Source organism: Idiomarina sp. H2 (assembly GCF_004364275.1).
Lineage (GTDB): Bacteria > Pseudomonadota > Gammaproteobacteria > Enterobacterales > Alteromonadaceae > Idiomarina > Idiomarina loihiensis.
On sequence record NZ_SNZY01000003.1, the window covers coordinates 230687 to 286830 of the forward strand.

The 56144-nt window shown below is 46.5% G+C and carries 61 protein-coding genes and 1 riboswitch (1 of these 62 cut by a window edge); of the genes, 24 read left to right on the forward strand and 37 right to left on the reverse strand.

Features of this window, described 5'->3' with window-relative positions; translation table 11 throughout:
• From DET62_RS05155 to DET62_RS05165, 3 genes are all read left to right on the forward strand, one after another.
• On the forward strand, positions 1-323 hold the end of the coding sequence (locus tag DET62_RS05155) for a TerC family protein (RefSeq protein WP_110013227.1). 445 nt of this gene lie to the left of the window's left edge; 323 of the gene's 768 nt are visible here — the last part of the coding sequence; its start codon lies off the left edge, out of view; it ends in the stop codon at positions 321-323.
• Positions 324-441: 118 nt separating this feature from the next.
• Positions 442-1995 (forward strand): peptide MFS transporter, encoded by a 1554-nt coding sequence (locus DET62_RS05160; RefSeq protein ID WP_110013228.1) that lies wholly within the window; start codon positions 442-444, stop codon positions 1993-1995.
• A gap of 67 nt (positions 1996-2062) precedes the next feature.
• Entirely contained in the window at positions 2063-3379 is a 1317-nt protein-coding gene (locus DET62_RS05165; protein WP_110013229.1) for a M24 family metallopeptidase, read from the forward strand.
• Here the strand turns inward: DET62_RS05165 and DET62_RS05170 are convergent.
• The 9 genes from DET62_RS05170 to DET62_RS05210 form a co-directional block, all read right to left on the reverse strand.
• A complete protein-coding gene (locus tag DET62_RS05170; RefSeq protein WP_110013230.1) occupies positions 3369-3839 on the reverse strand; it encodes a hotdog fold domain-containing protein in 471 nt (156 codons plus the stop codon). The two genes, DET62_RS05165 and DET62_RS05170, sit on opposite strands and share 11 nt — an antisense overlap.
• 134 nt (positions 3840-3973) lie before the next feature.
• Positions 3974-6199, reverse strand: coding sequence for an NADP-dependent isocitrate dehydrogenase (locus DET62_RS05175; RefSeq protein ID WP_110013231.1), 2226 nt, complete (start codon positions 6197-6199; stop codon positions 3974-3976).
• 89 nt (positions 6200-6288) lie between these two features.
• Positions 6289-6729 (reverse strand): VOC family protein, encoded by a 441-nt coding sequence (locus DET62_RS05180; protein WP_110013232.1) that lies wholly within the window; start codon positions 6727-6729, stop codon positions 6289-6291.
• 110 nt (positions 6730-6839) lie between these two features.
• Entirely contained in the window at positions 6840-7556 is a 717-nt protein-coding gene (locus tag DET62_RS05185; RefSeq protein ID WP_110013233.1) for a SprT family zinc-dependent metalloprotease, read from the reverse strand.
• Positions 7540-8367, reverse strand: coding sequence for an ion transporter (locus tag DET62_RS05190; protein ID WP_110013234.1), 828 nt, complete (start codon positions 8365-8367; stop codon positions 7540-7542). Before DET62_RS05190 ends, DET62_RS05185 begins: the two co-directional genes overlap by 17 nt.
• A gap of 11 nt (positions 8368-8378) precedes the next feature.
• A complete protein-coding gene (locus DET62_RS05195) occupies positions 8379-9176 on the reverse strand; it encodes an undecaprenyl-diphosphate phosphatase (RefSeq protein ID WP_110013235.1) in 798 nt (265 codons plus the stop codon).
• 85 nt (positions 9177-9261) lie between these two features.
• Positions 9262-9606 (reverse strand): hypothetical protein, encoded by a 345-nt coding sequence (locus tag DET62_RS05200; RefSeq protein WP_110013236.1) that lies wholly within the window; start codon positions 9604-9606, stop codon positions 9262-9264.
• Positions 9607-9687: 81 nt separating this feature from the next.
• Positions 9688-11028: a lysine-sensitive aspartokinase 3 gene (gene lysC, locus DET62_RS05205; protein ID WP_110013237.1), complete on the reverse strand. Its 1341-nt coding sequence runs from the start codon at positions 11026-11028 to the stop codon at positions 9688-9690.
• A gap of 97 nt (positions 11029-11125) precedes the next feature.
• Positions 11126-11303: riboswitch (Lysine riboswitch) on the reverse strand.
• 44 nt (positions 11304-11347) lie between these two features.
• Positions 11348-12397, reverse strand: a complete 1050-nt coding sequence (locus tag DET62_RS05210) for an NAD(P)-dependent alcohol dehydrogenase (protein ID WP_011234686.1) — start codon at positions 12395-12397, stop codon at positions 11348-11350.
• 136 nt (positions 12398-12533) lie between these two features.
• On the opposite strand from DET62_RS05210, the gene DET62_RS05215 reads away from it, so the two are divergent.
• Together DET62_RS05215 and DET62_RS05220 are read left to right on the forward strand one after the other, a co-directional pair.
• Positions 12534-15446 carry a ligand-binding sensor domain-containing diguanylate cyclase gene (locus tag DET62_RS05215; protein WP_110013238.1) on the forward strand — a complete coding sequence of 971 codons (2913 nt, stop codon included), beginning with the start codon at positions 12534-12536 and terminating at the stop codon, positions 15444-15446.
• Positions 15443-16321 carry an MBL fold metallo-hydrolase gene (locus DET62_RS05220; RefSeq protein ID WP_110013239.1) on the forward strand — a complete coding sequence of 293 codons (879 nt, stop codon included), beginning with the start codon at positions 15443-15445 and terminating at the stop codon, positions 16319-16321. Before DET62_RS05215 ends, DET62_RS05220 begins: the two co-directional genes overlap by 4 nt.
• 12 nt (positions 16322-16333) lie before the next feature.
• Here the strand turns inward: DET62_RS05220 and DET62_RS05225 are convergent, their stop codons facing one another.
• From DET62_RS05225 to DET62_RS05240, 4 genes are all read right to left on the reverse strand, one after another.
• Positions 16334-17728 carry a phospholipase D family protein gene (locus DET62_RS05225; protein WP_110013240.1) on the reverse strand — a complete coding sequence of 465 codons (1395 nt, stop codon included), beginning with the start codon at positions 17726-17728 and terminating at the stop codon, positions 16334-16336.
• Entirely contained in the window at positions 17725-18894 is a 1170-nt protein-coding gene (locus DET62_RS05230) for a VWA domain-containing protein (protein WP_110013241.1), read from the reverse strand. The genes DET62_RS05225 and DET62_RS05230 overlap by 4 nt, the downstream gene beginning before the upstream one ends.
• 10 nt (positions 18895-18904) lie before the next feature.
• The gene (locus DET62_RS05235; protein WP_110013242.1) at positions 18905-19741 is read right to left on the reverse strand and encodes a MoxR family ATPase; all 837 of its coding nucleotides are present in this window, start codon (positions 19739-19741) and stop codon (positions 18905-18907) included.
• A 61-nt stretch (positions 19742-19802) separates the two neighbouring features.
• Positions 19803-21737, reverse strand: a complete 1935-nt coding sequence (locus tag DET62_RS05240) for a PAS domain-containing protein (RefSeq protein ID WP_011234693.1) — start codon at positions 21735-21737, stop codon at positions 19803-19805.
• Positions 21738-21838: 101 nt separating this feature from the next.
• Between DET62_RS05240 and DET62_RS05245 the strand changes: the two genes are divergently transcribed.
• Positions 21839-22309 carry a hypothetical protein gene (locus tag DET62_RS05245; RefSeq protein WP_011234694.1) on the forward strand — a complete coding sequence of 157 codons (471 nt, stop codon included), beginning with the start codon at positions 21839-21841 and terminating at the stop codon, positions 22307-22309.
• A gap of 1 nt (position 22310) precedes the next feature.
• Here DET62_RS05245 and DET62_RS05250 read toward each other — a convergent pair whose 3' ends face one another.
• Together DET62_RS05250 and DET62_RS05255 are read right to left on the reverse strand one after the other, a co-directional pair.
• Positions 22311-23378: an alpha/beta hydrolase gene (locus DET62_RS05250; RefSeq protein ID WP_110013243.1), complete on the reverse strand. Its 1068-nt coding sequence runs from the start codon at positions 23376-23378 to the stop codon at positions 22311-22313.
• 14 nt (positions 23379-23392) lie between these two features.
• Positions 23393-23716: a DUF3392 domain-containing protein gene (locus DET62_RS05255; RefSeq protein ID WP_011234696.1), complete on the reverse strand. Its 324-nt coding sequence runs from the start codon at positions 23714-23716 to the stop codon at positions 23393-23395.
• A gap of 121 nt (positions 23717-23837) precedes the next feature.
• Between DET62_RS05255 and xthA the strand changes: the two genes are divergently transcribed.
• Positions 23838-24647, forward strand: a complete 810-nt coding sequence (xthA, locus tag DET62_RS05260) for an exodeoxyribonuclease III (RefSeq protein ID WP_011234697.1) — start codon at positions 23838-23840, stop codon at positions 24645-24647.
• Between the two features lie 24 nt (positions 24648-24671).
• Here xthA and yfbV read toward each other — a convergent pair whose 3' ends face one another.
• Positions 24672-25106, reverse strand: coding sequence for a terminus macrodomain insulation protein YfbV (gene yfbV, locus DET62_RS05265; protein ID WP_110013244.1), 435 nt, complete (start codon positions 25104-25106; stop codon positions 24672-24674).
• Positions 25107-25245: 139 nt separating this feature from the next.
• Here yfbV and DET62_RS05270 point away from each other — a divergent pair, with 139 nt between their 5' ends.
• Genes DET62_RS05270 through DET62_RS14615 form a run of 5 tightly spaced genes read left to right on the forward strand, consistent with a single transcriptional unit; the run spans position 25246 to position 28118 of the window.
• The gene (locus DET62_RS05270) at positions 25246-25794 is read left to right on the forward strand and encodes a PTS glucose transporter subunit IIA (RefSeq protein ID WP_243734851.1); all 549 of its coding nucleotides are present in this window, start codon (positions 25246-25248) and stop codon (positions 25792-25794) included.
• 20 nt (positions 25795-25814) lie between these two features.
• Complete coding sequence (locus tag DET62_RS05275; RefSeq protein WP_011234700.1) at positions 25815-26159, forward strand: arsenate reductase; 345 nt, start codon at positions 25815-25817, stop codon at positions 26157-26159.
• Positions 26156-27286 carry a succinyl-diaminopimelate desuccinylase gene (gene dapE / locus DET62_RS05280; RefSeq protein ID WP_110013245.1) on the forward strand — a complete coding sequence of 377 codons (1131 nt, stop codon included), beginning with the start codon at positions 26156-26158 and terminating at the stop codon, positions 27284-27286. The genes DET62_RS05275 and dapE overlap by 4 nt, the downstream gene beginning before the upstream one ends.
• Positions 27280-27984, forward strand: coding sequence for a M15 family metallopeptidase (locus DET62_RS05285; protein ID WP_110013246.1), 705 nt, complete (start codon positions 27280-27282; stop codon positions 27982-27984). The genes dapE and DET62_RS05285 overlap by 7 nt, the downstream gene beginning before the upstream one ends.
• Positions 27985-28022: 38 nt before the next feature.
• Positions 28023-28118, forward strand: a complete 96-nt coding sequence (locus DET62_RS14615) for a hypothetical protein (protein ID WP_309109148.1) — start codon at positions 28023-28025, stop codon at positions 28116-28118.
• Here DET62_RS14615 and purC read toward each other — a convergent pair.
• From purC to dapA, 3 genes are read right to left on the reverse strand one after another with little or no spacing between them, the layout of a single operon-like run.
• Positions 28115-28828, reverse strand: coding sequence for a phosphoribosylaminoimidazolesuccinocarboxamide synthase (gene purC / locus DET62_RS05295; protein WP_034821216.1), 714 nt, complete (start codon positions 28826-28828; stop codon positions 28115-28117). The genes DET62_RS14615 and purC overlap by 4 nt on opposite strands.
• 23 nt (positions 28829-28851) lie before the next feature.
• Positions 28852-29940, reverse strand: coding sequence for an outer membrane protein assembly factor BamC (gene bamC / locus DET62_RS05300; RefSeq protein WP_110013248.1), 1089 nt, complete (start codon positions 29938-29940; stop codon positions 28852-28854).
• Entirely contained in the window at positions 29940-30830 is an 891-nt protein-coding gene (gene dapA, locus DET62_RS05305; RefSeq protein ID WP_011234706.1) for a 4-hydroxy-tetrahydrodipicolinate synthase, read from the reverse strand. Before dapA ends, bamC begins: the two co-directional genes overlap by 1 nt.
• A 177-nt stretch (positions 30831-31007) precedes the next feature.
• Between dapA and bcp the strand changes: the two genes are divergently transcribed.
• Positions 31008-31478 carry a thioredoxin-dependent thiol peroxidase gene (gene bcp / locus DET62_RS05310; protein ID WP_011234707.1) on the forward strand — a complete coding sequence of 157 codons (471 nt, stop codon included), beginning with the start codon at positions 31008-31010 and terminating at the stop codon, positions 31476-31478.
• 22 nt (positions 31479-31500) lie between these two features.
• On the opposite strand, the gene DET62_RS05315 is transcribed toward bcp, so the two are convergent.
• Positions 31501-32580 (reverse strand): AI-2E family transporter, encoded by a 1080-nt coding sequence (locus DET62_RS05315; protein ID WP_011234708.1) that lies wholly within the window; start codon positions 32578-32580, stop codon positions 31501-31503.
• 145 nt (positions 32581-32725) lie between these two features.
• Between DET62_RS05315 and DET62_RS05320 the strand changes: the two genes are divergently transcribed.
• Positions 32726-34177 (forward strand): M48 family metalloprotease, encoded by a 1452-nt coding sequence (locus DET62_RS05320; protein WP_243734850.1) that lies wholly within the window; start codon positions 32726-32728, stop codon positions 34175-34177.
• On the opposite strand, the gene DET62_RS05325 is transcribed toward DET62_RS05320, so the two are convergent.
• Positions 34169-34618: a TlpA disulfide reductase family protein gene (locus DET62_RS05325; RefSeq protein ID WP_011234710.1), complete on the reverse strand. Its 450-nt coding sequence runs from the start codon at positions 34616-34618 to the stop codon at positions 34169-34171. The genes DET62_RS05320 and DET62_RS05325 overlap by 9 nt on opposite strands.
• 70 nt (positions 34619-34688) lie before the next feature.
• Between DET62_RS05325 and arsC the strand changes: the two genes are divergently transcribed.
• The 3 genes from arsC to DET62_RS05340 are packed head-to-tail and all read left to right on the forward strand — an operon-like array spanning position 34689 to position 35992.
• On the forward strand, positions 34689-35036 hold the full coding sequence (gene arsC, locus DET62_RS05330) for an arsenate reductase (glutaredoxin) (protein ID WP_110013249.1): 348 nt from the start codon (positions 34689-34691) through the stop codon (positions 35034-35036).
• Positions 35036-35593 (forward strand): NAD(P)H:quinone oxidoreductase, encoded by a 558-nt coding sequence (gene wrbA, locus DET62_RS05335; RefSeq protein WP_011234712.1) that lies wholly within the window; start codon positions 35036-35038, stop codon positions 35591-35593. Before arsC ends, wrbA begins: the two co-directional genes overlap by 1 nt.
• 9 nt (positions 35594-35602) lie before the next feature.
• Positions 35603-35992, forward strand: a complete 390-nt coding sequence (locus DET62_RS05340; protein WP_011234713.1) for a DUF2069 domain-containing protein — start codon at positions 35603-35605, stop codon at positions 35990-35992.
• On the opposite strand, the gene hda is transcribed toward DET62_RS05340, so the two are convergent.
• Positions 35989-36702, reverse strand: a complete 714-nt coding sequence (gene hda / locus DET62_RS05345; protein ID WP_011234714.1) for a DnaA regulatory inactivator Hda — start codon at positions 36700-36702, stop codon at positions 35989-35991. The genes DET62_RS05340 and hda overlap by 4 nt on opposite strands.
• On the reverse strand, positions 36702-37787 hold the full coding sequence (locus DET62_RS05350; RefSeq protein WP_243734849.1) for a DUF2066 domain-containing protein: 1086 nt from the start codon (positions 37785-37787) through the stop codon (positions 36702-36704). Before DET62_RS05350 ends, hda begins: the two co-directional genes overlap by 1 nt.
• A 152-nt stretch (positions 37788-37939) precedes the next feature.
• On the opposite strand from DET62_RS05350, the gene DET62_RS05355 reads away from it, so the two are divergent.
• The gene (locus tag DET62_RS05355; RefSeq protein WP_110013250.1) at positions 37940-39226 is read left to right on the forward strand and encodes an MFS transporter; all 1287 of its coding nucleotides are present in this window, start codon (positions 37940-37942) and stop codon (positions 39224-39226) included.
• Between the two features lie 4 nt (positions 39227-39230).
• On the opposite strand, the gene pgm is transcribed toward DET62_RS05355, so the two are convergent.
• The gene (gene pgm / locus DET62_RS05360) at positions 39231-40868 is read right to left on the reverse strand and encodes a phosphoglucomutase (alpha-D-glucose-1,6-bisphosphate-dependent) (RefSeq protein WP_110013251.1); all 1638 of its coding nucleotides are present in this window, start codon (positions 40866-40868) and stop codon (positions 39231-39233) included.
• Positions 40868-41350, reverse strand: a complete 483-nt coding sequence (locus tag DET62_RS05365) for a replication initiation negative regulator SeqA (protein ID WP_110013252.1) — start codon at positions 41348-41350, stop codon at positions 40868-40870. The genes pgm and DET62_RS05365 overlap by 1 nt, the downstream gene beginning before the upstream one ends.
• Positions 41351-41456: 106 nt before the next feature.
• Here DET62_RS05365 and DET62_RS05370 point away from each other — a divergent pair, with 106 nt between their 5' ends.
• The 5 genes from DET62_RS05370 (at position 41457) to DET62_RS05390 (ending at position 44694) form a co-directional block, all read left to right on the forward strand.
• Positions 41457-42233, forward strand: coding sequence for an alpha/beta fold hydrolase (locus tag DET62_RS05370; RefSeq protein ID WP_110013253.1), 777 nt, complete (start codon positions 41457-41459; stop codon positions 42231-42233).
• A 100-nt stretch (positions 42234-42333) separates the two neighbouring features.
• Entirely contained in the window at positions 42334-42549 is a 216-nt protein-coding gene (locus DET62_RS05375; RefSeq protein ID WP_011234720.1) for a DUF2788 domain-containing protein, read from the forward strand.
• Between the two features lie 77 nt (positions 42550-42626).
• On the forward strand, positions 42627-43160 hold the full coding sequence (gene fldA / locus DET62_RS05380; protein ID WP_011234721.1) for a flavodoxin FldA: 534 nt from the start codon (positions 42627-42629) through the stop codon (positions 43158-43160).
• A 45-nt stretch (positions 43161-43205) separates the two neighbouring features.
• Positions 43206-43652: a ferric iron uptake transcriptional regulator gene (gene fur / locus DET62_RS05385; protein ID WP_011234722.1), complete on the forward strand. Its 447-nt coding sequence runs from the start codon at positions 43206-43208 to the stop codon at positions 43650-43652.
• Between the two features lie 4 nt (positions 43653-43656).
• Positions 43657-44694, forward strand: a complete 1038-nt coding sequence (locus tag DET62_RS05390; RefSeq protein WP_110013254.1) for a saccharopine dehydrogenase NADP-binding domain-containing protein — start codon at positions 43657-43659, stop codon at positions 44692-44694.
• Here the strand turns inward: DET62_RS05390 and glnS are convergent.
• Genes glnS through DET62_RS05420 form a run of 6 tightly spaced genes read right to left on the reverse strand, consistent with a single transcriptional unit; the run spans position 44681 to position 49565 of the window.
• Positions 44681-46366, reverse strand: a complete 1686-nt coding sequence (glnS, locus tag DET62_RS05395) for a glutamine--tRNA ligase (protein WP_110013255.1) — start codon at positions 46364-46366, stop codon at positions 44681-44683. The genes DET62_RS05390 and glnS overlap by 14 nt on opposite strands.
• Before the next feature lie 48 nt (positions 46367-46414).
• Positions 46415-47368: a biotin-dependent carboxyltransferase family protein gene (locus tag DET62_RS05400; RefSeq protein ID WP_110013256.1), complete on the reverse strand. Its 954-nt coding sequence runs from the start codon at positions 47366-47368 to the stop codon at positions 46415-46417.
• On the reverse strand, positions 47365-48078 hold the full coding sequence (gene pxpB / locus DET62_RS05405; protein ID WP_110013257.1) for a 5-oxoprolinase subunit PxpB: 714 nt from the start codon (positions 48076-48078) through the stop codon (positions 47365-47367). The genes DET62_RS05400 and pxpB overlap by 4 nt, the downstream gene beginning before the upstream one ends.
• 25 nt (positions 48079-48103) lie before the next feature.
• On the reverse strand, positions 48104-48892 hold the full coding sequence (locus tag DET62_RS05410; RefSeq protein ID WP_110013258.1) for a 5-oxoprolinase subunit PxpA: 789 nt from the start codon (positions 48890-48892) through the stop codon (positions 48104-48106).
• Positions 48889-49293 (reverse strand): hypothetical protein, encoded by a 405-nt coding sequence (locus DET62_RS05415; RefSeq protein ID WP_110013259.1) that lies wholly within the window; start codon positions 49291-49293, stop codon positions 48889-48891. Before DET62_RS05415 ends, DET62_RS05410 begins: the two co-directional genes overlap by 4 nt.
• Before the next feature lie 11 nt (positions 49294-49304).
• Positions 49305-49565, reverse strand: coding sequence for a hypothetical protein (locus DET62_RS05420; protein ID WP_110013260.1), 261 nt, complete (start codon positions 49563-49565; stop codon positions 49305-49307).
• A gap of 76 nt (positions 49566-49641) precedes the next feature.
• On the opposite strand from DET62_RS05420, the gene DET62_RS05425 reads away from it, so the two are divergent.
• A complete protein-coding gene (locus DET62_RS05425) occupies positions 49642-50100 on the forward strand; it encodes a hypothetical protein (protein WP_110013261.1) in 459 nt (152 codons plus the stop codon).
• A gap of 6 nt (positions 50101-50106) precedes the next feature.
• Here the strand turns inward: DET62_RS05425 and DET62_RS05430 are convergent, their stop codons facing one another.
• From DET62_RS05430 to DET62_RS05455, 6 genes are all read right to left on the reverse strand, one after another.
• Entirely contained in the window at positions 50107-50877 is a 771-nt protein-coding gene (locus tag DET62_RS05430; protein ID WP_110013262.1) for an SDR family oxidoreductase, read from the reverse strand.
• A gap of 43 nt (positions 50878-50920) precedes the next feature.
• A complete protein-coding gene (locus tag DET62_RS05435) occupies positions 50921-52006 on the reverse strand; it encodes a phosphotransferase family protein (RefSeq protein ID WP_110013263.1) in 1086 nt (361 codons plus the stop codon).
• Complete coding sequence (locus DET62_RS05440; protein WP_110013264.1) at positions 51999-53246, reverse strand: acyl-CoA dehydrogenase family protein; 1248 nt, start codon at positions 53244-53246, stop codon at positions 51999-52001. The genes DET62_RS05435 and DET62_RS05440 overlap by 8 nt, the downstream gene beginning before the upstream one ends.
• Before the next feature lie 81 nt (positions 53247-53327).
• Entirely contained in the window at positions 53328-53771 is a 444-nt protein-coding gene (locus DET62_RS05445; RefSeq protein WP_110013265.1) for a CopD family protein, read from the reverse strand.
• A 138-nt stretch (positions 53772-53909) separates the two neighbouring features.
• The gene (locus DET62_RS05450) at positions 53910-54422 is read right to left on the reverse strand and encodes a hypothetical protein (RefSeq protein ID WP_110013266.1); all 513 of its coding nucleotides are present in this window, start codon (positions 54420-54422) and stop codon (positions 53910-53912) included.
• An 83-nt stretch (positions 54423-54505) separates the two neighbouring features.
• Positions 54506-56104: a DUF4435 domain-containing protein gene (locus DET62_RS05455; RefSeq protein WP_110013267.1), complete on the reverse strand. Its 1599-nt coding sequence runs from the start codon at positions 56102-56104 to the stop codon at positions 54506-54508.
• Positions 56105-56144 lie beyond the last annotated feature (40 nt).

A 56144-nucleotide genomic window follows, 5' to 3' on the forward strand; every position in this document is an offset into this window, starting at 1 on the left:
GCCTGGCTGAACAGTTAAGTGTTATGGTCATTGCCGTAATTATTTCGGTAGGTGTCATGTTGGTGGCAGCAAAATCGGTCAGCGATTTTGTCGACAAACACCCGACCATTAAAATGTTGGCTCTTAGCTTTTTAATTTTAATAGGCATGACCTTAGTTGGCGAAGGATTCGGATTTCACGTACCTAAAGGCTATGTCTATTTCGCTATGGCGTTCTCTCTTGCAGTTGAAATGCTCAATCTTAAAATACGATCTAACCGCAAAAAGCCGGAACCAGTGGAGTTGCGCAAGGGTATACCCGGAGATAAACATCCTAAAAATTGAGTATTTCATCGTTTTCGGTTTTATTTCACGGCGGTCGCTAGTAAAGTAACGCCACTTTTTTTGACTTATACCAAAGTCGAACAGGACCAAAGTTTCAATAACTAAACGGATAATAACAATGGATCCAACAAAAATAGTCGACAAAGACGCAAGTTTTTTCGGACAACCAGGGGGCTTACAAACCCTGTTTTTTACCGAAATGTGGGAGCGCATGAGTTACTACGGTATGCGCGCATTGCTGGTTCTTTTTATGACCGCAAGCTTACAAGAAGGCGGTATAGCATTCACCGTCGCCTCTGCAACAGCCATCTACGGTTTGTACACCGGTGCCGTATACTTTATGGGTCTACCTGGCGGTTGGATAGCTGACCGATTATTAGGCGGACAGCGCGCCACCTGGTACGGCGGCATCATTATTATGCTTGGCCACATAGTCTTAGCCATACCAAGTAAAGCTGGTTTCTTCATTGGTATGATTTTGGTGGTACTTGGCACAGGTTTATTAAAGCCAAACATCACCGCCATGGTTGGCCAGTTATATAGCTCCGACGATGACCGTCGCGACGGTGGTTATACCCTTTATTATATGGGTATTAACATCGGTTCGATCATCGGTTACATCGTTACTGGTTATCTTATGGAAAATGCTGGTTACCACTGGGGCTTCGGCGCAGCGGCTGTTGGTATGGCATTTGGTCTTATTCAGTACAGACTAACTCTACCTAAACTGAAGGGCGTTGGTGAAAAACCACCGAAGCCTTTAGGCCCGAAAGCGGCAAAGCGCAGTTGGGGAATCATCTGGCTTTTACTGGCAAGTTTGGCTGTTTACACTTTTCTGGCGCTAAATGGCGATGTCAGTATTAATCCGGTCGCTGCTGCTGAAAGCGTTTCCATTATCTTCACCGTCATCTTTTTCCTATTTTACCTATCGGTTTTCCTTTTCGGTAAGTTAACCCGGGATGAAATGAAACGGCTGGGCGCCTTATTCTTAGTCTGTATTGCCTCAACCATGTTCTGGGCAGGCTTCGAACAAGCAGGTTCTTCATTCAACTTGTTTGCGCGAGACCTAACTGACCGTATGGTTGGCGACTTTCAAATTCCAACTACCTGGTTTCAGTCACTAAACTCTTTCTTTTTGGTTGCCTTGTCACCCTTCTTCGCAGCACTTTGGATTAATCTTAGCAAGCGCATGATTAATCCATCCTATGGCTTCAAAAGTGCGATTGGTCTTATCATTATGGCAACAGGTTTTATTGTCATGTTCTTTGCGTCGCAAGCAGCGGCAAGTGGCATGAAAGTAGCTCCATACTGGTTAGTTGCGGTTTACTTTATCCATACTGTAGGTGAGCTTTGCTTAAGCCCGGTCGCACTAAGTGCGGTCAGTAAATTGTCGCCAAAACGTATGGCAGGCCAAATGATGGGTATCTTCGTATTGACCTACTCAATCGGTAACGTTGTTGCAGGCCGAATCGCGGGTGGTCTTAACCCAGACGACCCACAGGCCATGCCTGAGCTTTACTGGACCATTTTCTTATTTGGTATCAGCGTTGGTGCGGTTGTGTTCGTGCTGGCTCTGTTTACTCGTAAATGGGAGAAACTGGCTCCGGACGATGGTGAAGACGAGCACCCGGGTGCCGTAATCGACGCTAACGAGCCTGTCGGAAAACCATAATTCACTTCTTTGTGAAAAACTGCTAGAAAGGGACCTTCGGGTCCCTTTTTTAATATCGGTAGCACTTATGCTAAAACAAATCATCCTCCTGACCAGCCTAACTTGCAGCACTATCTTTTCCGCTAACGTGCTTGCAAAAAATATAAGCCCCCTACCTCTTAAACAACGTGCAGCAGTTGTTGATGACCTTCTTCAGCAACGTGTGCAGCAACTGCTTCCGGATCTGATGCGACAAGCTGACATTGATATGTGGGTATTAATAAGTCGCGAGTACAACGAAGATCCAATTCTTAAAACCTTTCTGCCCAGCGACTGGTTATCTGCAAGACGAAGAACCATCTTAGTTATCCATAACCCGGGCAATGGTGAGAATCTGGAAACCTTAGCAATAGCTCGTTATAACGTTGGTGAGGTGTTTAAAAGCGCCTGGAACCCAGAGCAACAACCTAATCAATGGCAACGCCTGACGGAAGTCATTACCGAGCGTAACCCCGGTTCTATTGCAATTAGTCAATCGAAAGACTTCGCTCAGGCCGACGGGATTACAGCAACGGATAAAGAGCTTTTCATGGCCGCTTTACCCGACAATTTAAAAAATAAAATTGTCAGTGCTGAACCGCTCGCCGTCTCCTGGCTTGAAAAACGGATAGAAGCAGAACTGCCCTATTATCGTAATGCCGTTAAGCTTGCGCACCAGATTATCGCCGAGGGGTTTTCAAACAAAGTAATCTCGGTTGGTGAGACCACCACAGAAGACCTTCAATGGTGGTTCCGTGAGCGTGCTGCACAAGAGAACCTGCCCGTTTGGTTCCATCCTTCCGTGAGTGTGCAGCGTATCGATGACCCTCAACCCGGGCATCCGCGTTCAACCGGAATCGTCATACAACCGGGCGACTTATTGCACGTGGACTTTGGCATTACCTACCTGCGCTTAAATACCGATACTCAGCAACATGCCTATGTTTTAAAAGAAGGTGAGTCAGACGCTCCTGAAGCCCTAAAACAAGCACTAATCAATGCTAATCAGCTACAGGATATTTTGACCAAACAGTTTGAAGAGACACGTTCAGGCAATGACATTTTGCTCGCCGCATTAGAAGAAGCGAGAAGCGAAGGTCTGGAGCCCATGATTTATACTCACCCTATTGGTTATTACGGCCATGGATCAGGGCCAACCATTGGTATGTGGGACAAACAGCACGCAATACCAGGTGGAGGAGAATACCCGTTATTTTCTAATACGGCTTATTCTATAGAACTAAATAACAAAACCACATTCAAGGATAAAGCCGTCACCATCATGCTGGAAGAGGATGCATTTTTTGATGGTGACGGAGTTAGCTACTTAAACGGCAGACAACAGTCCTTTCATCTTATCGATTAGGCTTTTCTGAAACATAAATAGTAATGTGCCCGGCGGCTACAACCGTGCCGTCGCTACGCTTGGCTTCTACGGATATAGGCTGATCGCCCGGTTGCCAGGTTGACTCTGAGCTGACTGCTTCTATGGTCACATCGCTGTCAGTTTTCGCCAGATACTGCACATTCATGCCTTTCGGTAACCAACGCAGATGTTTAGGAATCGACGCCTCGGCTAATGCCCCCATCGCCATTTCCATGCCGTTGCACACAGCAATAGCGTGCACAGTGCCAATGTGGTTCTGTACAGCCTTTCGCTTCTTAAACGTCAGCTGGCAGAAGTTCGGTTTTAATTCGGTAATAAGCGGCTTAATTGTTTTAAAGTAAGGAGCTTTTCGGGCAAACATTGCAGAGAAAATCTTACGCCCAAAAGGCAGTTTTAAGCAGCGTTCGTATAAATTAATTAGGTAGTTGCCAGTTGCCAAAATCGTTACTCCAGACCTTTGTTAATAAAAACCTTGTTTCAGAATGTACTAATGTACAGACAAAAAATACAGATATAAAAAAAGCAGGCCGCAGCCTGCTTCTTATAGTTAGAGCTTAGCTTACACTATGTAAATTATAAGCTGCTAAGTGTTTCATTTAGTACTGAACATGGACGCATTGCTGCAGATACTTTATCTGTGTTTGGCTGATAGTAACCACCAATGTCCACTTTAACGCCCTGAATTTCGTTCAGCTCATTGATAATCGCCTGCTCGTTACCAGACAGTTTTTCAAACAACTTACTGAAACGTTCTTTCAGCTCGGCATCTTCGTTCTGGTTAGCCAGTGCTTCTGCCCAGTACATAGCCAGGTAGAAGTGTGAACCACGGTTATCAATTTCGCCAACTTTACGCGATGGCGATTTGTTTTCTTCCAGGAACTTAGCTGTTGCCAGATCTAAGCTGTCGGCCAACACTAAAGCACGTTTGTTATCAAAAGTACGGCTTAAGTGCTCGAGAGAAGCCGCTAACGCCAAAAATTCACCTAAAGAGTCCCAGCGTAAGTGGTTCTCTTCAACAAACTGCTGTACGTGTTTAGGCGCTGAACCGCCGGCACCGGTTTCAAACAAACCACCGCCGTTCATTAACGGAACAATTGACAGCATTTTCGCTGAGGTGCCCAGTTCCAGAATTGGGAACAAGTCAGTCAGGTAGTCACGCAATACGTTACCGGTAACAGAAATGGTGTCTTTGCCTTCTTTCACACGCTGTAACGTGTGGCGAGTCGCTTCAACCGGTGCCATAATCTGAATGTCCAGACCGTCAGTGTCGTGCTCTTTTAAGTACTCTTCCACTTTCTTAATCAATTGAGCATCGTGAGCACGGTTGCTGTCTAACCAGAATACCGCCGGCATACCGCTTAAGCGTGAACGGTTAACCGCCAGCTTAACCCAGTCGCGGATAGGTGCGTCTTTCACCTGACACATGCGCCAGATATCACCTTCTTCTACTTTGTGTTCGAAAACGACATCACCGGCTTTATTGAAAACTTTCACGACTCCGTCGGCTGGAATTTCAAAGGTCTTATCGTGCGAACCATACTCTTCTGCTTTTTGCGCCATTAAGCCAACGTTAGGCACTGTGCCCATAGTTGCCGGATCAAAGGCACCGTTTTCACGACAGAAGTCGATGGTTTCCTGATAAACGCCAGCGTAGCTACGATCCGGGATCATTGCTTTTGCGTCTTGCTGGCTATCGTTGGTATCCCACATTTTACCAGAGTCACGGATCATCGCCGGCATAGATGCGTCGATAATAATGTCGCTTGGAACGTGCAGGTTAGTGATGCCTTTATGCGAGTTGACCATAGCCAGTTCAGGCTGCTTAGCGTAAACCGCGTTCATGTCTGCTTCAATAGCATCGCGCTGCTCTGCTGTCAGTTTGTCCAGCTTGCCATAAAGGTCACCAATACCGTTGCTTGGGTCAAACTCAATCTCTTTCATTAAATCGGCGTGTTTTTCTAAAACATCTTTATAAAAAACACGTACCGCATGACCAAACATGATTGGATCAGAAACTTTCATCATGGTGGCTTTCAAATGCAATGACAGCAATACGCCCTGCTCTTTTGCCGCTACCGTTTCTTTTTCAAAGAAGGCCTGTAGTTGCTTTTTGCTCATAGTCGCCGCGTCAACTACTTCACCAGCCAATACTGGTACAGATTCTTTCAGTACTTTTTGCTCACCATTACTTTCAAAAACAATCTTGAAGGTATCTTCGCTGGCAGACGTCACAGACTTTTCGCTACCGTAAAAATCACCTTCATTCATGTGAGCAACGTGTGATTTGGAGTCCTTAGACCACTCACCCATACGGTGCGGGTGCTTCTTCGCGTAATTTTTTACAGCGCTTGGTGCGCGACGATCAGAGTTACCTTCACGTAATACCGGGTTAACCGCACTGCCTTTCACTTTGTCGTAACGTGAACGAACGTCTTTCTCTTCGTCGGTTTGCGGGTCAAACGGGTAATCCGGCAGTTTATAGCCCTGTTTTTGCAGTTCTTTAATACAGGCTGTCATTTGCGGAATAGACGCGCTGATGTTTGGCAGCTTAATAATATTGGCTTCTGCGGTTTTCGCCATTTCGCCCAGTTCAGCTAAAGCATCTGACTGACGTTGTTCTTCGGTCAGGTACTCTGGAAACTGCGAAATAATACGACCAGCCAAAGAAATATCACGAGTCTCAACTGAAACACCTGCAGCTTTAGTAAATGCTTCAATAAAAGGCAGAAACGAATAGGTAGCAAGGCGCGGGGCCTCGTCCGTTTCAGTATAAATAATCTTTGCTTTATCAGTCGACATAGTCATTCCTATTTATTGGACCAAAGTAAAAATTGCTTCATTTACTTACATAGTTTTGTGGCGCAGATTATAGAGGATCTGCCCTTTAATTACCATTCGCCAATGTTTTCCATGGATGTCCACGGCTCTTCCGGCGGCAAGCTATCACCCTTCTGTAATAGCTCAATGGAGATATTGTCCGGTGAACGTACAAACGCCATATGACCGTCTCGCGGTGGCCGGTTGATAATGACACCGTTATCCATCAGCTTTTGGCAAAGCTCGTAAATATTCTCAACCCGAAAGGCTAAATGGCCAAAGTTACGACCACCGCGGTAAGTTTGCGGATCCCAGTTATAGGTAAGTTCCAGCATGGGAGCCTGATCTTTCTTCGCTCTTTCAATATCGTCTGGTGCTGCTAAAAAAACCAGGGTGAAACGCCCTTTTTCCACGTCCTTGCGGCTGACTTCCTGCAAGCCGAGTAAATCACAATAGAAATTTAAAGATTGTTCCAAATCATGTACACGTACCATCGTATGTAAATATTGCACCGCTAATCTCCTATTTTTTCAATTAGAGCTTTTGCACCACGCTCATCTATCCCTTCACAGTACGGCTAAGACACCTGCAATGGTTCATAACTATCAAATAGGTGAAGAGCTTAGATAAACTGGTTGGTCAGCTTCTTTCGGTCACGCCAGTCCGGGAGAAATTCATCCATCAAGGCGTAGAAGCGCGCGTTGTGATAACGCTCAAACAGGTGTGTAAGTTCGTGAACTAGCACGTATTCCAGGCATTCGACCGGTTTTTTAACCAGTTCTAAATTTAGCCATATTTTTTTGCTGCGTATGTTGCAGCTACCCCAACGGGTTTTCATTGCCCTGATGCCAAAGCTATTACTATATGCTCCCATTCGCGGTTGCCAGATATCCAGTAAAGCTTCAACTTCCCGGGTAATTTGCTCACGATACCAGCGATCCATAATCTTTTTACGTTTATCAGCATTGTAATGTGGCAGAGAAACCAGTTGTAACTGCTCACCCTCACATTTCACTGAGGCTCCGCGCTTTTTAACTGCAACATCCAGTGTGTGACTTTTACCCCAAAGCTTGTGTTCCTCTCCTGATACAAACTGAAGTTCTGGCCGGCTTGGTTGTTTAGCAATTCGTTGGCGTTGCTTTATCAGCCAGTCATGGCGTTCAAACAGCCAGCGTTCAATTTCATTTAGCGAGCACTGCTTAGGAGCTGAGACTTCAACATCGCCTGAAGGCGCACGCACCCTTAAATACATATTTTTTATGCGCTTACTTTTAACCGTAACAGGAATATCGTTAATAAGAAGTTTTGCGCTGTATAAGCTTTTACTTTCTTTCGACATCTTGCTGAGCCACGATCAGTTGTTTCAATTCGCGAATTTCCTGTTGCAGATCGCTTATAGTAGGTTCTTTGTCCACGAAGCCCTCACCCAAGCCGTCCTCAGTAAGTTCAATTTTCCGGCTCTCTTTATCCATGACGTTAATCACAATACCAATAACCATATTCAAGAACGCAAAAGCGGTCAGGAAAATAAAGGTCATATAGTAAATCCAGCTCCAGCCGTACACTTCCATGGTTTCGTACTGAATGTCTGTCCAGTCCTCAAAAGTCATCACCCTGAACAGCGTGAGCATTGAAGTGGCGATGTTGTCCCATAAGAACGGATTGATATCGGCGAATAAGTAACTGCCAACAGCCGCATAGATATAAAAGATAATAAACATCAGCAGGACGACATATCCCATCTGCGGAAGCGCTTTGAGCAAGGAGTTTATTAAGGTTCGCAGCTCCGGAATAATTGATATCATCCTCAGTACCCGGAATATCCGAACCAATCGCGCCAGCAGAGCCAGTTCAGAATCATTTATAGGTATGAGACTCATGATTACAACCAGAGTATCAAACACATTCCAACCGTCTTTGAAAAACGCTTTCTTATTGTCTTCAGCGATGAAGCGAATGCTAATCTCAATTAAGAAGAACAGCGTGATAAAGAGATCTAAACCGTACGTCAGGCTATTAGCAAAAGCCGGTAATTCGTAGGTTTTTGCTCCAATTTCCAACGCCGATATAATGATTACGGCGACCACTAACGCTTCAAATGTTTTGTTGCTTTTAAGCCGAAATAACTGCTTTTTGAGGTTTTCGTACATAAATTATCGACTCAGAAAAATAGAAAATACAACACAACCGCCAGCACCAGCCGGTAGATAACATAAGGCCACATACCAAACGCATTAAGCCACTTAAGGAAAAAGTGAATAGCCGTAATCGCGGTTAAAAAAGACACAATACCGCCAACTAAAAAACCTAACCAATCTACGGCTATAGACTCTGAAGCTATGGTTAATAACTTTACCAAAGCCGCCGCCGCCGTAATTGGAATGGCCATAAAAAATGAAAACTTTGAAGCTGATTCCCGATTTAGACCTAAAAACAACCCTGCGGTTATGGTTGCTCCAGAGCGAGAGGTTCCCGGAATAAGCGCTACAGCCTGAGCAAGACCAACAATAATAGCGTCTTTGAAACCAATATCCTGCAAAGTTCTGCTGCCCCGGGCGAATCTATCTGCAACGGCCAAAAGTAGAGCAAACACAACCGTAGTGGTTATGATAACTCCTACAGCCCTTAGCGCAGTATCTATGTAATCCAGCAACAGTATTCCGGCAATGCAGGCAGGTATAGTTCCGACAACAACGGCCCAGCCCAATCGGCTTTGTCCAACATGCTGGCGTGCAACAATCGAACGAAGCCCGTCGACAAAGAGTTCACTGACATCTTTGCGAAAATACAGAATTACGGCGAGTAAAGTACCGACGTGAACCGCAAGATCAAAGCCGACACCCTGATCGTCCCAGCCGGTAAGTATAGGCATTAAAATTAAGTGAGCAGAGCTGGATATTGGAAGAAATTCGGTTATTCCCTGGATAATACCCAGGATGATCGATTGTAAGAAATCCATTAAAAAAGCTCGCCTTCATTCTGCTCAAATAGAAAGCGAGCATTATAGTCAGTTTCGTCCTTAGAACGAAAGTAACATTAAGCGATTAGGCGCCACATTTACCTTCTTCTGACTTTTCACCTTTTTTCTCAGACTTTTCATGTTTCATTTCGTCACCACGCTTTCCTTCGCCGCATTTGCCTTCTCCACACTTGCCTTCCTTAGCTTTGTCTTTCATATCTCTTTTATCTTTCATCTCTTCAGATTTTTCTTTCTTCTCCTCGCCACATTTGCCTTCGCCGCACTTCATTTCCTGTGGTTGAGACATTTCGTAGCCAGACGACAGTTCGGTGGCTTCAAAGGGATTTGCCTGAGCAGCCCCTATACTCATTGCTGAAGCGACGGAAAGAGCCGATGTAATTGCCAGAGTTTTCGATGTCAGTTGTTTCATAATAGTCACCTGAATTTGGTTGCCAGAATCTCTTTAACTGTAGTTTATATTTACAATAAATAGACAATTATTTACACATTATTAACGCAATATTCTGTCGTGCAAAGTGCGAATCACATTCTCGCCTTCATTGTCTGCGACAAGAAAGCATAAGTTATGTTCGCTGGCTCCCTGACATATTAGCCTCACCGCATAATCATTAACGGTGTTAAAAGTCAGCTGACTAATGTGTGCATCTCGCCCAATACCGTTACCAATAATAGCAACAAGAGATAGACCTGTTTCCACTTCAACCCGACAAAATTGCTCCAGTTCTTCCAGGGCTGCTGCCGGTAATAAAGCCTGCCCATTCGCTGCACTGCCGCCTTCATCCAGAGTTAACGCAATGCTAACTTCTGAGGTGGTAACCAAATCAACACTCACGTTATACCGAGCCAGTATTTCAAAAAGCCTTGCGAGGAAGCCGCTTGCATGCAACATATTCAGGCTATGAACAGTCACTAAAGTCTGGTCACGGCGCAGCGCAATAGCGCGAACATCGGGCCGGCTTGTCGGACTGGCAGAAATATAGGTCCCACCAGAAAGCGCATCCTGACTGTTACCGATAAATACGCGAATGTCGTTTTTTATTGCCGGAGCCAGGCTTGATGGGTGCAATATTTTTGCCCCAAAGGTGGCCAGCTCCGCTGCTTCAGAAAAGCTCATTTCCGCTATAGCACGTGCACTGGGGCAGATTCGGGGATCGGTAGTATAAATGCCCGCAACATCGGTCCAAATTTGTAAATCCGTTGCATTAAAGCCTGCCGCTAAAAGCGCCGCACTGTAGTCACTTCCACCGCGGCCCAGAGTCGTTGTCTGGTTATTTTCATCAGAACCAATAAATCCCTGAGTTACCCGCACACATCCGGACTCAAGCTTTTGTTTCTGCTCCAGACAATGAGATTTTGTAGTCACTTCATCTGGCTGAGCACGACCAAAATCACTGTTGGTTTTAAGTAGCTGCCGAGCATCAAGAGTACTGGAACACAGCCCCTGCTCAACAAGTAATGAGGAAAATAGCAGACTGGAGCATCGTTCACCGAAGCTCAGCAACTCATCTCGCCATGAAGCTTGGTCTTCTGTAGTTTTTTGGCAATGAAGCGCGAGTTTATGGTGCAGTTGCTCTAATGATTTTTGCACCTGGCTGGCATTTTTGAGCCTTTCCTGAATAGCGAAATGAATCTCGTATATCTCATTTAATAGCTTTTCTATCTGCCTTCCCTGCAGGTCTGCTATCGCGACTAATCGATTAGTCACACCCGCACAGGCACTAACAACTACCAGACGGATAGATGAATTACTTTGAATAATTTCAGCACAACGGAGCATTGAAGCGTAATCAGCGACGCTTGTACCTCCGAACTTTGCAACGGTAAAAGTCACAGTTTTCTCCCGAACAAGACAACAAAAGTGTTCGGAGAACTTAGGCTTTGCAGAAAAAAAATAACAGTAGCTGGATTTAGCCACTAAAGGGGATGCAAACACCAGAAGCTCTCCACCTTAAAGGTGACAGTTGCGGGTGTTCAAACCCTGCAACCGGCAACATTGCGCCAAAATGACAATATTACCTCGGCGTGACATCCCCTCTCTTTCGACTTAACTCTGGCTTTGGCGGCCTAAGCTCAAAAGTCCCTGATGTACGCACCTCTTCTCGGCCTGAATTAGACCACGCCCAATAAAGCGTGGTCAATTCATTTGCGATTTAAGACTGTTTTAACGTGTCCATATCAATAACGAAACGGTATTTAACATCACCTTTTTTCATCCGCACAAAGGCTTCATTAATATTCTGGATATCAAGCATTTCCACGTCACAGTGAATGTTGTGCTCCGCACAAAAATCCAGCATCTCCTGAGTTTCAGGAATACCGCCAATTAAAGATCCTGCCAACACCCGGCGTTTCATGACCAGAGCTCCGGCTTGCAACGCTGGGTCTACAGGTTCCAGTAAACCGACCAGAATATGAGTGCCATCAACTTTAAGACAGTTAATATAAGGGTTTAAATCATGTTGCACCGGTACGGTATCCAACAAGAAATCAAAAGTCTCAGCGGCCGCTTCCATTTGCTCATCGTCGGTTGAGATGATGACATTGTCTGCGCCCTGCCGTTTTGCTTCAGCAACTTTGCTTTCCGAACGGGTGAAGATAGTGACTTCGGCACCCATGGCTTTGGCGAACTTGACGCCCATGTGACCCAGGCCACCCATGCCAATAACGCCCACTTTATGCCCTTCTTTTACACCAAAGTGACGCAGTGGAGAGTAAGTGGTAATGCCCGCACACAATAACGGTGCCGCTTTTGCTGGGTCGAGTTTTTCCGGCACTCGCACAACAAAACGGTCACTGACCACTATTTTTTCTGAGTAGCCGCCGTAAGTTACGCTTTTATCATGTAGATCTTCACCGTTGTAGGTTGGAACCATTCCATTCAGACAGTACTGCTCCAGCCCCTGCTCACATGAAGAGCACTCGCGACAGGAATCGACCATGCAGCCAACTCCAACCGAGTCTCCTACTTTAAACCCCTTCACGTTGTCACCGACAGCCGTGACTTTGCCGATAATCTCGTGCCCCGGCACAACCGGGTAAATGGTTCCACCCCAGTCGTTCTCTGCATAATGAATATCGGTATGGCATACGCCACAGTAAGTGATATCAATAGCAACATCGTCGCTACGCAACTCACGACGTTCTATTGGGTGAGGCGCTAACTCAGAAGTTTCCGATTGTGCGGCATAGGCTTTGGTCATTTGTTGCTCCTTTCATTTGATTTATCACACTAAAGTACTCATCAATTCATTTTTTAGATTGTAGTCCTTTTGAGTTATTGCAACCCAGTCAGGGACAACATACCATTCAAAAATGCTGTTCAATAATTGAAGACCTATGAAGTATCAATTTTCCTTACTGCTGGTTACCCTGTTTCTGTCTCTGAAGGTATCAGTGGCGGCAGCTTTTGTTGATGAAAATAGTGCAGAAAATGAAATACGTCCACTGAGCGACTATTTGATTCGACACTGGGAAACCCGCGATGGTTTGCCTCACAACTCTATCAACGAAATTATTCAAGATGATAAAGGCTATTTATGGTTTGCTACCTGGCAGGGGCCGACCCGCTTTAACGGCCGTCGTTTTGACATCTATGATAATTTACGCGAGACCGGATTACCCGATATAGGTATGTACACCTTAGCCTATAGCCCTTGCGATGGCAGCGTTTATGTTGCCGGTAACCGCGGCGGTATTGCCCGTTTTTATGATGGCCACTGGCAAACGCTTCAGTCAGCTCCTCCTTTTGTCAACGATTTAGCCATTGATAGAAACTGTAATCTCTGGGTCTCCACCTCAACGCTTGGCATACTTGTTTATAAAAATAATGAACGTATTGCTCAGTTCACCACCGAACATGGTTTAGATTCCATGTTCATTTTTGACTCTTTTGTTGATTCCGATGGAAACCTATGGGCCGCAACGAATAAAGGTTTGCAGGTTAAAAAGGCGGGTAAATCGAAGTTTATCGATATAACAACGATTCCAGAGGACGTTATCATCACTTTATTCGAGTTAAACGATAACCGTTTACTCGTCGGTACAGAGAAAGGCCTTTATAAACAGGTTAATGATACCGAGTTTGAACCTTTTAAACCTGAAATTGACAGCAGAATAAGCACTATTTTCCAGACTGCCGACGACCAAATTTGGTTAGGAACCTATCAGGATGGACTGCTAAGAATAAATCAATCGGGTATCGAAAGACTTAGCACTAAACAGGGCTTACCTAATAACCACGTACTCGACATTATTCAAGACAAAGAAGGCAGCTTTTGGGTAGCAACACACGGCGGTCTAGTGCAGTTCAGAGACTCCTTATTTGCCTCTTATACGACTAAAAATGGCCTTACAGGAGACTACGTCAGAGCAATAGCTGAAAATAAGGATGGCGCAATTATTGTAGGCTCCAGTGTTGGAGTTTCTGTTATTGATGAATTCGATATCTCTCCGCTGGCTGCAGACACCCTATTAAGCAATTTGTCCGTATTGTCTCTGGCTTATGACGATGAGCAAAAACTCTACATTGGCAGTTACACCGACGGTCTTTATATCTGGGATGGGGAAAACATTACCAGACATTTCACTAGTGATGGCTTGCTCCAATCAAATGAAGTGCGGCAAATTGCAGTCGATGAGCAACTCGGAATTTTTCTAGCCACACCAAATGGCGTCACCCATTTGTATCAAAATACGCAAAGCACTTGGGTATCGCAGCATATCCCTTTAGAAGATGTACTGTCTAATGACTTTGTCATGGCACTGTATTTGGATAAGAACGAAAAACTTTGGGTCAGCTCCGGCGCCGGTGTCGCTCAAATAGAAATTGTCGCCAAAGAAGAGGGTTTTAATTATCAAATAACCCCCATTGACTTAACTCACCTTAATAATGCGCAACTCGCTTTTCATATTACGGAACGGGGCGACTACCTCTGGCTTGCAACCGACCGTGGACTTATTGTTCACAATATCAATAAGAATAGTTGGCAAATTTTTAATCGTGACACAGGGCTTCCTTTCGATAATTTTATGTCCGTTGCTTTTGACGGCGATGGGAACCTTTGGCTTGGTTCAAGCCGGGGGCCTATCATGGTGGAACACGACTCATTTACAGAGGTTTTAAACGGGCAAGCAGACACACTCGACTTTCAGCGCTATACCGAAGTTGATGGTCTTGAAAGTGCTCAAATTAATACGGGCGGCCCTTCAATTCTCGAAAGTTCCGATGGACGCATCTGGCTGGCGACAAGCAAAGGTATTTCGGTCGTCGATCCAAATACCATCACCGAAATTGGTAACCTCCCTCCGGAAGTCAATATTGAATCGGTAAAAGCAGACAATGAACCGGTCATTTTTGGCGAAGAGTTGAGCGCAGATACTGATCGTATTGTATTTGAGTTTGTTGCTCCCGGTTACCTTATGGCTGAACACATTGATTATCAGGTACGCTTAGAAGGTTTTGACGAAGACTGGGTGGATAAAAACTCATTCAATTCAGTTGAATACACGACTTTGCCGGCCAAAGACTATGTTTTTCAGGTAAGAGCAAGATACCCCGGAGGCCAGTGGAGTCAGCCCGACTATTTTTCATTTCGGCAGTCCGCTCATTTTTGGATGCAACCCTGGTTCTGGATTATTGCCTCTTTAATCACTGCCCTGCTGGTTCTGGTTATCGTTCGAGCGCGCCTTAATCAATACAACAGAACCCGTTTGCAACTCGAACAAATGGTCAAAGAGAAAACCGCCGACCTGGAAACCATGGCTCGACAAGATCCCTTAACTAACCTGGGGAACCGCCGAGCCTTTGATGAGCGGTTGCAGCATGAACTTAATCGTTGTCGCCGCGACGGAACCTATTTAAGCCTGGCTATTATTGATGTCGATTATTTTAAAGAGGTTAATGACCGCTATTTGCATACTATCGGTGATAAAGTGCTTATTCGTCTGGCCGAAATCTTAAATGATGAAATACGCGACATAGACTACGTTGCCCGCTGGGGTGGCGAAGAATTTGCGGTTCTCATTACCAACTCTGAACTGGAAATTGCCAGAGAAGCCAGTGAGAGAATGCGCGAACGTATTGCTACAACCCTCTTTGATGACTTGGTTGAAGATATGAAGATTACCGTTAGTATTGGCGTAGCCAGCAGCTACGACTATGCTGACCATTCAAGTTTACTAGTTGCTGCAGATAAAGCTCTGTACCAGGCCAAGAGTGAAGGCCGCAACCGTGTGGAGTCAAAACCATGAGTGAAGAAGTAGAGAAAATTCAGGTTAAGGCGTTTTTAGATAACGACAGCGAAACTTTCAGCTATGTAGTTTACGATTCAGAAAGTAAAGACGCCATTGTTATTGATCCAGTACTCGACTTTGACTATGCCTCCGGGAAAACCTATACCGAAGGTGCTAACCGTATTATCAAGTTTGTAAAAAACAATAAGCTTAATGTTGCTTGGTTATTAGAAACTCACGCTCATGCTGATCACTTAAGCTCGGCGCCTTATTTAAAAGAACATCTTCAGGCACCTATTGCTATTGGTGAACACATTACAGAAGTGCAGAAAACGTTTAAGCAGGTTTATAACCTGGATAAAGAGTTTCTCCCTAACGGCGAGCATTTTGACAAACTTCTGCAAGACGGTGAAACCTTTCACCTTGGGTCAATGACAATTCGGGTGATACATACACCGGGACACACACCCGCAGATATCGCCTACGTAATTAATGAAAACAAAGTGTTTGTCGGCGACACACTTTTTAACCCCGATGTTGGCACTGCCCGATGTGATTTTCCGGGTGGCAGTGCTAATACCCTCTATCGTTCTATTCAGAAATTATTTGAACTGGAAGACACCACCGAAGTGTATATTTGCCACGACTACCCGCCGGAAGAACGTCAGCATCAATGTAAAACGTCGATAGCGGATCAAAAGCAAAATAACATTCATGTCGGCGGCAAAGCCACTGAAGAACAGTTTGTGAAATGGCGTGAAGAACGTGACGCGACGCTAAATATGCCCCGACTCATTATCCCGTCAATTCAGGTAAACATTCGCGCCGGACAGCTTCCACCGGCAGAAGATAACGGCACTGTTTATCTGAAGGTTCCACTGAATCGCTTATAATGAGTTGAAGATCTACAACAAATGATCAACCGGCAACCTGGCGGTTAACCAAACCGCCAACCGTCGCCAAATACCGGCTCCCGGCTCTTTATAGAGCCGTAACGCCGGTATTTTACTTTTATCCAGCCAATACAGTTTATAAAAACGGTTGAGTCGAGCCTCATACGATCGCAGCGGTAGTTCGTGCTCAAACATCGCGTTAATTCTCTCTGCCATCTCCGCTGACTCAATTAAAAGCCCCGACTCTGTGTTAATTTGCGCAGAGCGCGGGTCAAAATTAAATGATCCAACAAAGACTTTCTCACTGTCCACTGTCACGGTTTTAGCATGCAGGCTAGACGCCGAGCGTCTGAAATAAGGACGCACATCTTTGCGTAAAGGTTTTTCCTCGGTTCGTTTCAGCTCAAACAGTTTTACACCTGACAACAACAGCCTTCGTCGGTGTCGCTGGTAGCCCGCATGTACGGCAGGAACATCTGTCACTGCCAGTGAATTAGTCAGCACGCGAACTTTTACTCCCTGCTCCGACAAATTCTCCAGCTCTTTAACACCTGTAGGCGTCGGCACAAAATAAGGAGAAACCAAAACAATAGATTGCTTTGCCAAGCCAAGAGTTTGCGTTAACTGCTGCGTCACCAACCGGCTCGGCTTACTATCAGGCAGAGCCTTTAAAGGATCATCACTGACAACCGTTGCGGTTGCCTGATACCAGGTTTCAGCGTCGCTCTGGGGAGTGTCTGTCAAGTGTTCGTCAGAAAGAACAAACTGGTGTAAATCTCGAAGTTCCGGTTGTTTTTGATAACCTTTCCAAATATCGTTAAACAATCTCGGTTTATCCGACGAGCTTATTGCGTTAACCGCAACCGATAAAGTGCAGTTCCAGTATTGCCGCCAGTCATCAAGTAACGTCTTAACGATTTTGCCTTTCGCTATTACATCAAGATCGGAAAACAACTGTCCCGCATGTGTACCAAAATACTCGTTACCAACATTTCGCCCACCAACAATCCCCACTTCCGTATCGACCAGCATCGATTTATTATGCATTCGCCGATTCATGCGCTTAAAGTCGGTTAACCAGTTTAGCCAGCGCCAGCGTCTGTGCTTAAACGGATTAAAAAGCCTAATATTGAAATTAGCGCGGGAGGATAAATCTCGCAATAAAGGTTCTAAAGGTTTGCTGTGCAAATCATCCAGCAGAAGGTCGACCCGCACGCCACGCTCGACGGCATCCAGTAATTCCTTAAGCAGGGTAAGGCCACTGCTGTCGGGGCGCCACAAATAGTATTGTAACGCAATATGATGCCTGGCCTGACGTATTAACCTCACCCGTTCAATCAACGCCCGGTGAGCATTTTCCAGCAATTGAAACTGATTGTCCGGGCACGCGGGCAGTAAAGGTGTCATCGCAATCCACTCATCGCCCTTTCAAGCCCTTCGAGAGTCAATGGGTACATTCTTCCATCCACTAAGTCATGTATCATTCTAACCGACATATAATAACGCCAATGTTTTTCTGGCTGCGGGTTAAGCCAGGCCACTTTGTCAAAGTGACGGGTTAAACGGTTTATCCATGCTTCGCCGGGCTCTTCATTCCAGTGTTCTACACTGCCCCCCGGATACGCTATCTCGTACGGCCCCATAGTAGCATCGCCGACAAACAACAGCTTATAGTCCTCGCCGTAAGTCTGGATTAACTGTTTAGTCGGAATTTGCTCCTCGCGCCGGCGTGAATTCTCCCGCCACACGCCTTCATATACGCAGTTATGAAAGTAAAACAACTCCAGATGCTTGAACTCGTTTTTTAACGCGGTGAACAATTGCTCGCACTGGTAAACATAGTCGTCCATTGAACCGCCAACGTCTAACAGTAGAATAATTTTAACCGCATTATGACGCTCGGACTGCCACTTCAAATCAAGTAGACCACCTTTTTTTGAAGTGGCTTCAATGGTGCTGTTTAAATCAAGTTCAGTCGCGGCACCGGTGCGGGCGAACTGACGTAGCTTTCTGAGCGCCACCTGAAAACCGCGCTGCTCAAGCCGGGCATTGTCATCCAGGTCACGGAATTCGCGCTTGTCCCATACTTTCGCCGCACTGCGATTACGGTTACCGTCCTGCCCAATGCGGATACCACCGGGGTGATAACCATACGCTCCAAAAGGCGAAGTTCCGCCTGTACCTATCCACTTCGAGCCGCCCTGATGACGCTTTTGCTGTTCTTTTAAGCGCTCCTGAAAAGTTTTCATGAGCTCATCCAGACTGCCCAACTGCTGAACTTTGCTTTTTTCTTCATCGCTCAGGTTGCGCTTCAAAGCATTCTCTAACCAGTCATGCGGAATTTTCTCAGTCACATCAACTTTAGCAACTTTATCCACATATTCGCTGAAGGCACGGTCGAATTTGTCATACTGGGACTCATCTTTTACCAGAATAAGCCGCGATAAATAATAAAATTGCTCGACATCGGCAAACGCTAAGTTGGCTTTCATGGCACTAAGTAAATCCAGCCATTCGGTAATACTGGTTTTTAGCCCATGCCGTCGCAGGGTTTGAAAAAAATCTATAAACATAATGCGAAAACTAGCGCCGTTGAATGCGAGCGTATTCAGCTAAGCGCTCCACATCTTGTTCGTGCTTGAGTAAAGCACCAGATAAAGGCAGCAAGCCGCCCTGTTCACGGCTTTTACGCAATTCATTGGCATCAATATCTTCGACCAATAACAAGCATAACCAGTCCAGTAACTCCGATGTCGATGGCTTTTTCTTTAGCCCGGGCACATCTCTCAACTCAAAAAACAACGCTAGCGCGGTATCCAGTAAATCACGATGTAAATCAGGGAAGTGTACATCGACAATGGCTTTTAATGTGTCGCTGTCAGGAAACTGAATGTAGTGGAAAAAGCAGCGGCGTAAAAACGCATCGGGCAAGGCTTTTTCATTGTTCGAGGTAATCAGCACAATGGGACGCTGCTCGGCTTTAATCTGCTCACCGGTTTCATAAACGTGAAACGCCATTTGATCCAGCTCGTGCAATAAGTCATTCGGAAACTCAACATCCGCTTTATCGATTTCATCAATGAGCAGAACGGGACGCTTTTCCGCGGTAAACGCCTGCCACAATTTACCCGGGCGAATATAATTACTAATCTCGTGTACTTTTTCACTGCCCAGCTGACTATCACGTAAACGAGAGACAGCATCGTACTCATACAAGCCCTGCTGTGCTTTCGTTGTGGATTTAATTGACCATTGCAGTAACTCGGTATCTAAAGCATTTGCCAGTTCCTCGGCAAGGCGAGTTTTGCCTGTGCCCGGCTCGCCTTTCAGTAATAAAGGTTTCTCTAACGTTACGGCGGCGTTAACGGCTGTCGCCAGTTCTTGCGACACGACATACTGAGAGCTACTGCTAAAATCCATTCTATATCCCTTACATTAAGCTTGAAACTGAGCCTATGGTACAACAGACACTCTGGCGGTGCTAATCAGTGGGCTTTCTGGATAACAGCATATCAAAGCGTTCAAGCACTCTGGCTATATCGGCTTTGACAAAGGGTTTTGTCACGTAATCGTCCATACCAGAACGCAACGCCTGAGTGCGTGTCTCAGGGTAAGCGTCCGCGGTAAGCGCAATCACATAAGGTTGGTGAATGTGCATATCCCGCAACGCTCTGGTTGCTTCCATACCATCCATATGCGGCATATGAAGATCCATAAAGAGCACGTCGTAGTCTCTGGCCTGCATCATCTTTAACGCATTATGGGCATCGCTTACCAAATCAACATATTGGTTAAGTGACAGCAGCATTTCTTTTATTATCAATTGGTTGATTTTATTATCATCAACGACCAACACCTGTTTTTTCGTTAGCTTAGGCAAAACATTTTGCTCTGGTTGGTGTGCGCTTTCAGACTGAACGCTCATTGGTATGCAAAGCGTGAAGCAGGAACCCTGTTCAGGTTCGCTATCCACCTGAATAGTACCGCTTAATAACTGCACCAGGTTACGTACTATGGCAAGCCCCAGTCCGCTGCCGCCTTCCGGACGGTTTAACCCATCCTGCTCTTGCTCAAAAAGTTGCCAAATACGCTGAGTATCATAAATACCAACTCCGGTATCCTGTACTTTTACGATAAGGTCGCCTTCGCTTTGTTTTTCGCTATCAACTTCCCAACTTGCTTTAATCGCTATAGAGCCTCGCTCGGTAAACTTTAAAGCGTTACTGACTAAATTACTGATCACCTGGGCAATACGAGCCCGATCCATTAATGTTCGCTCCGGAATATCAGCATCAATATCGATAATAAATTCCAGACCTTTATCTTTTACAGGCTGTTCAAACAGCTGAATAACATGGCCCAACACTTTTGCCGGCGAGTGAACACCTCTTTTGACTTTTAGCTGCCCTTCTTCGGCCTGAGTTAAATCGAGCACATCATTCAACGTTGTCAGCAGATAGTCGCCGCTGTTCTTTATTGTACCCAGTAATTGCTGCTGATATGGATTGAGGTCTGTTGACTCCAACACAGAGGCGATACCCAGTATACCGTGTAGAGGGGTTCGAATTTCGTGTGACATATTCGCCAGAAACACATTTTTTGCATGAGCGGCTTTTAACGCATTCAACTCGGCTTTTTTCTGTTCTGTGACATCGGTAACCGTTCCGGTGTAGCGAATGGCCCGGCCTTGGTTGTCCCGCTCTATAATCTTTCCTCTGTCCAGTACATAAACCCAATGACCGTCACGATGCCTTATGCGATGAAGGCTTTCATAGAAAGGAGTCACTCCGTCCAGGTGATTCTTAATCGCCTGCCATACGTCGTCGTAATCTTCAGGGTGCAAACGACTCGACCAGCTTTCTACATTCGTTTCCAACTCGCAGACGTCCCAGCCAAACATACTAGCCCAGCGTTGGTTAAAAATGGTAACGCCGGTTTGCGGGTTCCATTCCCAGGTACCTAAACGGGTCGCATCTAAAATAAGCTGTAATCGATTGCGCTCCATCTCGAGCGCAATTTGCAACTGTTTACGTTCAGTCACATCAATCAGGTAACCATAAAGATGGTTCTTACCATCTTCGTATCGTAATAGTACCGTTGTGTCAGATACCCATACGTCGTGTCCTTTAGCATGCTTTACCCGATAATCCTGATGAGTCAATGAAGAGCCGGATTCCTTGCTAAGAAGTGAATTGACCTCCTCCATGACACGGGGCAAATCGTCCTGATTAATGAGATCCCGGTACTGAATTTCATGGCTTTCTAAGCGCGTTTTTTTATAGCCTAAAAGGTCTTGTATGTTGTCTGAAACAAAACGTACTGGCCACCCCGGAGCATCCTCCCAAATAAACAGACTTAAATGACTTCCCACATTCAGCAAAGCGGCAAGATTTTCATTGGAAATACGTGTTGGCATTTATTCGGACTCACTTTAAAGGCTTTCTTGCAACCAGTTTGCCGCAGTAGCAACTTGGTGTACACTGGCAAAAACAATAACATAAAAACAACGACATCCGGATGACCCAGGCAAACGTCAATGAATGGCAAACAGCTCTACTGACACAAGTTGATCAACTCATAGAGTTGGCGCAAACCCGTTTGCCTGGTCGACAGAAGCCAACTATCCGGGGGCCTGAATACTGGCAACGTTTTGCAAAACATCATTATGTGCGAGCCGCAGACTTACTTAAAACCGGGCAAGGGTTTGAAGCCGCCAAGCACTTTCGGCGCGCCGCGTTATTTGGCCACAGCAAGGCCATGTTGTATTTAGGACAAATGTTTTTGCAAGGCAAGGATTTACCAGAAAGTATATTTCACGCTTGTTGCTGGCTAACGCTAGCGGATCGCGCCGGTGAAAGCGAAGCGGCTAAAATCATTGATGGTTTTCTACACCAGCTTACGGCAAGGCAATTAAACAGCGCCCGTCAGCTTGCCGCCGAGCGCTTTGAACAAATTTGTGATGCCAGTTTCGATGTTCATGGTTTGTAGTTTAAGGTAACCACAGCTTTGTTTTTTCTCTTATTTTTCCTGTAGCAACCCAATCCTGAAGCTGATCCGCCATACGTTTTCCTGCATCCACCGCTTTTTCCCAGTAATCAATACGAGTCGCAGCGTCCAGCTTGGCGAAGTCAGTGCGATCAGGAATTTTCCCGTAAGGCAGTGATTGAATAAAGTCTTCCGACGGCGTAATAAATACCACGCCTGGCCATTTCTTACCGGTAGTTCTGCGCCAACTCAAACGCTTGTCAAACCAGCCCGGAATCGCTTCTTTATGAAAGTGAGGGTAAAGCACCAAGCCATTCACGTCAGAGAAGTTCAGGTCAAAGTGATAGTCGGTAACACCGCCATCACGATAAATGCCTTTAGGTGCTCCGGGAATATCAACCACGCCATCCAGTACTAAAGGAATTGAACCAGTCGCCAGTAACGCCTGCTGAAAGTTATTTTGAGTTAATTCAACATGATGTGTCGGTAAGTCGTTCCAGCCTTTTGCAAAGCTTAAGTCTGACTGTGGATGATGAAAGATAACGCGCTCATAAAACCGGCCCAGCCAGCGACGGTTCATACTGTTAGCAAAAGCCGAACTTAACAATCCCAGCATCTGCTTTTTCGTTTCAGCTGCTGTCCAGCCCCGGCAACGTGCAACAATAAAATGATGTCGAACCGCCGACTGTCCCAGTATTTCTGTTACCGCCTGATCAGGAACGTACTTGGCCAGCAAGGCTTTAGCTTCACTGGTAATTTCATTCCGGTCGGGTTTCGCGCTGTAAGTCTGGGTTCTGTATAAACGACAAAATAAATCACTGGCGGCAACAGGGTCTTGCTGCCCCAATGCTGCGAAACGCCAGGCACCTGCGGAAGTCCCCAGGGTATTCAGCGGCGCTTTCTTGTCTTTAAAGAATTCACCGAACATCCATTTATCAAGCCCCTGAAGCACAAACCACTTCGGCCCGCCTGAAGCACCTAGCAGCAAACCGATATCATCGGCTTTCAGTCCCTGCTCCTGAATATGTTGATAAGCCGACGAGCCTGCTTTTATGTTAATCCAATCCGTCATACAACTTCCCTGTTTTACAGTTGTCGTTTTCTTTCTGCGAGAAAACCTAAGAAAAACAATATTCCAATGGTACTGACTGCCAGCAGGTGCAAAGGAATAAGGCTTAACCAGCCGGCTAAAACTGGCGTAAACCAGACGGTCAGCCAACCGTAACCAAATGCACAAACCACGATGAAGACCAAAGTCCTGAATACAAAATGCCAGTGCGCCACTTGCCTTTGCACCATGCGGTTCACTTCTGCGCCATAAATCACCAATAGTGTGGCAATGATCGCCATAGCCAGTTCATAGAAATGTGGGCGGATCATCATGCCCAAATTATTCAACACATTCTGCACGCTAGTACCCCTCTGAAAAGCATCGTCCGAGTATACGAATTTTCTGTCGTTTTCGCATCCCAAGTTTACGCTTTGCTGTGTTATCCTAAGCTCATAAAGAAGCTTATTTACAGGACATTCCATGAAAATCATTTCATTCAATATCAATGGTATACGAGCGCGACTGCATCAGTTACAGGCAGTAATTGATAAACATCAGCCCGATGTTATCGGTCTGCAGGAAACCAAAGTGCACGACGACCAGTTTCCGCTAAAAGACGTGGAAGCCATGGGTTATCACGTTATTTACCACGGCCAGAAAGGTCATTACGGCGTGGCCATGCTCAGTAAAAAGCCACTGGAAAACCCGCAGTTTGGCTTCCCTACTGACGATGATGAAGCACAGCGCCGCATGATAATGGGTGATTATCCACTGGCAGATGGTGGCCATGTACGTATTCTAAATGGCTACTTCCCGCAGGGCGAAAGTCGTGACCACCCTACGAAATTTCCAGCTAAAGAAAAGTTTTATCAGGACTTAATGAGCTATCTGGATAACGATCTTTCGCCGGAACAGCCAGTGATTGTTATGGGCGATGTAAATATATCCCGTATCGATTTAGATATTGGTATTGGCGAGAACAACGCCAAACGCTGGCTTAAAACCGGGAAATGCAGCTTCCTTCCGGAAGAACGGGAGTGGATACAAAGATTAATGGACTGGGGTTTTACTGACACTTATCGTCAGCTAAACCCGGATGTGGATAACCAGTTCAGCTGGTTTGATTACCGCTCACGTGGCTTTGATGACAACAGAGGTTTACGCATCGACCTTATCCTTGCCACTAAAGCTCTCGCCAAGCAATGCGAAGACAGCGGTATAGACTATGAACTCAGAGGCATAGAAAAACCTTCGGATCATGCCCCCGTCTGGTCTACATTTAAAGACTGATAATCATTTTGCCGTCGGTTGGCCTTAATGCTCTTCCGGCGGCAATGTTTCCAGTGCTTTACGCAAAATAATCGCCAAATCCATGTATTCAGGGCCTTTCTCACCCTGTGGCTGACACTCAACGCCCTGCTTTCTCAGCTTATCTCTCAGCTCTTTATACCAGCTCCGTAACATTGGCTTTAAAGGTTGTCTGGAACGCCAGCCGAGCCAGTACAAACCCTGCAAGGGTAAGCTCAACATAATAAGTGACAACATCAGCCCCGGGGCTAACTGCTCCTGCGGCATAAACTGCCAGGTCAGCGCAGCATTGAGTACCGCTATTCCCGGAGTCCAGCTAATGGCTTTGCGAGTTATAGGGATAATTCGCGACTCTGCCATAGCGGCAACAACTGAATGATGAGGCCATTTATCGGCATACCTCTTTCCATCTCTTAAAACCGCAAAAAATGAACGACTCATGGTGACCTCTTAGACAAACCTGCTGTAATTATAATCGATTACTGAGCTATTGTACGATATTCGCACTTTTAATATTATCTTTATTTTTCATAAAGTTACACTGTTACAACCGTGTAGTTCACAAAGATATCCACAGTTAATGTGGATACAGTTGCACCGGAGCTTTAGCTTTGCCACTATACTACCTGAATTAGTCAGTCGCATGGTGTCAGCAGTGACAACAAGTCAGCTTCCTTCTCTTTATGCGCCGGTTACCGGTCGCATCATAGCAGCACAACCTTCGGCCGCAGTATGCCAGCATGGCCTGCTTGGCAAAGGCATTGTCATAGAAATGACCGGCAGTACGCTATACGCCCCGGCTGATGGCTCACTGAGCCATATCAGCAGTAGTGGCGATTACTTGTCGTTACGCTTAAACGACACCTATTCCTTACAATTAGTCATAGGTTCAGGCGATGCGTTCGGCAACCACGACGCTTTAACTGTGCTTTGTCGCGAACAGACAGAGGTTAAGTGTGGTGATCCTCTGGTTAAGATTAACCAGTCATTACTGCGCAGCCTTAAACCCTCGCAGCAGCGTCTTGCTGTTTTGCTTTGTTCATTGAATTCCGGGCACGATAGCGAATCGCCCGAATGGCTAAACCCGGGGCTTATTACTGCGAAAGACAGTCCACTTATTACTTATTAACACCTTCAGGAGCTGTACCTATGTTGCGCGTTTATGGCATTAAAAACTGCGACACCGTTAAAAAATCACTTAAATGGTTAGATAAAAACGAAGTCGCCTACGAATTTATTGATGTTCGCCAGCAACCACTACAAAAAGAAACCGTTAGCGGCTGGTTACAAAAACTGCCGGCGGAATCTTTATTGAACAAGCGCAGCACCAGCTGGCGCAACCTGTCAGATGAGCAAAAATCTGTTGTAGACGCCAACGCCATAGCTGAATTAGTTGCCGAACAACCAACATTGTTTAAGCGTCCGTTAGTTGAGTCCGGCCAGGCTGTTCATTGCGGTTTTAATGAGAAACTCTGGAGTGAACGCTACTTATGAGTTCAGAGACATTAAAGCTTGCCCGTGAGCTCATTTCCCGCCCGTCCATTACGCCGGAAGACGAAGGTTGTCAGCAACTCATAGGTGAACGGCTTGCGGCTCAGGGTTTCAACCTTGAGTCTATGATATTTGAAGATACCACCAACTTATGGGCGCGACGCGGGCAAGGCCGTAAATTGTTTTGCTTTGCCGGCCATACCGACGTTGTTCCGCCCGGTGACATCAACGATTGGCAGTTCCCGCCATTTGAACCTACAACGCACGAAGGGTATCTATACGGGCGCGGAGCCGCTGATATGAAAGGCAGCCTGGCAGCGATGATAACCGCGACAGATCGGTTTCTTAAAGACTACCCGAATGTGGATACTGACATTGGCTTTCTTATAACCAGTGACGAAGAAGGCCCCTTTATTAATGGCACCAAACGTGTCATTGAAACACTGCAGGAGCGTAACGAAAACATAGACTGGTGTATTGTCGGGGAGCCATCCAGTACTGATACCCTGGGGGACATCGTTAAAAACGGGCGCAGAGGCAGCTTAACCGGAGACTTGACCGTACTGGGTATACAGGGTCACGTTGCTTATCCACATTTAGCAAAAAACCCGGTACATGATCTTGCACCAGCCCTCAGCGAGCTAATTAACGAAGAATGGGACCAAGGCAACGCCAGTTTTCCGCCAACCACGTTTCAGGTATCTAACATTCAGGCAGGAACTGGTGCCGGCAATGTGATACCCGGGCGTATTAATACCCAGTTTAACTTCCGCTTCTCGACAGAACTCACAGCCGAGAAAATTAAGCAACGAGTTGAGGCCATTCTCGATAAGCACTCGCTAAAATACCACTTGCAATGGAAGCTTAACGGACCGCCTTTTTTAACTGAATCAGGCGCATTAGTTGAAGCCGTTCAGGCGGCCATTGAACACGAATGTGGGTTTTCAACTACCCTCTCTACCGCGGGCGGCACATCCGACGGGCGCTTTATTGCACCAACCGGTGCTCAGGTCATTGAGCTGGGACCCGTAAATGCTACCATTCACAAAGTGAACGAATGCGTTAAAGTCAGTGATTTGGATAAACTCAGTGATGTTTATTACCGCTGTCTGGAGAAGCTTTTATGTTAAGCAGCACAGAACTGACAGGTGCCTGCGAAACACACTTAACGTCAGTAGATGGGCATAAACTGCATCCTGATGCAGCAGAAGCTTATCTCGCCATGCAAAAAGCAGCAGCGGCTGAGGGTATTGAACTGGCCATAGCCAGTGGTTTCCGCTCACTGGACAGGCAACTGTCTATCTGGAATAGAAAATGGCGAGGAAAGCTGCCCCTTCGCTCCAAAGAGGGTGAGCTACTGGATGCATCAAACTTAAGCGACGTTGAGAAAATGCACGCAATTTTGCATTGGTCTGCGTTACCGGGAAGTAGCCGTCACCACTGGGGAAGTGATTTCGATATTTACGACCCCCGCCCTTTTCAGGACAGTGAACTAAAATTGCAATTAGTGCCCGGCGAGTATATTGACCAATCCGGCCCCTGTCATGAACTGTGGCAATGGCTGACTCGGCATGCCCATGAAAGTGGCTTTTTCTTTCCTTATGCACGCTATCAGGGCGGTGTTGCACAGGAGCCCTGGCACTTGAGCTTCCGCGCCGTTTCACAGCCATGCCATAAGCAATTGAATCTTGAGCTGCTAGCCGAAACCATAGACTCATTAGCCATAGAGGGAAAACCCATTATTCTGGATAACCTGGCTCAAATAAAAAATCAGTACATTGATACAATAACGGAGGATGACGGATGGACGACTATTTGGTGTGGCTAATAATATTATTGGTAGTAGGCGTGGTTGTGAGTAACCTTATGGTGCTGAAGTATACCGCTAAGTTTAAATGGCCTGGTACGAAATCATCTAAAACCGAAGATGACTCCGACCAGGACACTAAAAATAAAGATTAATCCAGCGTTACGCCAAGGCGCTTAGCAACTTCACGGTAGGCTTCAACAACACCACCTAAGCCCTGGCGAAAGCGGTCTTTATCCAGTTTCTCGCGAGTCTCTGCGTCCCAAAGGCGGCAGCCATCTGGAGTAAACTCGTCACCCAGCATAATTTCGCCCTCAAACACGCCGAACTCAAGCTTGTAATCCACTAACAAGAGACCGGCATCAGCAAACAAAGCTTTTAAAACGTCGTTCACTTTAAAGGTGAGTTCTTTCATTTTCTCAATTTGCTCTGCTGTTGCCCATCCAAAGGCCTGAATATGATACTCGTTAACCATAGGGTCGTGCAGCGCATCGTTCTTTAAGAAAAACTCGAATGTCGGAGGGTTAAGCTCTTTACCTTCTTCAACGCCTAAACGGCGCACCAGAGAACCTGCTGCCACGTTACGGACAACACATTCTACCGGTATCATATCCAGCTTTTTAACCAAAGACTCGGTATCGCTCAAACGCTCATCTAACTGCGTCGGAATGCCCGCTTCTTCCAGCTTAGACATAATAAAATGGTTAAACTTATTATTCACCATGCCTTTGTCATCAAGCTGCTCGACCTTCTCGCCGTCGAACGCTGAAGTATCATTACGAAACTCCAGCACCAGGCGGTTAGGATCGTCGGTATGATAGACCGTCTTTGCTTTTCCCCGATACAGTTCACTGCGTTTTTCCATGAATCTTTCCACTCGCGCTTAAGTTAAAGTTGGCTTTGCTGTTTAACAGCGTTTTTAAAGGCTTCAAATACTTGATTAATCCATTCGTCGGAAACAATTTCCTCACCCTGGTAAACCGTAACCGAGGTATTTTCACCGTCTTCCAGTAATCGGAATTCGTACTCACCTTCGGCTATGCCCAGGTCTTCGTAGTCATCGCCACCAATGAACAGGAAGCCGCTGCCGGGTTCGCTGTACTCAACAAAATAGGTTCCTGTCTCGCGGTTTAAATCTTCAACCTCAAAACCAATATTCTGAAGAGCCAAATTAACTAATGGCCATGCTTGCTCAAAATTGTCTTCAACAATGAAAACTGAATGCCCTTCTGCGGCTTTTGACAAGCTAGTTTCAATACCGGCCGCTTTTTCACGAGCTACAGCCAGTTGTTGTTTCCGGTTAACTTCAGAAATAATCGCATTAAGTAAATCAGCTTCCAAATTACGAACAACCAAAGGAGCAACCTCTTGCTCTTCACCACCAATCACCTGAGTAAAGTCGTTAACATCGACTCGTAGTGCGGTGCTGCGCTGATGCGATTCGGTTTCCTGAGTTAGTTCATAGCGGAAAGTTCTTTCCAGATCACTGTCGCTCTCTCCGCCAAATCCGAAAAAGCCGCTGTCGCCCTCAATGGTTTGCTGTACCGTCATTTGCTCGGTAAGCCAACGGTTATCACCCACGTTTTCCCATTGAATGTCGCGTCTTTCCAGTACATCAAATGCCGCCTGACGAACAAACTCGGTTACTGAGTCTCCCATGCCATCGACAATATCAAAGTACACCCGGGTTTCGGTTTCAGTTTCTAACACCCGGCTGCCCAGTCCAATAGGACGAACCTGCTGCGGAGCCATTATATTGACTTTATAACCAACAGGAGCTGGTGCTATGTTCGTATCCGGAATTTGATACTGAGTTCCTTTTTCCGGCTTCTCCAGACCATCCGGAATATTCAGTGAGGCAGTAGGTTGAATGTTCACGTATTCAAACCCGCCGCTGGCACGTTCTTTCTCTACCGACGAACAACCTGTTACAACTACGGCAGCTACGCCCATCCACGCAAGGCGAGACAATTTCATTACGACTCCTGAATATTCAGTAGGTTTGCTTTCTGTAACACTGACTCAATCAATTGTTGATTACTCTCTTCCGGAGGTGTCAGTGGCAGACGATAATTTGCGCTGACCCAACCCATTAAAGCGAGCGACCATTTTACCGGAATGGGGTTGGATTCAACAAATAACATATTATGCAAAGGTGCCAGCTCAGCATCTATTTGGTTTGCACTTTCTTTATCACCAGCAAGTGCCGCCGTTACCAGCTCTTTCATTTTTGCCGGAACAATATTAGCGGTAACACTGATAACACCATGACCACCCGCAAACATAAATTCGCGTGCAGTAGGGTCATCACCGCTTAATAAGATAAAGTCATCGCCGCAGCGCTCTTTAAGTTCCTGAACCCGACTCACGTCGCCGGTAGCTTCTTTTATACCAATAACGTTATCAATTTTTGCCAGCTGTTCGACCATGTCCGGTGTCATATCAAGACTGGTACGCCCCGGAACATTATATAGAATTTGGGGTTTATCCGTAGCATCGGCACAGGCCTGATAATGTGCAATTAAGCCTGCTAAAGAAGGTTTATTGTAATATGGCGTAACATTTAAAAAGCCACTTACACCCGCCTGGGTCATTTTTTCTGTCAGTTGCACGGCTTCGCTGGTCGAGTTTGAACCGTTTCCAGCAATAATATCGATGCGCCCGGCACTGAGTTCGACCATGGCATTAACGACAGCGATATGTTCTTCATGCGTTAAGGTTGTTGACTCCCCTGTCGTGCCAACCGCTACAATAGCGTCGGTACCCGCTTCGCAATGTTTGTTGACCAGAAACTCAAGTTCACTGTAATCAACATTGCCATATTTTGTAAAAGGGGTAACTAAAGCGACAATACTGCCCTTAAGCATACATTCTCCAAGTCCTAAATTGGGGCTCCAATGGTAATGCCAGCCCTGACGAAACACAAGTGATAGGAACGTAACTTGCCAAGAAGGTTCCGTAAACTTTTGCCGGTATGGCATTTTCCAAGACGGCATCTGTCCGCTATGATGTTGGCACTGTTAACTAAGTTCCAGGAGAATGCAATGCAGACACTACAACAGGGCGATAAAGCGCCTGACTTTACTTTACCGGATGCGAACGAGAACTCAGTGACCTTATCGGAGTTATTAAAAGAGAACCGGGTACTGGTTTACTTTTATCCAAAAGCCATGACACCGGGCTGCACTGTGCAAGCACAAAACTTACGCGACAGCCGTAAGCAGCTTGAGGAATTTAATGTTGTCTCTGTTGGTATAAGCCCTGATGCGCCTAAACGCTTAGCTAAGTTTACTGATAGAGATGAGTTAAACTTCACCTTGTTAAGCGACGAAGACCATAAAGTGGCTGAAGATTTTGGCGTATGGGGTCTGAAAAAATTTATGGGTAAAGAATACGATGGTATTCACCGTATTAGCTTTTTAGTCGAGCAGGACGGAAGCATTTCAAAAGTCTTCAATAAATTTAAAACTAAAGAGCATCACGAAGTGGTGCTGGAGCACCTTAAGCAAGCTTAAACTCTCATCAGCAAACACCGCGCTAAAGCGGTGTTTGCTCTTCTGCTTTTTCCCCGGTGCCACTGTCCCATGCTGTTAGTACCGCCTTGACCAGACTGGCCAACGGAATAGCAAAAAACACGCCCCAGAACCCCCATATGCCGCCAAAAATTAATACCGCGCCAATAATGTAGACTGGGTTTAGACTTATTGCCTCTGAAAACAATAGCGGTACCAGTAAGTTACCATCCAGAGCCTGAATAACCAGATAGGCTACGGTCACCCAAACAAATGCCGCCGTTGGCCCAAACTGAAATAAAGCCACTAATACCACCGGAATGGTTGCGACCGCAGCGCCTACGTAGGGAATTAAAACCGATAAACCGACCATAATGGACAGTAATGCCGAGTAGCGCAGCCCAAATAAGCTGAAGGTAACAAAAGTGACTATCGCCACCACCACCACTTCAATTGCTTTGCCACGAATGTAGTTCATAATTTGCAGGTTCATCTCCTGCCCTACCTGCGAAATTAACTGACGGTTTGAAGGCAGCAGACGGCTGAAATGAGCAATCAATATATCGCGGTCTTTTAGCATAAAAAAGATTAAAAGCGGCACAATGATAAGATAAACCAGCATGGCCATGACATTCACAATAGAGGTCAGGGAAACCGTTAACAGGCTTTCCCCTAAACTCACTGCTCGTCTTTTTACTTCCTGAGTAAACTCAGTAATTTGGCTGTCATCGACAATAGTCGGGAACATTTCAGGTAGTTTATGCAGCCAAATTTGCAGGTTCGTGACCATATCCGGCATTTCCTGAATCAAAGTCGTACTTTGTTGCCAAATAACGGGAACCAGAGTCAGCAAAGTAACAATCATTAATGCCAAGAATAACGAAAAGGTAATAATCGTGGCGGTTAAACGGGATAAACCAAGCCCCATCAATCGCATTACCGGCCAGTCCAGCAAATAGGCCAGAGATATAGCAATTAACAACGGCGCAATTAAGCTACCGAAAAACACAATGACTAATACCACAACAACCAGTAACAGAAATAAAGTTACTGCATTAGGGTCAGAAAATTTCCGTTGATACCACTGTTGAATGTATTCCCACATAACCACTATCTCTTAACCTTTGTTGAGATGATAATATCAGTCCTTGCAATCTTTCCATAACCCCATAGAGTAAAAAGGAACTAAAGATAAGAATTTTGCTCTTAAGAGAAGATTAAATCCGTTTCATTTGGCCTATGAGTAGTTGATGTCCACCAAAATATTACACACTTTCACCGCTTGTTTATTGACCTTTGCAATCAGCTTTAGTGCTGTCAGCAACGCTATGCAGGATAACCAACGTTTACCAGAAATTGGAACTACCGGCGCGGCTTTCATGAGTATCGAACGTGAACGTGTTGTAGGCGACTTTTACATGCGTCAGGTACGCTCACAAGCCCCTATTGTTCACGATCCGGTATTAGACAGCTATTTAAACAGCATTGGCCAGCGGTTAGTCAGAAACACCAACGGTGTGCGCTATCCTTTCAACTTTTTTTGGATTAACAATAAGGAAATAAACGCCTTCGCCTTCATGGGCGGCTACGTAGGTGTGCATACGGGCTTAATTGACGAAGCAAGAACCGAGTCAGAGCTCGCGGCGGTACTTGGACACGAGGTCGCGCACATTACTCAACGTCACATGGTTCGTCGAATGCAGGAACAACAGCGCAGTATGCCTATGACCATTGCCGGTATCATTGGCTCTATTTTAGTCGGCATGGCCAACCCAGAAGCCGGTGCTGCAGGCCTTTACGCCACAATGGGTATGGCCGGTCAGTCACAAATTAATTACACTAGGTTGTATGAAATGGAAGCCGACCGCATCGGTCTCTCTACGTTGTTAGCCGCAGGTTTTGATCCCCGTGGCGCACCCGACTTTTTTGGCCGGTTGGCAGAAAAATACCGCTATGTAAGCAAGCCCCCGGAAATGCTCATGACTCACCCATTGCCTGAGTCCCGCATAGCAGACACTCGTGCTCGCGCTGAAAATATGCAAAGAGTGGACGTACCCCCCAGCCTCGACTTTGCCCTGGCTAAAACCAGAGTTCAGGCTCGCTATATTGGCAACACCACGAATAGTGACTTTGAATCTATGCGCTCCAGTAGCAATTCAATTAACCAACAAGCAGGGCAATATGGTTTAGCCATACGCGCGTTAGACGGTGGCAACATTGATGTAGCTTATAAACTTATGCAGCCACTACTAGAGCGCTATCCTAATGATCCATTCTATATTGATGTCCAGACCGACATTCTACTGGCACAAAAAGATTACGAGACGGTTTTAAGCTGGCTACGAGGCAAGTACATTCAGCAACCAACCGAGCCTGTTATTACTCTTAACTTTGCTAACGCGGCACTTCAGGCAGAAGACACCGAGTTAGCTGAGAAGCTTCTGCGCGATTTTTTACTAAAACAACCGGACCACCCGCTGGCGCTTGATCTTCTTACTCAAGTGTACGAGCGTAGTGGTAAGCGAGCCGCTATGTACGAAACCCGAGCGGAATCACTGGCGCTAAGAGGAAACTTCCGGCTGGCCATTGATCAGCTGCACACTGCACATAACCATACCGATAGCGATCTGACGCATAAACGTCTGAATGCACGTATTGAGCAAATGCGCAGCTTAGAGCAGCAAATAAAATCGTTAATGTGAGTTAACCGCATTTTCCAGCGATTCTAAGTCCTGCTCTCCCATTAAAGGCCCTTTGACGCTGCCGTCCGGCTTTATTACGTAGGTAGCCGGTAACATCTGCGGGCGCTGAAACGGAAACTTTGGCGCAGGCTCCATCAACGCCAACTGAAACTCTATTCCATGACGCTGTTTCAGCTCAGCCAGTTCAGCGTTAGACATTGGATCGAAACTGACACCGACTAACTCAACATCTTTTGCCTTGTGCTGGTTAAATTCGTTTAACTCAGGTAACTCTCTTAAACAAGGAGCGCACCACTCAGCAAAGTAGTTTACCACCACCGTTTTTTCACCAAGGTCGCCCCAGCGAAACTCATTGTCGGCATCGGTAACCACATCCGGCTCTTGCGAACAAGCTGTTATCAGCACAGCAGCTGCCGCGCACACTAGCGTTCTCAGTTTCATTCCTTACCTCAATTACGTTATTATTAACTTATACTTACCTAATAATCAGATACTACAAGGTACGATACTTATGAGCCAAGTAACAATTTATCATAACCCGCGTTGCTCAAAATCAAGACAAACTCTTGAATTACTCAAACAGAATGACGTTGAGCCGGAAGTTGTTGAATACCTTAAAACTCCGCCTAATGCTGCAGAATTAAAAGATATACTGGAAAAGTTAGGGCTTTCTGCCGATCAGCTAATGCGCAAAAAAGAAGACGCATATAAAGAACTTGGTCTGGCCGGTATCAATAACGAAGATGAATTGATTACCGCAATGGTCAATAACCCTAAGCTTATTGAGCGCCCTATTGTTATTCGGGGTAATAAAGCGGCCATTGGCCGCCCTCCTGAATCTGTACTGGATATTTTATAATGACCCGCGTCGTTATTCTTTATTACAGCCGTAACGGGGCTACTCAGCAGCTTGCTGACGCGATAGCCGAAGGCGTTACGGCGGCTGGAGGCGAAGCTGTTTTACGCAGCACCGGGCACGGCAGTGATGCCGTCAGTGACCGCGATCTGGAAGTTGAAAACGCTGACCTTGAAACCTGCGATGCTCTTATTCTGGGCAGTCCGACTCGATTTGGGCATATGGCCTCAAGCCTGCAAAAATTCTGGGAAGGCACCTCGCGCGAATGGTTGCAGGCTACGTTAACTGACAAACCCGGTGCGGTGTTCACTTCCTCCAGTTCTCTTCATGGGGGACAAGAATCGACCCTGCTGACTCTGGCTTTACCGCTGCTTCATCATGGTATGATGCTGGTTGGCATTCCTTATTCTGAACCGGCTCTGCATCAGACTCAGTCCGGCGGTTCACCTTATGGTGCCAGCCACCATGAGCACAGCAATAAGTTAACTGACCATGAAAAGCAATGCGCTATCGCTTTGGGTAAACGAGTCACGCAAACCGCTTCTAAGCTCTCATCATAGGAATTATCAATGCCGACTTCTCCACGCTTTTATCGCTGGTTAACACAAGTTTGTTACTGGCCACTGCTCATTTTAGTTGCACTGTGGCACGGTATGCCAACCGACGCACCGGGTACATTGCCAGTTTATATTGCTTTGTTCCTCTGGGTGCTGCCGTTGTTATTCCCTCTGCATGGGCTGGTTAAAGGCAAACCTTATACCCACGCATGGACTAACTTTGTTTTAATGTTTTACTTTCTGCATGGCTTAACCGTGGTCTACACCCACCCGGACGAGCGTGTGTGGTCAATACTGGAACTGATATTTACAACCGGCGCATTTATTGGCGCAACAGGTTATGCCCGCTATCAGGGAAGAGCTCAGGGGTTAGGGCTGAAAAAACTAAAAGACTACGACTAAATTTCGAGAACCTGCTTAACAAAAGGAATTGTTAAGCGGCGTTGGTAAGTAATAGAGGCTTTATCAAGCTCGTTTAACGCTTTCATTAAATCCCGCATGGAACGACCCAGTCGTTGAGTCATAAAAGCCGCAACATCGTTCGGCAACTCCAGTCCACGCCATTGTGCCCGCAAAATTAACGCATTAATTTTTTCTTCGTCGTTCAGCGGCTGAACCTGAAAGCCCGTTGCCCATTGGAAACGCGACTGTAAATCCGGTAACAGAACTTTAGTTTGAGCAGCAGACTGTTTAGCCGTCATGACCAAACGTGTCGACTCATTATCGGTTACGCGATTAATAAGCGAGAACAACTCAAAACTCCAATTCTGTTCCAGCGTTACCGTATCAATATCATCCAGACAAATAAGATCAGCCTGATCAATTCCTTGCAGAACGGCCGATGCATCGGCTTTAGCCAACTCACGCAAAGGTAAATACGCAATGCGGTATTGCGACCCGGCCGAAGCTATAACGCTGTGCATTAAGTGGCTTTTTCCTACCCCACTCGCTCCCGACAACCAGGTCAATTGCTGGCTTCTCCTCAGCGGTGGCTCAGTTGTAGGCAAACTCTCTAACCAACTTAATAAGGTTGAGTTGTCGCCCGCAAGAAAAGTAGAAAATATCTCGTCATCCGGCAACTGTACGGCTAACGGTAATTGCTGTGGTGACATCAGCGGCTCTCATTCCAACGATAAACCGGTGTTTCAGTCTGTCGCGCAGCAACAAACGGCCCGAGTTCCTGTGAAACCAGGCGTCCATCCAAGTTGATAGCCTGCAATATTTGATCGACCGGGCCGTTAACCACAATCTCGAATTCACTCATAGCTTGCGAGTATTCAAGTAAACGAACGTCGCTAACAGAGACAATGCTATCTAAAAACGCTTCCAACTCTAAAACACGATTTAAGCTACTTAATTTTTCAACTTTAATCATCAACGTATTACGAACATTCTCATCACCCGCAGTAACACTGTACTGCTTAGCCAACTGCGCCATTAGCTGCTCGACCAGAGGCTCCGCTAGCCAGTCTGGACTGGTCGCTGTCACTTCACCGGAGAAACGGTCGTCTCCCACTTCAACAAACCAGTTTAAACTCCAGGGCTTTTCCTCGTTGTCCTGACGAATGATACGACCGATCAATAAACCGTCTGTGCCGTAACGCTCTGTAGTGGTTCTCACCGGGTCTAAAAAGCGCCCCCAGACATCGGTCGCATTTATGGTGAAACTGTCGGTCAAATCCATCAGCGGCAGCTGAATTGGAATACTGTATTGCTGCGCAAAGAATTTCAGTTGCTGGGTAAATACTGATTCACTATTACTATCAATGATTACGCGCTGACCGTTGCTGTTTTCCTTCGCTATCCACAGCATCAGTTGTGGTCTCCGGCTGCCCCAGTAGGGTAACTGCTGCTCAGCCAGAAGTGCGCGTAACTTGCGGCCGTCAAATGTCGCCGTTAAAGTTCGCTGTCCTTCATTTTCACTGTAACCGTATTGAACCAGATAATTATTCACATCACGTTTTGCTCGCTGTATCGCATCATGCCCGGCCAATTCGGTTTGCCCCGTTAATTTTGTGATAACACGGTCAAACGCTTGTCCTATTGCCTGTTGCCGGTCAGATGAACTTTGCGAGGCCACTGCCACTTCTGCCGAATACAAATTTTCTATTAACCGCGCTTCGGCACCTGTCACCTTAAAAAGGCTAAACAGAAAAAATAAACTGGCAGCGAAGTAATGAATCTGCGACTTTGACATGTCATTATCCAAATAAGACTTTGAGAGCATATTAAACAGCCAGGTAGCGAACAGCAAGTAACAACTTGTGGATAAGCTTGTGGGAATCTTCACTAGGAAAATAAAGCCACTAACGGTAGTATTGCGACAAACGGACGAAGGGTGACAAAGGCATGCTAAAACAACAACTTCGCGGTATCAGCTCTCTGCTCGGCAGTATCAGTTTAATTGGGGTTTGTGTCGGCATGACCAGCACCCTGTTAAGTTTGCGCGCTACCATTGAAGGTTTTGGTACCTTAGTCACCGGCTTTATCATGTCGGCTTATTTTATCGGCTATTTATTTGGCTCGACCCGCGCACCAAAAGATATTCGCAGGGTAGGCTATATTCGTTCATTCGGCGGCCTTGCCGCGCTGGCTGCCTTTAGTATTCTGATGCAGGCCATCTGGGTCGATCCGGTGGTCTGGTTCGTCATGCGTTTTATAACCGGTTTCGCTATTTCTGGTATTTTCGTCATTGTTGAAAGCTGGCTTAATACCATGGCCGATAACCGTAGCCGCGGTACCCTGCTGTCAGTTTATCTGGTCATTATATACAGCGGACTCATTGTCGGGCAGCTGATTCTCGGTGTCGCCGACCCGGCTGGCTTTGTTGCTTTCGCTATTGTTGCTCTGCTCATTAACTTAGCGCTTATTCCAATTCTGGTCAGCGTTACGGCTGAGCCTACAACGCACGAAAACAGAAAAGTCCCCATTTCACTGCTGCTGAAAACCGTTCCACTGGGCGTAATTAATGCGTTTATAATGCAGGCCTGCTACGCCATGTTTTACGGTATAGGGCCAATGTATGCGTCCTACATAGGCCTTAGTGTTCTGCAAATTACCTTTTTCATGGCCGCCTTTATTGCCGGAGGCTTAATTTCGCAGGCACCATTTGGCTTATTGTCGGACCGCATCGACCGTCGTTTTGTTATGGCTATTTGTGCCGCCGGAGGAACACTTACCGCGGCGACCCTTTCACAGCTTAGTGCATCTAACGCTATTCTCATTTATTTAAACGTTGGTCTGCTCGGTGCGTTCATCTTGCCTTTATATTCACTCGGCATGGCGCACACAAACGATTTTCTGGAACGAGATCAAATGGTGGGAGCAACCGGTGCCATCATTAAAATTGGAGGAGCAGGCTCTATTATTGGTGCGCCTGCGGTAGCTGCGTTAATGCAGTTTGGTGCCATTAATTACTTCTTTTTACTCTTAGCCGCGCTTACCTCCTGTGTTGGCTTTTATTCTCTGTACCGCATTACACGTAGGGCAAAAGCAGAAGACCAGCTGCACAGCAACTTTGCCATACTGGCACCGTCACAAACTTCTGATGAGCTTTTAACGTCAATGGCTGAGGAAGCCCCGGAAACGGAAGAAGAAGACGACGAGGAAATGGAATCCAACGCCGTCCTTCGTTAAAGGCTTAGTCTGACAGCAGGTCATTCACCCAGGTGGTGGCCTGCTCCAGAATGTCATCCAGATGTTGCTCGCTGACAAAGCTTTCTGCGTAAATTTTATAAACAGGCTCTGTGCCTGAAGGTCTGGCAGCAAACCAGCCGTTATCAGTAGTCACTTTTATCCCACCAAACTGGGCGTCATTCCCTGCCGCTTTGGTAGAAATATCAGACACACTGTCACCCGCCAGTTCAGGCAGCTTTACTTTGTAGGCACGAATGTCTTTAAAGCGCGCATTCTTTTGTACACTGGAAGCGGTATCAACCCGGCGATAATAAGCCGTACCATGTTGCTGGCATAAGTCATCGTAATACTGACCGGGGTTTTTACCGGTTTTCGCCAGTATTTCAGCCGCCAGCAGTGCCATGACAATGCCGTCTTTATCGGTCGTCCAGGTATTGCCTTTACGGTCAAGTAAAGTAGCACCGGCACTTTCTTCACCGGCAAACGCAATTGAACGTTCAAACAACCCTTTAGCAAACCATTTAAAACCCACCGGTACTTCCATCAATGGTCGCTCGTTTGCGCCCACCACGCGGTCAATCATGGCACTGGACACTAGAGTTTTTCCAATAGCAATACTGTTATCCCAGTCGCGGTTCTTACATAAGTAATCTATTGCCACAGACAAATAATGATTCGGATTCAGTAAACCGTGTGTCGGAGTCACTATGCCGTGACGGTCATAGTCCGGGTCGTTACCAAAAGCCAAATCGTAATTGTCTTTCAGCTCGAGCAAGCTGGCCATGGCAAAAGGCGACGAGCAATCCATTCTAATCTTTCCGTCTTTATCCAGCGGCATAAAAGAGAATGTCGGGTCGACCACGGCATTACGAACCTCAATCGATAAGTTGTAATGCTCTGCAATTTGCGTCCAGTACTTAGCGCCCGAGCCACCCATGGCATCAACCGCCAGTCTCAGTTTCGCATCCTGAATAGCCGACATATCAATGCAATCATCAAGCTGGCTAATATACTGCGTGCGCCAATCAACAAAGGTTAGTTTCGGGTGCTGTAATACGTCTTCACTCTCGCAGGTATTCACGCCGACAAGCCCTGAAGACAGCAACGCGTTTGCGTATTTCTCTATGGTTCGGGTCACGTCAGAGTCTGCCGGACCACCATGTGACGGGTTGTATTTAAAACCGCCATCTTCTGGCGGGTTATGCGAGGGTGTAATCACCACGCCATCGGCTTTAGCTGTGTTCTCACGGTTCCACTCAATAATCGCGCGGCTTAAAACCGGAGTTGGTGTGTAGTCATGCTCAGTCTGAACCTGAACCTCTACGCCATTGCCAATAAAAACATCTAACGCACTAATGTAAGCAGACTCAGACAGCGCATGAGTGTCTTTAGCCACCATAATAGGTCCGGTAATGCCCTGCTCCTCGCGGTAAGCACAAATAGCCTGAGCAATAGCCAGAATATGCGCTTCATTAAAGGAACGCTTCAATGAACTGCCTCGATGACCCGAGGTACCAAAACTGACTTTTTCAGCCGCTTTGCGTGGGTCCGGCTCATAAACATAATACGCACTGGTCAATTGCGCTATATTGGTCAAGTCGCTGGCCTGCGCCAACTGGCCTGCTCGCTCGTGATCCGCCATTATAAAAAGTCCCTAATTTTTTCTGCATCGGCCGATTGATAACCCAGTTTTTCTGCTACCTGAGTCAGCATGGCTTTTTTCTTAGTCGTATTGGTATTGGTAATTACCCAAAATGGAGAGTCCGGAATCTGCTTCGGGTTCGTGCTGTTCCCCGATGTCAGTAAAGCTTCTTCTGAGCGGGCAAAATATTGACGATCACGACCGCGAATATCCAGCACTTGCGAAAATTCGCTCGGGTGGCAGCGGTACAACATGCTTAAAATATACAGAAAGCGCGCTACTACGCTTTTCTGAATACGCACATCCTGCTCATTCAAACGGTTAAAAACCGACTCAGTGAGTTCGCTTTTGCTGTCGGCTTCAGGTTCACTGCTATTCACGTCAAGCAAACGACGCAGAATATCCGATGCGCTCTCGCCTATTTGTCTGGTATGGCTTGCAATGTACGTGTATAAGTCATCGTCAATGTCAATCCGCTTCATTGTTGACTTTCTACCTCTAAAAATTGAAAGGTTGCGCTTTGTCACTTGCAACACCCCGACAAAGCCTTGAAAATATAGACCAAAGTTTATCACTAAAGGCAGTTCGATGGCAGACTCTTCATTGTTGAATCACGAAACATTAGGTACGGATAGCAATCCGGCTATCATCATTATTCACGGTCTGTTTGGCGATAAAGACAATTTAAAAAGTCTTGCCCGTGAACTGTCAGAAAACTACTACTGCATTTTGCCCGACGCCCGTAATCATGGTGAATCGTTTCACAGCGACAGCATGACTTACCCGGACATGGCAGAAGACATTATAAAACTGGCTGACTCGCTGAACCTGAAACAGTTTTATTTAGTCGGTCATTCTATGGGTGGCAAAATAGCAATGGAAACTTGCATAAAAGCCCCTGAACGGATTAAAGCGGCAATATTTGCTGATATTTCACCCGCCGCTTACGACGGTACCCACGACAGCATATTAGACGCTCTTTCTAACCTGGACATAGACCAGGTAAAAAGCCGCGGCGACGCCGACAAACAGTTAGCCGAGACAATTTCAGAAAAAGGTGTACGTCAGTTTCTGCTGAAAAACCTGAAAAAAACTGACGACGGTTACCAATGGCGGCTTAACCTAAAAGCGCTAAGAGAAAATTATCAGCAAATTTCAGCGGCTGTCAGCAAAGGCCAATACGACGGACCGGTACTTTTTATAAAAGGAGGTAGCTCAAACTACCTCACAGAAAAGCATCAACAAGACGTGGCAGCGCGATTTAGCAATGCCTCGGTAAAAGTTATTGAAGGTGCAGGCCACTGGCTACATGCCGAGAAACCAAGAATATTTAACCGCCTGGTCATTGAGTTTATAGCGCAGTAATCTCGCCACCAGTCGTGCTTTATGGTAATCTAAGCGCCGTAAAAAACAGTCAAGACCGCATTAAGCATTCTTAGGTTAAGTACCAGCGAGGTTAAGCAGTATGTTAGCTGAGTATTACGAACAAATTGAAGTTCTGGCCACCAATTTTACGCTGGGCATACTATTCTTACTAATAGGCTTAGCCATTCGGGACGTGTTAAAGCGTTCTGCAGTACCAAAATTTGGCCAGGTTATTGTCTGGATGGTGCTCTTTCTTGGCTGTTTTGGCTTTATCGCTAAAGGTATTATTCAGGTGCTCTGGGAATCCGGAGTTTAACCCAATTGATAATTTACGCCGCTGAATGGCAACCCGTTCAGTACTGTTTATTCGTATAATCAGGTGAAAATTGACTTATGGCAACTGTTGGAATTTTCTTTGGAAGCGACACCGGTAACACCGAAGCCGTCGCACAGATGATTCAGAAAGAGCTTGGTAAAAAGCTCGTTGATGTAAAAGACATCGCCAAATCCAGTAAAGAAGATATTGCCAATTACGACTTACTATTGTTCGGTATTCCGACGTGGTATTACGGCGAAGCTCAGTGCGACTGGGATGACTTTTTCCCCGAACTGGAAGAAATCGATTTTACGGACAAGCTCATTGCCATTTTTGGCTGTGGTGATCAGGAAGATTACGCTGAATACTTTCTTGATGCCATGGGCATGGTTCGCGACATTGTGGAAGCCCGTGGTGGCATTATTGTCGGACACTGGCCTACCGAGAGCTACAATTTTGAAGCCTCTAAAGGTATGGCCGACGACACACACTTTGTCGGTCTGGGCATAGATGAAGACCGTCAGCCAGAGTTAACCAAAGAACGCGTTAGCAAATGGTGCCAGCAAGTTTATGAAGAAATGTGTCTGGCAGAACTGGCAAGTGACAGCTAATACAGGGTATGCTGTTATACATGTTTAACTGAGATACTAATTATTATGGCGAGTAACGACGAACAGCTGAAAAAAGCAGGACTAAAAGTCACTTCCCCACGGATGAAGATTCTGGAGATTTTGAAAAAACCAGATAACCAACACATCAGTGCCGAAGATGTCTATAAAATTCTGCTGGAACAAAAAGATGAAATTGGCCTGGCTACCGTTTACCGGGTACTAAACCAGTTTGATGACGCTGGTATTATTACTCGCCACCACTTTGAAGGTGGGCGTTCGGTATTTGAGTTGAGTGCAAAGCACCACCACGATCATCTGGTGTGTTTAACCTGTGGCCACGTTTTTGAATTTGAAGATGACGTAATCGAAGAGCGTCAGGAAAAAGTAGCCGCAGCAAATAAAATTAAACTGACTAACCACAGTTTGTACCTTTACGGTGAATGTCAGCGTGGCGAGGGCTGCGAATACAAAGCTGCCGCTGAGGCAGAGTAATAATATGGCACTGCGCTGGCTCATTTACGGTGCATACGGTTATTCAGGCAAACTTATTGCCCATCAGGCTAAAAAACGCGGTTACCAACCTATTTTAGCCGGCCGTAACGAAAACGCCCTTGAGCCAGTAGCACGTCACTTAGACTTTCAATACAAGGTCTTCTCGCTCGACAGTATTGATGAAGTTCAAAAGCAATTAGAAGACGTAGACTTAGTCGTTAATTGCGCAGGCCCATTCAGCCAGACCGCAATTCCCCTTATTCAAGCCTGTATTGATACCAAAACCCACTATTTAGACATTACCGGCGAGATAGACGTATTTGAATACGCTCACTCTATGCACAAAACCGCGCGCGAAGCCGGCATTGTTTTATGTCCGGGCGTTGGGTTCGATGTTATTCCAACCGACTGTATTGCCGCGCGACTCAATGCGCAGATGCCGGAAGCAACACACCTGGCCTTAGGTTTTGATTCAGGTTCACGCATGAGTCGTGGCACTGCCAGAACCAGCATAGAACGTTTAGGTCGTGGTGGCGCCGCCCGTATTAAAGGACAAATTACCGATGTTCCGCACGCCTGGCATTCTCGCTGGATAGATTTTGGTAATGGCGAAAAATATGCCATGACCATTCCCTGGGGCGATGTCTCTACCGCCTACTACACCACGGAAATACCCAACATTGAAGTGTACATACCGGCCAGTCCACGCTTAGTGAAGAAAATGCGCCGGATGAACTGGTTCCGCTGGGTATTTAAATGGAAATGGGTTCAGGCTAAGCTGAAGAAGAAACTCGAATCACAGCCTGCTGGCCCTGAAGAAAAAGAACGGAAGAATAACCCAACTTACGTTTGGGGTGAAATCAGCGATGCCAAAGGCAATAAGAAAAGTATGCGGGTTAAAGTGAAAAACGGCTATTCGCTAACTGCCGAAGGAGCTGTTGAGATAGCCATTCATACCTTAAGCCAGAAGCAGTCAGGGGGCTTTTACACCCCCTCACGTTTGTACGGCGCTAAGCTACTGGACCAGTTTAAGATCCAGTAGTTTGTTCCTGTTCTATTTTCGCCCAGCTGTCACGTAAACCAACGGTCTGGTTGAATATTAAACGGCCTTCAGTCTCAGCATCCTGATCCAGACAATAGTAGCCCAGACGTTCAAACTGGAAGTTCTCGCCCAGTTTCGCACTCGCTAAGTTAGCTTCCACAAATCCTTTCTTAATAACCAAAGACTCCGGATTCAGGGTTGAGAACAAGTCTTCCTCGGCCGCCGGGTTAGGCACCTGGAATAAGCGGTCATACACACGGAATTCTGCTGCTTTTGCGGTTTCTGCAGACACCCAGTGAATAACGCCCTTCACCTTACGGCCGTCTGCAGGGTCTTTACCCAGAGTGTCAGCGTCGTAATGACAGTAAATGGTCTGGATCTCGCCGTTATCGTCGGTTTCTACCCGGTCTGCACGAATAACATAGGCATTACGCAAACGCACTTCTTTATCCAGCACCAGACGCTTGAACTTCTTATTAGCCGACTCACGGAAGTCTTCCCGTTCAATCCAGATTTCACGACTAAAAGTCACCTGACGCGAGCCCATTTCCGGGTCATTCGGGTGGTTTGGCGCATCCAGCAGTTCCTGTTCGCCTTCAGGGTAGTTTTCAATAACAATTTTAACCGGATCCATCACCGCCATAGCGCGTGGTGCATTGACGTTCAGGTCATCACGAATGCAGGCTTCCAGCATGCTCATTTCTACCTGGTTATCCATTTTGGTCACACCAATACGACGGCAGAACTCACGAACTGAATCTGGTGTATAACCACGGCGACGCAAACCAGCAATACTAGCGATGCGCGGATCATCCCAACCGCTTACTTTATTCTCGTCAACCAGCGTATTAATAATGCGTTTACTCATTACCGTGTATTGCAGATTCAGACGCGAGAATTCAATTTGCTGTGGATGGCAGTCAATGCTGATGTTATCCAGTACCCAGTCATACAAGCGACGGTTGTCCTGGAATTCCAGCGTACACAGTGAATGTGTAATACCTTCCAGCGCATCCGAAATACAGTGGGTGAAGTCGTACATTGGGTAAACGCACCATTTATCACCGGTCTGGTGATGGTGTACAAAGCGCACACGGTAAATCACCGGATCACGCATACACATAAACGGCGAGCTCATATCAATTTTTGCCCGTAATGCGGCGGTGCCTTCTTCGTGCTTACCTGCTGTCATGTCAGCAAAGTGCTTTAAGTTCTCTTCCACAGAAGTATCACGGTAAGGGCTGTTTACGCCCGGCTCTTTCAGAGTACCGCGCATTTCGCGCATTTTATCCTGCGAACTGAAATCAACGTAGGCCAGGCCTTTTTCAATCAGCTCAACCGCAAACGCGTGTAGCTGATCAAAGTAATTAGAGGAATAACGCGGCTCGCCTTCCCAGTGATACCCTAGCCATTCCACGTCTTTTTTAATGGAGTTCACATAGTCCACTTTTTCTTTCAGTGGGTTGGTATCATCAAAACGCAGGTTACAGGTGCCGTTGTAGTCTTCGGCAATACCGAAGTTCAGCACTATCGATTTGGCATGGCCAATATGCAGGTAACCATTCGGCTCCGGAGGAAAACGGGTGTGTACAGTTGCGTGCTTACCACTGGCCAAATCTTTATCAATGATTTGACGAATAAAATTACTGGGACGAGAGTCAGTATCTGCCATGAACCTTTTGTCTCCGCTACAAAATCAACACCGGATAATATGAAGCGGCTATGATCGCAGGTTATCGTCAGCCTGACAAGCTAAGCGAACATTAAAAAACTGATAAAAACGGCGCAATTGCTGCTGTGCAACTTTACCCTCAATGCGGGTAAAACGAACGGTCTGCCCCGGCTGGCATTGTGCCAACCGACCTAAATCGAACGGGTTAATGGTGCCCAGTTTCGGGTAGCCCCCTAAGGTCTGGCGGTCGTTCATCATAATAATAGGCTGGCCATTTGCGGGCACCTGTACAGACCCCACATTCACGCCTTCAGATACCAAACCCTCACCGTTATATTCCAACGCTTTACCCGACAAGCGAATGCCCATGCGGTCGCTGTCTTTAGTGACTTCGTAATCTTCGTAGCAGAAAGCTTCTCTTGCAGACATGGGAAAGGCGTCGTACTGAAAGCCAGGTATTAAGCCAATGACCGGAGTTTTCTGATAGTCCGATCTGTAGGCCCAGCCCACGCGCCGCGATACCTGATAGTTCTGCTCATTAAAGCTCAGTTCGTCACCCGCTTGTAAAAACGCGCCATCGCCGTGCAAGCCGCCGACCGCGTCGCGAGTAACGGTTGCGCAACTGCCCCACTTAGGCTCCACCTGAAAACCGCCCTGCACCGCTAAATAGGCTCTGACACCAGCACTGGCGTAGCCCATCTTCAGGCGTTGCCCCGCGCGTACTTTAAAGTTTTGCCAGGTATTTAACACCTCGTCGTCCAGCGTTAATTCGACATCGGCACCGGTCACAGCACACTGGCAATCACGCTCAAATTCTACTTCAAAACCGCCCAGGGTAATTTCTATTTGAGCGGCATTAAAATGGTTGCTCAATAAACGGTTAGCCCATAAAAACGCGTGTTCATCCATGGGTCCGCCGCGGGTCAGGCCTTTCGACAAATACCCAAAGCGCCCAAAATCCTGAACGGCTGAGCGCATACCCGGCTCAATAATACGCATCATGACAAGGCCTCCGTGTCACCGCCTTCCTCAATAAACTGCTCTTTGCTTACCGCGTAAAATTCTACTTCATCGCCTACGTTCAGCGGGCTGATAGTCCCCGATGACGGGTCATATAACTGAGTAGAAGTACGGCCAATAATGTTCCAGCCTCCGGGCGATGCCGACGGATAAACTGCCGTCTGACTCTCAGCAATGGCGACGCTGCCTGCGGTAATGCGCTTTCTGGGGTTATCTAAACGAGGCGTTCTGATCTTCTCACTCACTTCACCTAAATAAGCGAAGCCCGGCGCAAAGCCCATGGCGTACACTCGGTAGGTCTGCTCGGTGTGCGTTTTTATTACATCATCCACAGAGCAGTTGTTCATTTCAGCAATGCGAGCAAGATCAGGCCCGACACTTTCATCATAAAAAACCGGAATGCGATGCCGCTTGCCACTCTGCTCGCTAGTATCAGAGCTGAGGTCAGCTAGAGCTCTACGCAAGCGTTCACGTATTTCAGGCTCGTCAATGTTCAACACATTGTAGTAAACTATTAAGGAGTTATAGGAGGGCACTAAATCCAGCACAACATCAGACAGTTGCTCCTTTACTGCCTTAACCGCAGCCAGAACACGCTGGTTAACCGACACACTAATGCCCTCGCCTAAATAGACTATAACGGCATCGGCGCCGGCTGAAACGAGTTTTGGAAAATCAGACTCTTCTTTCATAACTGAACTTTAGTCATTCCTGAGTTTATTCGTTAGCTTGCCGGACAATATTCCGCAGCTTCTCTACGGTTTCTATCGCTTTGGGGTTATCCCCGTGAACACAAAGAGAATCAATTTCAATTTGCAGCGACTTGCCCGACACACTCTCAATAGCACGACCTGTCGCAAAAGCCTCCGCCTGAGCATACATGGCTTCAACATCACCGTGCACGGCGTCAGGATTGCTCCGCGAGCGCAACTGACCATTGTCGTCATAAGCGCGGTCGGCAAAACCTTCAAACCATAATTCAACACCAAACTGCTGCGCGCGGTGGCGCCAGGCATCATTTTCGGGAGTTGCCATAACCATCAAGGGCAAGGGTTCATGTCTGTCTTCCTGCAGGGCGGCAATGGCCTGACAAACAGCATCGAATTGCTGACCGTCGCTTAACATGTCGTTATAAAGAGCACCGTGTGGCTTCACATATTTCACTTCGGTTTTCTGGCCTGCACAAATGCCCTGTAAAGCCCCCACCTGATACTGAATTAAAGCGGTTACTTCATCGGGTTTTAACGCCATATGACGTCGGCCGAAACCAACGAGATCGGGATACGCAGGGTGCGCGCCTATCGTCACGTTATGCTGCTTGGCTAACTTTACTGTTTTAAGCATAGTTAGAGGGTCTGACGCATGAAAACCACAAGCCACATTAGCACAATCGATGTACGGCATAATTAAGTCATCGGCACCCATTTTCCAGGCTCCGAAGCTTTCACCAATATCGCTGTTTAATGTAATTCCCTGGTGACTCTTGGGAGTAACGTGACGATTCATTCCTCACCTTTTTCGGATTTTCTGGCTTCAATGTCTCCCATTAGCTTAGCCAGACCCACGGCAAACAAGTATAAACCAACACCTACCGCGGCGAGTTGTAACGGCGGCAAGCAAAGCACCACCAGTTGATGTTTCACAAATACCGCTGCTGCACCAGTGAGCCCCATAGTCGTTATGGCGCTGGCAACTAAGGTAACAGGTGCCATCCAGGACAGCAGCCAACGGAACTTTAACAGTGCGCACAGCCCGCCAATGACTAAGCCCCAGGCAACAGGAACGCCCAGTTTGTACCAACTCAGATTAAAATTCGCAATTAAAGTAATCAGTTCTTCCTGTTCCGCGGTATAAAAAAACAGCCCCACCGCGCCGGCCAAAATAACAATTCGTTTTGCTATATTCATTAATTTAATTCCTACATGAACAGACTGATAATAAAGAAGATAATAGCAATAATCGGTATCCAGAGAATTGGAGATTGATACCATTTCAAAATGGGTTTATCCGTGCGGTTAAGCGACTGCAAAGTCGGCTGCTTATACAGCCAGATAATACCAATTAACATCAGAACCGCGCCGGTTAGCCTAACGGGAGTATCGTTGTCACTGACCACACCCAGAACGGCCAGAAGCAAGCCCACAATAAGAATCAGTAATGCCAAAACACGTTGCCACATACTTCCCCCAAATCATTGTTCTTATAATTATTGTCTTTATACTAAGAACTTATACTGTATCAGGTTCTGGAGCCATATGTTAAAGCAAATTCTTATCTGGTTAGGCGCTTCGGCCGTCACACTTCTCGTTATTTTTGTCAGCGTTGTTGTGTACCAGTACACCGCTATGGAGCCTGAATTACCGCATGAAGACGAGTGCCAGATCCGCCAATTGGAAACCAGTGAAGACGGCGCGCTGGAGGTTCACAGCTATTGGTGCGAACGGGGTGAAAAACAAAGTTGGCAGGGCCATGAAATTTGGCTGCACGAACCACAGCTGGATAAATGGGAACGCATAATGACCACCGAACACGATGGCTGCATTAAACTGGAACTATCTGATCAGAGACTGGAAATAAACCACGATGGCAAGCGCGGCGACATGTTTTTAGTCGAGCCGGTGTTTCTGTTTAATGATGCACAAGGCGTTAGCCAGTCTCTGTCAGTGCAGGTGTCTACTCGCGGCGACGCCGTGTGCTCTGACTCTGGTGAATAACCAAAGTTAAGCCAACTTTAACACCCATTTCAGTGGCAGCCGTTTCATTAAAAACGCCATTAATGCCCAGGGCCAACGCGGTACATAAGCTTTAACCGGCTCTTTATTAATGGCTTTTGCCAGTAAGCGACAGCCGGTTTCGGTGTCCACCATAAAAGGCGTGTTTTTCACCTTCTCGTTAATTTCCGAACGAATATAGCCCGGATAAATAGTTGATACTTTTATTGGGCTGTTGCTGCCGTAGGTTTTCATTAAGTCCGCACGAATGCCTTCCGTTAATGATGCCAACCCGGCTTTGGTAGCCGCATAAACCGTCATAGCCCGCGGCATACCGCGGAAAGCACTCATGGACGAAATAGTCACCAGGTGCCCCTGCTTTTGCTCCCGTAGAATTTCCATAGCCGCTTCGCACTGAGCCAGCGCGGCTACGAAGTTCGTTTCAGCCGTGGCTTTGTTTGCTTCAAAGTAGCCAGTACCCAGCGCAGCGCCTTTACCCATGCCCGCATTAATAATAAAACGGTCAACTTGCCCCTGCTCTTGCTTAAACTCCTGAAACACGCGGAATACGTCTTCATGAGCATTTACATCCAGGGTTTTAATGCTGACCGTTATGCCAGAATGCTTTTCTTCCAGTTCGTTTTTTAAGGCTTCCAGCCGGTCTAACCGACGTGCGCACAGGCATAGGTCTTTGCCCTGAGCGGCAAACTCGCGAGCCATACCCTGACCCAGACCAGAGCTGGCACCGGTAATTAAAATAGTCTTCCTTTCTTGAGACATTATTGAGCTCTCTTTTATTGTTATTGTTTTTTATTCGTATTTTTTAGGCTTTGGCAATACGACGGCGGCAACGCCATAGCAAGTAGTTCACCAAAAACCAGAAGTTCTTAAAGGCTTTATTGGTGGTTTGCTTATGGTGGTACCGATAATAAATTTGCTGGGCTATCACCGCTAAACGGAATAAACCAAACACTTCGTAGAAAGCAAAGTCTTCTACCTTGGTGCCAGTGCGCTCACAGTAGTAATCGATAACTTCTTTGCGGGTTAGCATGCCTGGGTAGTCGCTCGGCTGACGTTTGGTCGCACGCGCCACTTTGTCATCGCCTGCTTCAATCCAATAAGCCAGCGAATTGCCTAGGTCCATTAACGGATTGCCTAAGGTCGCCAGCTCCCAGTCCAGAATGCCGATAATGTCGGTTGGGTCATCCGGATTGAGTATCAGGTTGTCTAAGCGAAAGTCGTTATGAACCAGACAAATCGTTTCGTTCTCTGGCTTATTTTCCTGCAGCCAGCGCATAACTGAACCTGCGCCGAATACATTCCAGGTCTTCGCTTTTTCATAACGGCCACACCAGCCATTTACCTGACGCTCGGTATAGCCTTTACCTTTAGCTATTTTTCGTAGCCCAGTGCTGTCTAAATCCACCTGGTGCAGCTTTATCAGTTTATCCAGCGCGTTCGTGCATAGCTGCCGCGCCTGCTCAGAACTAAGGTCCAGCCCTTTAGGAAAACGCCTCCGCGGAATAATTCCTGTTACGTGCTCCATCACATAAAACTCGGCGCCAATAACCGACTCGTCACGGCAATACGCCAGCATTCGGGGTACGTGCGGAAACGCCGGCCGCAGTCGTTTTTGCAGACGGAACTCACGCCCCATATCATGGGCGGACTTGGCTTTTGTGCCATCTGGAGGCCGGCGCAGAACCAAAGCCAGGCCGTTGTAATCTAAACGGTAGGTCCAATTCGACACACCACCAGTATATTGGGTAATGCGCAAAGTACCGCGATCTTCCGGCAGCTCGTCGCCTATATGCTCCGCCAGCCAGTTGTCCAACGCCTCTACGGGCAAGGTTTCTTCTTCGCGTACGTCACTCGCCTGATCGACTACGGCGGATGATGGATCAGTCATTAGAGCGCCCTTTCCATTGTTTTTCTCTTTGTTTCAACTCGGTTTTTGCAATAGTCGCACGGTGAACCGCGTCGGGTCCATCGGCAATGCGCAGTGAACGCGCAACAGTTAATAACCCCGGCAACGGTGTGTCATGACACATAGAGGCCCCACCAAACAACTGCATGGTTTCGTCCACCACCCGCTGCAGCACATTCGGTGCCACCAGCTTAATGGCCGATATTTCCTTAATGGCTTTAAGTGCACCTACGTTATCTATTTGCCATGCAGCGTGCAATGTCAGCAAGCGCGCTTGATCAATCGCCACGCGTAAATCAGCTAAACGCTCGGTGTTGCCGCCAAGCTTCATTAATGGCTCGCCAAAGGCAATGCGCGATACGCCCCGTTCAATAAAGAGCTCCAACGCACGTTCAGCCGCGCCAATAGCGCGCATGCAATGGTGAATTCGTCCGGGGCCTAAACGCCCCTGCGCAATTTTAAAACCGGCACCAGGGCCAACAATAATGTTCTCTTTCGGTACGCGCACGTTATCGAACACCACCTCGCCATGGCCGTAGGGGGCATCGTACTCGCCCAGAGCAGGTAACATACGTTCAATATTCACGCCCGGCGTGTTTAACGGCACCAATACCATGGAATGGCGATGATGCTTTTCGGCATCTTCATCAGTTAGCCCCATAACAATGGCAATTTCTGCGTCCGGGTGACCCAAACCAGTACTCCACCACTTACGACCATTTATGACCCAGTCGGAGCCATCCGCTTTAATGGTAGTTTGCATATTGGTGGCATCGGAGGACGCGACATCGGGCTCTGTCATACAAAACACCGAGCGGATGTCGCCGTTCAAAAGCGGTTTTAACCACTGCTCTTGCTGCGGGTCATCACCAAAGTGATAGAGCACTTCCATATTACCCGTGTCAGGTGCGTTGCAGTTGAAGACCTCGGGTGCTAAGAGGCTGCGACCCATACGCTCAGCCAGCGGCGCATATTCCAGCGTGCTTAAACCAGCACCAAGCTCTTCATCAGGCAAAAATAAATTCCAAAGCCCCTGCTCTTTCGCTATTTGCTTAAGCTCAGCCACCCTTGGTGCCACCTGCCACTCACGCCAGTTCGGCGTGCTGTTCAGCCGGTAATTCTCTTTTTGATACTGGTTTTCATACGGCTCAATATGCTCGCGCATAAACACATCTATCCGCGCTAAGTAGTCCTTTGTTTTCGCACTGTAGGAAAAGTCCATAATGCCCGCTCCGAACGAATAGTTAACAGCATTGTAGACTTGAAAGTGTTGGTGGTACAACCAGAGTTGGGGGCAAAGCGTTTAATAAAACCAGCCTGTTCGAAACGAAACACCCACAACAACGAATAGAATGGAAATAACAGTAACCGACACGATATGCCATGCCATTACTTTGAGGTTTGCTGGCGAAAGGTTGGGTATGACGAGAAACCTTGCGCTAATAGCAAAACCAACCGTCAACGCGAGCAAACCCAGTTTTGCCATTATTGGATAAGCAACTGGGTTACTGGTATTAAACCACTGACTGAAATCTGGGAGTAGCCTGTGCGCCAGCATTACGCCTGTAATTATTTGAATGATGAGTGCGGGCATGCCAATTTTTTCATACACAGACTCAAAATCCAGGAGCAGCTGAGGTGACCGCTCCTTCAAAACCTTGGGCAGCACAACGACGGACAGGACAATGTGCCCACCTGTCCAGATGGTTGCCGCGAGAATGTGGAGTAGTAAAAGTGAGCCGTACATTGGAAGCCGCCTTTCAACCTAGATATTTGTACAAATTATTTTGCGAACCAGACAATTTTATTGTCTCTTTGAAGCTGAAACCAATAATTTCCGGCAACTTACTCGGTTTAATTTCATGACGTATTTTTATAGCTATGGTTATTGATAAACCGAAAGAACTTCCCAGTTATTCTCAAACTCAGCAACGTCTTTGATATTGAGTATCGCTTGCGGTGAAGCGCCGCCTCCAGGGCGGCGGTAGTCGTGCTTTTCCATGAAAGCCACGTACCTATCGACAATTTTTTTCTGTATATCACGCTCAGTACAGATAAAAAATCTTGCTCCACTGACTCCCGAGTCGGGCAACCGCACCAAAACCCAGATCAAATCGGGGTGCTTGAGGCGTGTCAATTCGCCCAGAGATTGACGGTTATTCTCATCGGTACTGTGATTACACCACTTATCGATTGTGGACTGAACCAGAGCACCCTTGGTACTCGCCTTAACCTGAACAGGAAACGACTTTAATGACTCGGAATGCACGGCTGTAACATCAAACCCTGGCACATTCCCAGAGTACGGAGAAGCATAGTAACCTAACGTACCCAGTATTGCCGACACTAGATGTTCGCCGACCTGCCCTGTTAATTTATTTGATGTGCCTGATGCCATAATATTGTTTTTCTTGTTCTTAACGCCCGTATTTGCGGCTGTTATGGAGCGAAGCGGAACACCAGTCCGCCAACATGCGTTTGTTATATCTCTGGCACATACTTTCTTAGGCCATTTAAAATTTCGTCTCTCTTCTCCGAATTTAGCATTCGCAACACTAATTTTTCGTAGCCATTCTTACCTAGCTCAAAAGTTGAACAAATACTTGATAGAAGTCCTTTGTTGTTAAAATATTTCAGGATTTCATCAAGATCATCGGACTCCGTAAGATTGGAATATAACTCAGAATTTTCTGTAAACAATCTCTCTACGTCTATTTCCCCAAGTGTTTCCATAACTGTTAATTTGATAGCATCAAACCCAACAGATTTATTATCTATTCTGCTGAGCTTATTCTCCAATACTCTGCAAGTACGTAATGAAGCTTGCCTCTCTACATCTTTGGATAACAAATTTTTGGCGGTTTCTAGCGCTTTACTAACTACAACATCAGGTTCTAGGTGTTGGTTTTCAGCAACTATTCTTAATGTAGATTCATTAAGTAAAATATTTTCAATTTCTGCGACATCAATCGTATGCACTCCAATTTTCATAAGACCTTCAATTTCTTGGTCTGTACGATAGTCACGATCAATAATCCCAAACACATTTACGTGGTGGAATGATTGATTAAGCTTCATTGCTTTTACAGAATCTATAACCCTTTGGCATCCACTACGAGGAACTATATTGTAGTTTCTAAAAATTGATTGATATATAGAATGATCCTTACCGCCTTTCTCTCCTTCGACAAAAACAATAGTTCGTCTATTGCCCATTAACTCTAGCAATAAGCTTTCTGGAAACCCTTCGACATCAGGTACAAAGTCCCATTTCCAAGTTTTAGAACCATCATATTCTTTAACCCATATATTAGTAGAGCTAACCCTAGTCGAAGCAAAGCCCAGATCGTGGGTAATGTATACGAAAAGACAGTCAGGCTTAGCTTCTTCAAGCTTATTCCATAGAGACTGCATTATTGAGGTGTGCAAGTGTATTTCAGGTTCATCAACTATGAATATCGAGCCCTCAGGCGCAACTAAACATTGCCCCATTAGATAGAGCGCTACGCGCTCCCCATCGCTCATTTCTTTTCCGTGATATTCCGTTCCATGCGCTTTATCAATTACTTTAACCTTGCCATCTTCTAGCACTATCTTTCTATGAGGGAGTATTTCATCCCATAATTTGACAAGTACATCTATTGGTGAGTCTTCGACAGGAATATATTTTTGACGCTTTCTGGTTTCTTCGGAATGTTTTCTGTCTCTTTCCGCAGTGGTGGCAAACAATGTAGATAGGACTTTTCCATAATCCTGCTGCATAAATGTCTCTGGCCTATTGCCCCATTTATGACCCCATTTATAGCGCTGGCTTGCATACTTAGGATCTTCATTACCCCAAAGAAGATCATTTAACGATTGCTCAAGAGACTTAACGGTAGCGTATTCAGGAATATCCAAAGCACGTTGGGCAGATATACGATGCACTACTACATTTTCTTCAATATTTCTTTCGATCCATGCGCCAAGCCGGCTTTTGCCAGATCCATTTGCACCCACAATTACGGCAGATCCGTTATGTTCAACTTCAACCTTGGAACCTGTTCCATCTTGATTTGGTAAGAATAATTTTGGTAACAACTTCAAATTCCTTTAATTGATTGCACTAGCTTTCGTTTTA

What these genes read in the sequence shown, in the direction of transcription:
- DET62_RS05160 (WP_110013228.1), top strand. Translation starts at nt 442, where the DNA reads ATGGATCCAACAAAAATAGTCGACAAAGACGCAAGTTTTTTCGGACAA.
- DET62_RS05165 (WP_110013229.1), top strand. Translation starts at nt 2,063, where the DNA reads ATGCTAAAACAAATCATCCTCCTGACCAGCCTAACTTGCAGCACTATC.
- DET62_RS05175 (WP_110013231.1), bottom strand. Translation starts at nt 6,199, where the DNA reads ATGTCGACTGATAAAGCAAAGATTATTTATACTGAAACGGACGAGGCC.
- DET62_RS05185 (WP_110013233.1), bottom strand. Translation starts at nt 7,556, where the DNA reads ATGTCGAAAGAAAGTAAAAGCTTATACAGCGCAAAACTTCTTATTAAC.
- DET62_RS05190 (WP_110013234.1), bottom strand. Translation starts at nt 8,367, where the DNA reads ATGTACGAAAACCTCAAAAAGCAGTTATTTCGGCTTAAAAGCAACAAA.
- DET62_RS05195 (WP_110013235.1), bottom strand. Translation starts at nt 9,176, where the DNA reads ATGGATTTCTTACAATCGATCATCCTGGGTATTATCCAGGGAATAACC.
- DET62_RS05200 (WP_110013236.1), bottom strand. Translation starts at nt 9,606, where the DNA reads ATGAAACAACTGACATCGAAAACTCTGGCAATTACATCGGCTCTTTCC.
- DET62_RS05210 (WP_011234686.1), bottom strand. Translation starts at nt 12,397, where the DNA reads ATGACCAAAGCCTATGCCGCACAATCGGAAACTTCTGAGTTAGCGCCT.
- DET62_RS05215 (WP_110013238.1), top strand. Translation starts at nt 12,534, where the DNA reads ATGAAGTATCAATTTTCCTTACTGCTGGTTACCCTGTTTCTGTCTCTG.
- DET62_RS05220 (WP_110013239.1), top strand. Translation starts at nt 15,443, where the DNA reads ATGAGTGAAGAAGTAGAGAAAATTCAGGTTAAGGCGTTTTTAGATAAC.
- DET62_RS05225 (WP_110013240.1), bottom strand. Translation starts at nt 17,728, where the DNA reads ATGACACCTTTACTGCCCGCGTGCCCGGACAATCAGTTTCAATTGCTG.
- DET62_RS05230 (WP_110013241.1), bottom strand. Translation starts at nt 18,894, where the DNA reads ATGTTTATAGATTTTTTTCAAACCCTGCGACGGCATGGGCTAAAAACC.
- DET62_RS05235 (WP_110013242.1), bottom strand. Translation starts at nt 19,741, where the DNA reads ATGGATTTTAGCAGTAGCTCTCAGTATGTCGTGTCGCAAGAACTGGCG.
- DET62_RS05240 (WP_011234693.1), bottom strand. Translation starts at nt 21,737, where the DNA reads ATGCCAACACGTATTTCCAATGAAAATCTTGCCGCTTTGCTGAATGTG.
- DET62_RS05245 (WP_011234694.1), top strand. Translation starts at nt 21,839, where the DNA reads ATGACCCAGGCAAACGTCAATGAATGGCAAACAGCTCTACTGACACAA.
- DET62_RS05250 (WP_110013243.1), bottom strand. Translation starts at nt 23,378, where the DNA reads ATGACGGATTGGATTAACATAAAAGCAGGCTCGTCGGCTTATCAACAT.
- xthA (WP_011234697.1), top strand. Translation starts at nt 23,838, where the DNA reads ATGAAAATCATTTCATTCAATATCAATGGTATACGAGCGCGACTGCAT.
- yfbV (WP_110013244.1), bottom strand. Translation starts at nt 25,106, where the DNA reads ATGAGTCGTTCATTTTTTGCGGTTTTAAGAGATGGAAAGAGGTATGCC.
- DET62_RS05270 (WP_243734851.1), top strand. Translation starts at nt 25,246, where the DNA reads ATGTGGATACAGTTGCACCGGAGCTTTAGCTTTGCCACTATACTACCT.
- DET62_RS05275 (WP_011234700.1), top strand. Translation starts at nt 25,815, where the DNA reads ATGTTGCGCGTTTATGGCATTAAAAACTGCGACACCGTTAAAAAATCA.
- dapE (WP_110013245.1), top strand. Translation starts at nt 26,156, where the DNA reads ATGAGTTCAGAGACATTAAAGCTTGCCCGTGAGCTCATTTCCCGCCCG.
- DET62_RS05285 (WP_110013246.1), top strand. Translation starts at nt 27,280, where the DNA reads ATGTTAAGCAGCACAGAACTGACAGGTGCCTGCGAAACACACTTAACG.
- DET62_RS14615 (WP_309109148.1), top strand. Translation starts at nt 28,023, where the DNA reads ATGGTGCTGAAGTATACCGCTAAGTTTAAATGGCCTGGTACGAAATCA.
- purC (WP_034821216.1), bottom strand. Translation starts at nt 28,828, where the DNA reads ATGGAAAAACGCAGTGAACTGTATCGGGGAAAAGCAAAGACGGTCTAT.
- bamC (WP_110013248.1), bottom strand. Translation starts at nt 29,940, where the DNA reads ATGAAATTGTCTCGCCTTGCGTGGATGGGCGTAGCTGCCGTAGTTGTA.
- dapA (WP_011234706.1), bottom strand. Translation starts at nt 30,830, where the DNA reads ATGCTTAAGGGCAGTATTGTCGCTTTAGTTACCCCTTTTACAAAATAT.
- bcp (WP_011234707.1), top strand. Translation starts at nt 31,008, where the DNA reads ATGCAGACACTACAACAGGGCGATAAAGCGCCTGACTTTACTTTACCG.
- DET62_RS05315 (WP_011234708.1), bottom strand. Translation starts at nt 32,580, where the DNA reads ATGTGGGAATACATTCAACAGTGGTATCAACGGAAATTTTCTGACCCT.
- DET62_RS05320 (WP_243734850.1), top strand. Translation starts at nt 32,726, where the DNA reads ATGTCCACCAAAATATTACACACTTTCACCGCTTGTTTATTGACCTTT.
- DET62_RS05325 (WP_011234710.1), bottom strand. Translation starts at nt 34,618, where the DNA reads ATGAAACTGAGAACGCTAGTGTGCGCGGCAGCTGCTGTGCTGATAACA.
- arsC (WP_110013249.1), top strand. Translation starts at nt 34,689, where the DNA reads ATGAGCCAAGTAACAATTTATCATAACCCGCGTTGCTCAAAATCAAGA.
- wrbA (WP_011234712.1), top strand. Translation starts at nt 35,036, where the DNA reads ATGACCCGCGTCGTTATTCTTTATTACAGCCGTAACGGGGCTACTCAG.
- DET62_RS05340 (WP_011234713.1), top strand. Translation starts at nt 35,603, where the DNA reads ATGCCGACTTCTCCACGCTTTTATCGCTGGTTAACACAAGTTTGTTAC.
- hda (WP_011234714.1), bottom strand. Translation starts at nt 36,702, where the DNA reads ATGTCACCACAGCAATTACCGTTAGCCGTACAGTTGCCGGATGACGAG.
- DET62_RS05350 (WP_243734849.1), bottom strand. Translation starts at nt 37,787, where the DNA reads ATGTCAAAGTCGCAGATTCATTACTTCGCTGCCAGTTTATTTTTTCTG.
- DET62_RS05355 (WP_110013250.1), top strand. Translation starts at nt 37,940, where the DNA reads ATGCTAAAACAACAACTTCGCGGTATCAGCTCTCTGCTCGGCAGTATC.
- pgm (WP_110013251.1), bottom strand. Translation starts at nt 40,868, where the DNA reads ATGGCGGATCACGAGCGAGCAGGCCAGTTGGCGCAGGCCAGCGACTTG.
- DET62_RS05365 (WP_110013252.1), bottom strand. Translation starts at nt 41,350, where the DNA reads ATGAAGCGGATTGACATTGACGATGACTTATACACGTACATTGCAAGC.
- DET62_RS05370 (WP_110013253.1), top strand. Translation starts at nt 41,457, where the DNA reads ATGGCAGACTCTTCATTGTTGAATCACGAAACATTAGGTACGGATAGC.
- DET62_RS05375 (WP_011234720.1), top strand. Translation starts at nt 42,334, where the DNA reads ATGTTAGCTGAGTATTACGAACAAATTGAAGTTCTGGCCACCAATTTT.
- fldA (WP_011234721.1), top strand. Translation starts at nt 42,627, where the DNA reads ATGGCAACTGTTGGAATTTTCTTTGGAAGCGACACCGGTAACACCGAA.
- fur (WP_011234722.1), top strand. Translation starts at nt 43,206, where the DNA reads ATGGCGAGTAACGACGAACAGCTGAAAAAAGCAGGACTAAAAGTCACT.
- DET62_RS05390 (WP_110013254.1), top strand. Translation starts at nt 43,657, where the DNA reads ATGGCACTGCGCTGGCTCATTTACGGTGCATACGGTTATTCAGGCAAA.
- glnS (WP_110013255.1), bottom strand. Translation starts at nt 46,366, where the DNA reads ATGGCAGATACTGACTCTCGTCCCAGTAATTTTATTCGTCAAATCATT.
- DET62_RS05400 (WP_110013256.1), bottom strand. Translation starts at nt 47,368, where the DNA reads ATGATGCGTATTATTGAGCCGGGTATGCGCTCAGCCGTTCAGGATTTT.
- pxpB (WP_110013257.1), bottom strand. Translation starts at nt 48,078, where the DNA reads ATGAAAGAAGAGTCTGATTTTCCAAAACTCGTTTCAGCCGGCGCCGAT.
- DET62_RS05410 (WP_110013258.1), bottom strand. Translation starts at nt 48,892, where the DNA reads ATGAATCGTCACGTTACTCCCAAGAGTCACCAGGGAATTACATTAAAC.
- DET62_RS05415 (WP_110013259.1), bottom strand. Translation starts at nt 49,293, where the DNA reads ATGAATATAGCAAAACGAATTGTTATTTTGGCCGGCGCGGTGGGGCTG.
- DET62_RS05420 (WP_110013260.1), bottom strand. Translation starts at nt 49,565, where the DNA reads ATGTGGCAACGTGTTTTGGCATTACTGATTCTTATTGTGGGCTTGCTT.
- DET62_RS05425 (WP_110013261.1), top strand. Translation starts at nt 49,642, where the DNA reads ATGTTAAAGCAAATTCTTATCTGGTTAGGCGCTTCGGCCGTCACACTT.
- DET62_RS05430 (WP_110013262.1), bottom strand. Translation starts at nt 50,877, where the DNA reads ATGTCTCAAGAAAGGAAGACTATTTTAATTACCGGTGCCAGCTCTGGT.
- DET62_RS05435 (WP_110013263.1), bottom strand. Translation starts at nt 52,006, where the DNA reads ATGACTGATCCATCATCCGCCGTAGTCGATCAGGCGAGTGACGTACGC.
- DET62_RS05440 (WP_110013264.1), bottom strand. Translation starts at nt 53,246, where the DNA reads ATGGACTTTTCCTACAGTGCGAAAACAAAGGACTACTTAGCGCGGATA.
- DET62_RS05445 (WP_110013265.1), bottom strand. Translation starts at nt 53,771, where the DNA reads ATGTACGGCTCACTTTTACTACTCCACATTCTCGCGGCAACCATCTGG.
- DET62_RS05450 (WP_110013266.1), bottom strand. Translation starts at nt 54,422, where the DNA reads ATGGCATCAGGCACATCAAATAAATTAACAGGGCAGGTCGGCGAACAT.